This window comes from Alphaproteobacteria bacterium HT1-32, assembly GCA_009649675.1.
GTDB lineage: Bacteria > Pseudomonadota > Alphaproteobacteria > Rhodospirillales > HT1-32 > HT1-32.
The window spans coordinates 1,961,913-2,019,583 of record WJPL01000001.1 but is presented as its reverse complement, the minus strand read 5'-3'; the positions used below and the strand labels follow the sequence as shown (position 1 = coordinate 2,019,583).

Here is a 57,671-nt window from a genome sequence, read left to right as displayed (position 1 = left end):
CACTGGTCCGGGCCGGCATACCCTTCCGGCTGGTTCCGGGTGTAACCGCCGGAATTGGCGGACTGGCTTATGCCGGAATTCCGGCCACCCATCGCGATACCAATTCCGCAATCACCTTCGTCACCGGTCACAGTGCCTCCGGCGAGGTTCCGGACTGCATCGACTGGGATAGTCTTGCCAAGGGATCGCCCGCACTGGTGATCTATATGGCAATCAAGCATGCGGAACGAATCGCGGCAAAACTGATGGCCGGTGGCCGCAGCCCCGATGAACCCGCCGCCTTTGTCGGCAGCGCAACCACGGAACATCAGCGGGTTGTCGAAACAACGCTGGGACGTGCCGCCATTGATGTGATTGAACAATCCGTCACCGCACCGTCGATTTTTGTTGTTGGCAACATTGTCCGCCTGCGGTCGGCACTGGACTGGCTGGGTGCAATTGACGGACGGGTTCTGAACCCCGATCCTCTCAACGAAGGTTATGGCCGGAACCACACTGAAACGGGTTAGCCTGCTCAGTTCTGACTTCCTTCCGGCGACATACTTAGATATCAAAGAATAAACATCGACATAAATCAGGAGGGATGACTTTGGCATTCATCAGCATTGGCGATCTTACCCACCATTATTCCATCACCGGACCGAAAGACGGCCCGGCTCTGGTCTTCGCCAATTCACTGGGGACCGATTTTCGTACATGGGACAAGGTCATTGAGGCACTGCCTGACGGTTTCCGTATCCTGACTTACGACAAGCGCGGCCATGGTCTGTCCGGCATGCCTCCCGGCCCCTACAGCATGGACCAGCTGGTCGGTGATATTGAATCGCTGATGGACCATCACGGCATGAATGATGCGATTTTTGTCGGTCTGTCTGTCGGCGGAATCATTGCGCAGGGTCTCTGGTCGAAACGACCGGACCTGATCCGGGCACTGGTGCTGTCGGATACGGCCAATGTCATCGGGCCAAAGGAAATGTGGGACCAGCGGATCGACGCCATCACCAAAGGCGGGATTGAGCCGATGGGTGATGCAGTTATGGAACGCTGGTTCTCACCCGGGTTCCGGGCATCCCGCACTGCGGAACTGGCTGGCTATCGCAACATGCTGGTCCGCACACCGGCAGAAGGATATGTCGGTGTCAGTACCGCCATCCGCGACGCCGACATGACGGACTCAACCCGCAACATCAATATCCCGACAATGTGCATTGTCGGTTCTGACGATGGTGCCACGACACCGGCAATGGTACGCGCACTGGCCGATCTGATCGACGGCGCCCGCTTTGAGGTGATCGACGGCGTCGGTCACTTGCCATGCGTTGAACAGCCGGAGATCATGGCCGGACTGATTGAAAGCTTCCTGAAGGAGAACAACCTTGTCTGATGATCGCTATGAAGCCGGCATGAAAGTGCGCCGTGCCGTCCTTGGTGATGCGCATGTGGACCGGGCTGAATCCCGCAAGACTGCCTTCGATACGGATTTCCAGACCTTCATTACCGAAGGTGCATGGGGTTCTGTCTGGACCCGCCCGGGGCTGGACCGTCCGACCCGCAGCCTGCTGACACTGGTTATCCTTGCCAGTCTCGGCCACTGGGAGGAATTCGCGATGCATATCCGCGCCAGCCGCAACACCGGTGCGACGGCGGATGACATCAAGGAAGCCCTGTTTCATGTCGCGGTCTATGCCGGTGTACCGGCCGCCAACCGCGCCATTGCCATTGCCCGGGAAGAACTGGGCATCACACCGGAACCGACATCAGAAGGAGCCGCCTGATCATGTCCAGCGACCAGGAAATCAGCGCCCGCGACTGGGGCCGCATGTCGCCCTACCGTGAACCCGGTTATAAATCGACGCAGCTGCGTGGCCCGACCCGGGCACCGATTATAATGCCGCAGACCCTGTCCGAGACCACCGGTCCTGCGCTGGGCTATGCTGCCGTGACACAGGAAGATGCCGACCTGACCACAAACGCCCGGCGCAACGGCGAGCCGATTGGTGAACGGATTATCGTTACCGGCAAGGTGATGGATGAAAACGGCCGTGGCATTGCCAACAGTCTGGTCGAAATCTGGCAGGCCAATGCTACCGGACGCTATGTTCATGTGAACGACAAGCATGACGCACCGCTCGACCCGAATTTTCTGGGTGCCGGAAAATGTGTCACCGATGCAGACGGCACCTACCGGTTCCAGACCATCCGGCCCGGGGCCTATCCATGGCCAAATCATCACAACGCCTGGCGACCGCCGCATATTCATTTCTCCCTGATGGGGACCAGCATCCTTAACCGCCTTGTCACCCAGATGTATTTTCCGGGCGACCCGCTGCTGGCTTACGATCCGATCTTCAATGCCATTGCCGACGAAGACGCCCGTCAGGCGATGGTGGCGGGGTTTGAACTTGATCTGACGGAACCGAACTGGGCGCTGGGCTATCGATTCGACATTGTCCTGCGCGGTCGCAACGCTACCCCGATGGAGAACTAGGAATGCCAAAACAAACCCCATCACAGACCGTCGGACCGTTCTTTGCCTATGGCCTGACACCGGAAGCCTATGGCCGGACCGGCGTTGCAGGTAACAACCTGCTGACCGATTCAACCCAGGGCGAACGCATCCGGATTGAAGGCGTTGTCTATGACGGCAACGGCGCGCCGGTCAGCGATGCCATGCTGGAAATCTGGCAGGCCAATGCTGCCGGACGTTACGACCATCCGGAAGACAATCGTGACGAAGTGGCAGCCGACCCGGGCTTTCACGGCTTTGGCCGGACCGGTACGGATGCCGAAGGCCGTTTCCATTTTGACACCATCAAACCCGGTCCTGTACCGGGTCGGGGCAACAGCCTGCAGGCACCGCATATCAGCCTGACCCTGTTTTCCCGTGGCATGCCGAACCATACCTTCACCCGCATCTACTTCCCTGACGAGACCGATGCCAACGCCACAGACCCGGTGCTGGCACTGGCCCCGGCAGACCGGCGGGAGACACTGGTCGCCACCCGGCTCGACCGGTCAGGACAGCCGGTTTACCGGTTCGACATTCATCTGCAGGGCGAACAGGAGACCGTATTCTTCGACGCCTGAACCACTTGCGGGGCAGAACTGAAAGGAACAGATCAGACTGATGGATATTGCAACGGTGTCAGACCTGACAGGACTGGTTCTGGTAGCCGCCATTTTCGGCGGTATGCTGTTTTTTGCGCTGGTTGTCACACCGGTAATTTTCACCGCCCTGAAACCCGAAGTTTCCGGTGTTTTGATCCGCAAGATGTTCCCGGTTTATTATCTGTATATGGGCGTCATATCCGCGCTGGCGACACTGACGATCACCTTCACGCATGAGGTCGACGCCGTTATTCTCGCCGCAGTGGCTGGTCTGTTCTGGGTCTCCCGGCAAATTCTGATGCCCCGGATTGACGCTGTCCGGGATCAGAAGAACGCTGAGGAGTCCGGCCCCGCGACAACCAGCTTCAAACGTCTGCACAGACTGAGCGTTGCCATCAATCTGGTTCAGCTTCTCGCCGTGCTGACGGTGCTGGTACGGATCGCCTGACCATACACAACTGCGTGCGCCAGCTGTTACCGGTCTGGAATGCAGGCGCGGAGACACCTATTTCTGAGCTTTCGAGCGAGAGGATCAAAACATGAGCGAGACCACTGAAAGAGCCGTTCTGGCCGGCGGATGCTTCTGGGGAATGGAAGATCTCTTCCGCAGGCAGCCCGGCGTCATTTCCACCCGTGTCGGCTATAGCGGCGGCGACGTGCCGAACGCCACCTACCGTAATCACGGGAGCCATGCGGAAGCCATTGAGGTCATTTTCGATCCGGCACAGACCGATTTCCGGGCGATACTTGAATTCTTCTTCCAGATTCATGACCCCTCGACCGTCAACCGGCAGGGCAATGATATGGGCAGCAGCTATCGCTCCGCGATCTATTACACCAGCGACAGCCAGAAAGAAGTCGCTGAAACAACGATCCGCGATGTCGACGCTTCCGGCCTGTGGCCCGGCAAGGTGGTTACGGAAGTCGAGCCTGTCGGGGATTTCTGGGAGGCCGAGCCGGAGCATCAGAACTATCTGCAGCGCATTCCCAACGGCTATACCTGTCATTTCCCGCGGCCGGGCTGGAAGCTGCCCCGGCATGCCAATGCCGGTTGATACCGTCCGGATGCCGTAACAGAAGTCGGCGGCATCGGTCAGCCGGCCCCATCACAGCCCATCGCGTTAGTTTGATTTCCTCCCGGGATCAGGCGGTGCTACTTGTCGTCTGGTCTCAGTCTTTACGGAAGCGATGATGTGATGGAACAAGACAAGTCGAGAGCAAACAGCCAGACCGCCTTCCGGCTGGACCGGCATACACTCGTGACCGCGATGTTCGGGGGCGCACTGGCGACAGTCGCATTTGACTTTTATGGACAGAGTATCAGCCCGATGCTCGGGTTTTCTGGCCTTGCGCCGGTGCCGCTGGCAAACAATGTGATCACGGTCCTGTTTGGTGAACCCTACTCTCCGGGCGCTCACTTTCTTCATTACATGGCGGGAATGGTCGCCTACCCGGTCGGATGGCTGTTCATCGCCCACCCGGTTCTGGCCCGGCTGACCCCGGGAATCTCATGGCTGCCGGGATCTGTCCTGTATGGCGTCGGGCTCTGGATATTCGCGCTGTATATCATGGCGCATCTGGTGGCGGGAAATCCCGCTTTCCTCGGCTTCACCGGCATCACATGGGTTGCGCTCGCCGGTCATATCCTCTTTGCCGTGGTTTTCGCCGCCGTTGCCGAATTTCGGCGACGACCGGCAGGGACAACTGACCGCTGAAGCCTGCCGGCATCTCACCCCTCGTGAACATGCCTTGCGAACCGTTCCCGCAGCACCACAAGCTTCGGGTCGATATAAGTCCGGCAGAAAGGGCGTTCCGGCCCCTGCTCATAATAGTTATGAAACCGCTCGTCTGACGCCCGGAACCCGGCAAAGGGCAAGACCTGTGTCACCAGCTTCTCGTCAAATCCGGGTTGCAGGCCTGTCAGAATATCCTTTGCGGCTTTCTGCTGATCTGCCGTGAAACTGTAGATGGCACTGCGGTATTTGCCCCGCAGGGAATGGGCGGATCTGCTGGCATGGGTGCGCAGATGAATTTCAATCAGCGGGGTGAGGCTGATTTCAGCTTCGTCATAATGAACAATAACCGCTTCGGACCAGCTGTCGCAGGGTGGCTCAGACCGGATGAAACCCTGTTCTGTCCGGCTCACCCCCCGCACCGCCTGAAAAACCGCCTCCGTGCACCAGTGGCAGCCGCCGCCAAAACCGATTTTTGAGATTACATTTTCCATTCCCCGGATCATAAGTGATCTCACCTGATCAAACCACCGGGAGCCTGCGTCGATGCTGATGAATGCCATGCTTCGGGGATCCCGTGCAGTCATCCTGCTGCTTGCACTCTGCGGGGAGCTGAATGCAGCGGAGACGATCTCCGTCTCCAGCACCTGGCTTGCCAGTGACGGGCTGACACACCGGGACCGGATATCGGCATTTCTCGACGTTCCTGCTGTAGCCGGCCCCCGGCCTGCCATCATCATGATGCATGGCTGCGGCGGGTTGCTGACCGGCAGGGGACAACCGCAGAAAAAGTACCGGCACTGGGCAGAGCGGTTTCAAAGAGCGGGATTTGCAACGCTTGCTGTCGACAGTTTTACGGGTCGCAATATCCGGGAAATCTGCACCGGAAAAGAAAAACTGCCGGCCAGCCGCGCCCGGACTGCCGATGCCCGGGCCGCACTCGTGATCCTGCAGGCAGAACCGCGAATCGATCCGAAACAAATCGGACTGATCGGCTGGTCGAATGGCGGACGCGTCGTTCTGCACTTGCTTGACCGGCCGCAACCAGCGGAGGGAGGTTTCAGGTTTGCCGTTGGTTTTTACGCCAATGCGCTGGTTGTCTCCGGGCCAGAACGCACCCGTCCGTTTCTGCCATCCATCCCGCTTCTGCTGCTCTCCGGCGAAGCAGATGACTGGACACCGGCCCGCAATGTCCTCTCTTTGCAGGCTGCAACGCGGCGTGCCGGGGGTGATTTCACTGTACATCTGTTTCCGCAGGCACATCACTCATTTGATTCCATCGGCGCGGAAATCCGCTATCGTCCGGACGTGAGAAACGCGTCAAAACCAGGCGGTTGCTGCGGCGCGACGATTGGCTACAATGCCGCTGCAACCCTCACCGCTGAAGGTGTAATGATGGCCTGGATCAACAAGATATTGCGTCAGAATTGATTTGCGATCTGAATATTCCCGGTTTTCAAGAGTTTTGTTGCGCAGATTGAAAAAAAGCGTATAACCAGCCTCCGTGCGTTTCTGTGTTCTGTGGCGCTTTCACTCCGCGCCCGTCGCGTAGGTTAGAACTCCCCTGACATTGAGAACGACGATCCATGGGTTGCGCGTATTTGCGTGGTCCGCTTTTTGTTAGAGGAAGACTAAGTCTATGGCTACTGGCACTGTTAAATGGTTCAACCCCACCAAGGGGTTTGGCTTTATCGAACCGTCGGAAGGCGGTAGCGATGCATTCGTTCACATTACCGCCGTCCAGCGCGCGGGTCTCGACAGCCTGACCGAAGGTCAGAAGGTCGAATTCGAGCTGCAGCGCGGTCGGAACGGTAAATCGTCTGCGGAAGAGATCAAAATTATCGACTGATGCCTGATGTCTTCTCCATCGAAGCAGTGCTTCGGCGGCGAGGACACAGTTGTCAGTTCCACAAGCGTTACAGAGTTCTTGTGGGGTTATGTCTCCACAGACGTGGTTAAGGATACTCTCGAATTTTGTACGCTACCCAATGGGTCATGCAGATTGCATGGCTCACATCACTAGAGGAAGACCAAGTTTATGGCTACTGGTACAGTTAAATGGTTCAACCCGACTAAGGGTTATGGCTTCATCGAACCTTCAGAAGGCGGCAGCGACGCTTTCGTTCACATCACCGCTGTTCAGCAGGCAGGCCTCGACAGCCTGACCGAAGGCCAGAAGGTGAGCTTCGAATTGCAGCGTGGCCGTAATGGCAAGACGTCTGCCGAAGATCTGAAGATCATCGACTGATCTCTGAATATTGTCTCCGCCGGGTTTCACGATCCGGCGGAGACAGCTTCAGGCTGCTTCAGCATCCCGCAGTAATGTGGCGAGGCTGATAGACCGCAGGGTTGCTTCGGCAATCAGGTCGATTTCTGTCGTAACGGCAATCAATGATTTGCCGACGGGTGTTTTTGCGCCCTCAAGCCCGCTGTTCGAGACTTCTCCGGCAGGCTCTTCAAACAACTCGATAATATCATAAAGTGATGTCCGCTTCGGATTCGCGATAAACCTGTATCCGCCACCGACGCCCCGGACGGCCTCTACCATTCCGGCCCGCCCCAGTTCCCGCAGAATTTTCGCCAGATGATTCAGTGATATATCGTATATCGCTGCAATTTCAGCCGCAGATAGCTGCCGGACCGGATCACGCGCCAGTTCCGTCGCCGCATAGAGGGCATATCGGGAAGCCTTTTGCAGTCTCATGCATCCTCTCCCGGTTTCAGATTCATTTCCAGTTGCAGATATGGCCCGCCACGCATGCCCTGCGCCCGCAGGAAAGCGAGGTTCAGATGATCATCGGTGGCCACCATGCTGCGCGCCTGATCGACCCCCCGCGCACGAAAGCGATCACAGATCGCCTCAAACAGCCGGGTTGCGATTTTTGCCAGCCGGCGTTCCGGCTCCACGCCAAAAGCAAAGATCCAGCCACTGGGCGGAGAGCCGAATTCCCAGGCCCGGACCTCACCAAGGATATAACCGGCAAACCGGCCACCCTGTTCCGCAACCAGAAATTCGCCGTCCCCGGACTGCCCATACCGCCGGAAGGCATCAGCCCAGAATTCCGGCTTGTCCATTCCGGTATTGCGCTCATCAAGGCTTTGCACATCCGAAATATCAGATGCCGTCGCCGCTCTGATCGTCACCGGCATACCGGTCATGTTTTCTGTCGTCAGCCCATTGTCCATACGGGTAATATTGACATTCATCAGGGGTCATGTCATCTTAAATACGCATTACAGTACCTATTTACCTGATAATCAGAACGCCGCACAGGGAAGCCTCCATGACCATCGATTTCAGAACCGAACCCGGGCAGTACAAACACTGGAAGATCGAGATCGACGGCAACGTCGCGACCCTGACCATGGATGTCGATGAAAAGGGCGGACTGGTTCCGGGCTATGACCTGAAACTGAATTCCTATGACCTCGGGGTCGATATCGAACTGTATGACGCCACCCAGCGCCTGCGGTTCTGCCATCCGGAAGTCGGTGCGGTTGTCATCACATCCGGCAAGGACCGGGTGTTCTGTTCCGGTGCCAACATCACCATGCTGGCCGGGTCCAGCCATGCCCACAAAGTCAACTTCTGCAAATTCACCAATGAAACCCGTATGGGCATTGAAGATGCCAGTGACGGGTCACAGCAACGCTATATCTGCGCCATCAACGGCACGGCGGCGGGTGGCGGATATGAACTGGCGCTGGCGACGGATGAAATCCTGCTGGTTGATGACGGCTCCAGCGCCGTCTCCCTGCCGGAAGTCCCGCTGCTCGCTGTACTGCCGGGCACCGGCGGCCTGACCCGTGTTGTCGATAAGCGCATGGTCCGCCGGGATCACGCAGATTTCTTCTGCACCGTAACAGAAGGAATCAAGGGCAAGCGCGCCCGTGACTGGCGACTGGTCGATGAACTTGTCCCCCGCTCGCGTTTTGACGAGGTCGTCACCGAAAAGGCCCGTCAATCCGCAGCCCGCAGCGACCGGCCAAAGGATGCCACAGGCATTGACTGGCCGATGGTCGCCCGTCAGGAAGAGGGCGATACCATCACCTATGGCACCCTGTCGGTCGGCATTGATCGCAGCAGCCGCGTTGCCACCTTCACCGTCAAGGGTCCGACAGCGGACGCCCCGGCAAATGCAGCCGCAGCTCAGGAACAGGGCATTGCCTTCTGGCCGCTGGCGCTGGCCCGTGATCTGGATGATGCGATTCTGCATCTGCGGACGAACGAAACAGATATCGGCGTCTGGGCCCTGCGCACCAGTGGCGACGGCCATATGGTTGAAAGCTATGACAATCTGCTGGCCGCAGAGGCTGACAACTGGTTCATCCGCGAGGTCCGGCTTTATCTGAAACGCTGCCTGAAACGTCTTGATGTGACCTCACGCAGCCTCATCACCCTGATCGAGCCGGGCAGCTGCTTTACCGGCACCCTGCTTGAACTCGTACTCGCCGCAGACCGCAGCTACATGCTTGATGGCAGCTTTGAAGATGATGACCAGTCACCGGCCGCGCTGCGCCTGACGGCCATGAACTTCGGCCCCTACCCGATGGGGAACGGACTGACCCGCCTGCAAACCCGCTTCCTTGAAAATGGCGAGCGGTACGCCGAACTGGAAGCCGAGACCGGTCGCGACCTGCTGGCCGAGGATGCTGATGAACTCGGGCTGGTGACCTTCATCCCCGACGATATCGACTGGGAAGATGAAGTCCGGCTGGCACTGGAAGAACGTGCCGCCTTCTCACCGGACAGCCTGACCGGCATGGAAGCCAGCCTGCGTTTTGCCGGGCCTGAGACCATGGAGACAAAAATCTTTGGCCGCCTGACCGCATGGCAAAACTGGATATTCCAGCGGCCCAATGCCGTCGGTGAAGCTGGCGCCCTGCGCAAGTTCGGCACCGGCACCCGCGCTGAATTCGACCCCAACCGCGTCTGACAGAACACAGGCCAGCAACAGGAGACTTCATCATGAACATGGGCATCAATTATTCTGAGAAGATCCCCAACAATGTTGACCTCGGCAATGACCGGCGTCTCCAGCGCGCGCTGGAGAAATGGCTGCCGGAATTTCAGGGCTGGTGGCGCGAGCTTGGACCCGTCGAAAGCCATGATTACGATGTTTTTCTGCGCACCGCGATCAGCGTCGACAAGGGCGGCTGGGCCAATTACGGCCATGTGAAGATGCCCGATTATCGCTGGGGTGTGTTTCTGTCGCCAAGCGAGGCAGACCGGAAAATCAATTTCGGCATGCACAAGGGTCAGGATGCCTGGCAGGAAGTACCGGGCGAATATCGTTCCGAACTGCGCCGGCTGATCGTCACGCAGGGTGATACGGAACCGGCATCGGTCGAACAGCAACGCCATCTCGGCCGCACCTGCCCGTCGCTCTATGATCTGCGTAATCTTTTCCAGATCAATGTGGAAGAAGGCCGTCACCTCTGGGCGATGGTCTATCTGCTGCATGCCTATTTCGGCCGCGATGGCCGCGAAGAAGCCGAGGAAATGCTGGCCCGTCATTCCGGCGATGCCGACAAGCCACGTATCCTTCAGGCCTTCAACGAAGAAACCCCGGACTGGCTGTCCTTCTTCATGTTCACCTTCTTCACCGACCGGGATGGCAAGTATCAGCTCGCCTCGCTGGCCGAAAGCGGGTTTGACCCGCTGTCACGTACCTGCCGTTTCATGCTGACCGAAGAAGCCCACCATATGTTTGTCGGCGAGACCGGGGTGCAGCGCGTGATCCAGCGTGCCTGCGACCTGATGAACGAACACAAGACCGATGATGTCCGCAGCTTCGGCGGTATCGATCTGGCGACCATTCAGCGCTACATCAATTTCCACTTTTCTGTTTCGATTGATCTGTTCGGGCAGGAAACCTCCACCAACGCAGCGAACTACTACACAATGGGCCTGAAAGGCCGCTATCAGGAAACCCGGATCGATGATGACCATATCCTGACCGACGCCACCTACAAGGTGCCGGAAATCCGGGACGGCAAGGTTCACATGATCGACGCCTCTGCCCTGAACGCGGTCAATGAGCGGTTGCGCGATGATTATGTTGCCGACTGCCAGCGTGGTGTCGACAAGTGGAACCGCACCATTGCCGCCGCCGGAATTGACTTCACGCTGACCCTGCCCCATCGCGGTTTCCATCGCGGTATCGGCATCTATGCCAACAGTTGCCTGACCCCGGATGGCAAGGTGATCGACCGTGCGGCATTTGAGAAACAAAAGGGTGAGTGGCTGCCAACGGACAGCGATCGCATTTACATCCTGTCCCTGATGAAAGCCGTGACCGAGCCCGGCAAAATGGCCTCCTGGATTGCCCCGCCCCTGAAGGGGATCAACGGCCAGCCGATTGATTACGAGTATGTCCGGTTCAACTGACCCGCACCACACAGACTGAAAACGACATTAACCTCCCCCGCCAGACCGGCCGGGGAGGTTTTCTTTTGCCGTCTCCGCACAAACGGCCCCGTCTCCTCTCCTGATCCCCCTTCAGGCCTTTTCCCATATCATTCTGAATCAGGTTCAGGGCGACAGTGCTGTAAAATCATCAAATCCAAAAATATCGATATTATTTGACAATTGTTTTTAAAATCGTCAATCATCCGGAATTACTGATGAGGAAATGACATGCGATTTACCACCGCCAGAACGGGCAACAGCACCGCTCTTTACGCCATTAAAGGCGATTCCGCCGTACAGCTTTCCGGCCAGAACGGTTTTTCAGGCACCGACCTGATGGATGTTATCAACGGTGGCGACGCCGCACTGAAACAGGCAACCGCGCTTCTTGGCAGCGGAAAGGCCGTCCCGGTCAGCAGCCTGACACCGGCCCTGCCGTTCTCGAACTTCGGGAAGATCGTCTGCCTTGGCCTGAACTATGTCGATCACGCGAAGGAAGGCGGCTATGACATTCCGACCTATCCGGCGCTGTTCCTGCGCGTACCGTCATCAATGATGGCTGCGGACGAACCGATGATTGACCCGGCCTGTTCTGAAAAGCTGGATTATGAAGCCGAACTGATGGTCATCATCGGCAAGGGCGGCAAGCATATCCCGCAGGACAAGGCGCTCGATCACGTCTTCGGCTACACGGTCTTCAATGACGGCTCGATCCGTGACTATCAGCGCAAGACCCATCAGTGGACACCGGGCAAGAACTTCGATTCAACCGGCGCGCTCGGACCGGTCGTGGTCACGCCTGACGAACTGCCTGCCGGGGCTTCGGGCCTGCGTATCCAGTCCCGTCTGAATGGCCAGATCATGCAGGACAGCAACACCCGCGACATGATGTTCCCGGTTGACCAGACCATCGCCATCCTGTCCGAAGTGATGACACTGAATCCCGGCGACCTGATCGCCATGGGCACCCCCCCGGGTGTCGGCCATGCCCGCAAGCCACCGGTCTTCATGAAAGGCGGCGACAAGGTCGAGATCGAGATCGAAGGCATTGGCGTCCTCTCGAATCCGGTTGTGGCGGAGCAACGATGAGCAACGCCGCTTCATCTGCACCGGTCGGTGAAGAACTTGCAGCACTCCGGGCAGCCGCAGCCACGGCTACCCGGTCGCTGCGTCAGCGTATTGAACGGCTGGATGATGATTCAATCGATCTGATTCTGCGTGGTGCACGCTCGCATTACGCCTGGACCGACAAGCCGGTAGACGAGGCATTGCTGCGCAGCCTCTACGATATCGTCATCAACGGGCCGACCAGCATGAACAGCCTGCCCGCCCGCTTTGTCTTCGTGCGCAGTGAGGAGGGCAAGGCCCGGCTGGGCAAGGCGCTGAAACCGGCAAACCTGCCGAAAATGATGAAGGCACCGGTTACCGCGATCATCGCGCATGATCTCGATTTCTGGCAGAAACTGCCTTTCCTGTTCCCGCATGAAGACCGTCGCCCGCATTTCGAGGGCAAGCCGGAATTTACCGCTGACACGGCCTTCCGGAATGCCGCGCTACAGGGCGCTTACCTTATTATTGCAGCACGGGCGCTGGGACTGGATACCGGCCCGATGTCCGGATTTTCGAATGCCATTGTCGATGAGGAATTCTTTGCCGGAACAAGTCTCCGGTCAAATTTCCTCTGTAATCTGGGCTATGCAGACGAGACGGCTCTGTTCCAGAAGCTGCCCCGTTTTGCCTTTGACGACATCTGTAGTTTCGCCTGATCAGAAGAACGGAGAGCTGCAGCAAAATTAGCAGGGTCATCATGGCTGATAAGCCGTCTGACCCTGCCGAGCTGTTCCGGAGTTCGGGAACAGAAAATGCGGAAGTCTGGCAGAAGACTTCCAGAGATAAACCAGACAACGCTGCACCAAAGCAGCGAAACCGGGAGGATTGGTTATGAATACAGACTTCAGGAAACATCTGCTGGCGGCAGTCATTGCCGGCGCGACCGTTGTAACCCCGCTGGTGGCCTCTACCGCCGCCGAAACCATCAAGATGGTTGCCATTGATGGCTATCCCGCACGATCCATGTGGGTGAAGGAATTCTCCGGCTTCTTCATTCCGCGACTGAATGAAGAACTGGCAAAAAGCGGCAATTACAAGATCGACTGGCAGGAAGCCTATGGCGGCCAGATCGTCAAACCGCGTGGCGTGCTGGAAGGCATCAAGCTGGGGCTTGGCGATATCGGCATCGTCACCACCATCTTCCACAATTCGGCGCTGCCCAGCCAGGGTATCTCGGCTGTCACTCCGATGGTCTCATCTGACGCCCGTGTCGTCGCCAGGGCGGTTGACGAGATCGCCCGCGAATTCCCGCAGATGCAGAAAGAATTCGATGCCGAAAACCAGGTCTATCTGGCAACCGGTGTGGTTCTCGACACCTATCAGATCTTCTCAAAAAAGCCGATCAAGACCCTGAAAGATCTTGAAGGCATGAAGGTTGCCGGTGCCGGCTACAACCTGCGTTACCTTGAGGGTATCAAGGATGCGGCGGGCGTTCGCGGCGGTCTGCCAAACTTCTACAACATGGTACAGACCGGTGTTACCGATGCTGCCATGCTGTGGCCGGAAGCCGCTGTCACCTTCAAGATTCATGAAGTTGCACCCTATATGCTTGCGGCCGATCTTGGTGCGGTCAACACCAAGACCGTTACCATCAACAAGGATGTCTGGGCCAAGCTGCCGGATGAGGTGAAAACCGCCATCCAGAAAGTCTCCATCGAATATCGTGACCGGGTTGCCGGCGTGGCGATGGACGAAGCCGCAGAATCAATTGCCCAGTACAAGGCTTCCGGTGGCACCGTCGTCACCCTGACGGATGCTGAACGCGCAACATGGGCCGCCGCGATGCCGAACATCGCCGCTGAATGGGCCGCCTCACTGGACAAGACAGGCGCACCCGGAACAGCTATGCTGAAGGCTTACATGGACAAGCTGAAAGCCGCAGGACAGAAGCCCGTCCGCGACTGGTCAGCAAACTGATCTGAGCCCACGGCAGACGACAACAAAACGGACAAATCAGTATGACTGTATTGCAACCTCTCTGCTGGTTTGTCCGCCAGTTGTCGGCCTGCTTTGACCGGATAGCCATTCTGGCAAATGCTGTCGGTACCCTGACCGTTCTCGGCCTGGTGGCCGTCATGAATATGGATGTTGTTGCTCGCGGTGCCTTCAATGCACCGTTCCATGGCGCCGTCGAACTGGTCATCTTCGCCATGGTGCTGATTGTCTTCCTGCAATTACCTGATGTGGTTCGCGTCAACCGGCTGACCCGGTCCGACGGCTTCCTGCTGATGCTGGACCTGCGCGCACCAACCACGGCTTTTGTTCTCCGCCGGCTGATTGATGCTGTCGCCTGTATCTTCATGGCCATCGTTGCCTATGCCAGCTGGCCGGAATTTATCGATACACTGGAATCCTGTTCCTATTTCACCGCGCCGGACTTCGGCCCGCCCCTGACCGGTGACCTGATCACCGACCTCAGGGCTGCGACGGCACGCTGTGACTATTTCGGCACCCCCGGCGTGTTCACCGCGCCCTGGTGGCCGGCACGGCTGGCAATCACTGCCAGCGCCGGGCTCTGTGCCATTCTTTATCTTTTCAAAGTCATCCTCGGCGGACAGCCGGCGGGAGGTTCCCATGGATCCCGTTGATATCGGTATCCTCTCCGTCATCGCCATCGTGGTGACGATCTATCTTGGGGTCTATATCCCCGTGGCGCTGGCCGGTGTCTCCTTCGTCACCATCTGGCTGGTCAGCGACAAACCGATCCTCGCCGTGAATTTCCTGCGTCAGGCTATCGGTGACAGCGTCACCGAGTACGAGTTCGCCACTATTCCCCTGTTCACCTTCATGGGGCTGATCGTCTCCAAGGCCGGGCTGGGAACCGATGTCTACCGGGTGATGAACCAGCTGTTTCAGCGCATTCGCGGCGGCGTCGGCATGGCCACCGTCGGTGCCAACGCACTGTTTGCCGCGGTCACCGGTTCCTCCATCGCCTCGGCCTCGGTCTTCACCCGTGTCGCCGTACCCGAGATGCTGCGCCTGAATTATAACAAGCGATTTGCGGTTGGTGTGGTCGCCGGGTCGTCCGTTCTCGGCATGATCATCCCCCCCAGCTCGATGCTGATCATCTATGCTTTCGTTGCTGAAATCTCGGTTGGCGACATGTTCATCGCCGGGATCATTCCCGGCCTGATCCTGACCCTGGCCTATATCGGGTCAATCGCCGTCATGGGCTGGCTGACACCGAATTTCATTGGCGGCACAAGCCCGGACAGAACTGCCGGCGACCGGCTTTCCTATGGCGAAATCCTGTCCTGCACCGCGCCGGTTCTGGCCCTCATCCTCATCGTCCTCGGCGGTATCTATACCGGCTGGCTGACCCCGGTTGAAGCGGGCGCTGCAGGATCACTTGCAGCCCTCATCATTGCCGTGATCCGCAAGGAAATGACCTGGCGAAGCTTCTGGGACGCCCTGCTGGAAACCGGCCATATCACCGCCAGCATTCTGTTCCTGATTACCGCCGCTTCATTCTACAGCCGGATGCTGGGCTATGTTGACCTGCCGAACCAGTTGCAGGAATTTCTTGTCGGCAATGATCTTGGCTTCTTCTGGGTCATGGTCGCCTATGTACTGCTGATGCTGTTCCTCGGTACGTTGCTGGATACGGCCTCGGTCATCCTGATTGTCGTGCCGCTGTTCATCGATATCATTGAACCGATGGGCCTCAGCCTCGTCTGGTTTGGCATCATCACGGTGATCGGCGCGGAAATCGGACTGCTGACCCCCCCGCTCGGCATTTCCTGTTTTGTCATCAAGACAACTCTGAACGATGACCGCATTTCATTGAAGGATGTCTTCATGGGGGCACTGCCTTTTGCGGCTGTCATGCTGATGATCCTTATTCTGCTGATCTGGCAGCCCGGCCTCAGCACCTACCTTCTGAACTGACGGAGAAACCGATGCGCAATGTAACGGCGGAAACGCTGACCAAAACCCTTCTCGACTATTGCGGACCGGATACCGACCCTCGCCTCAGCTTTGTGCTGGAGCGCCTCGCGCATCACCTGCACAGCTTCGCGAAGGAAACCAACCTGACCCATGACGAATGGCGCAAGGGTATTGCCCTGCTGACCGCAGCAGGCGAGATCAGCACCCCGGAACGCAATGAGTTCGTACTGTTCTCGGATGTGCTTGGCCTGTCCTCACTTGTCGACATGGTCAATTCGCCGCCGGATGCGACTGCCTCCAGCGTGCTCGGGCCGTTTCACATTCTCGATGCACCGGAACTGCCTGTCGGGGCCGACCTGAAGAAAGACAATGCCGGTGACAGCGTCATCGTGCAGGGCCGCGTGCTCGACACAAAGGGCCAGCCGATCGCCGGGGCTGTCATCGATACCTGGCAGACCGCCGATAACGGCCTCTATTCCAATCAGGACCCGGAACAGGATTACTATAATTTCCGGGCACGCATGAAGACCGGAGCCGATGGCCGCTATGCCTTCACCACAGTCCGGCCAGCCCCCTATACCGTGCCGGATGACGGACCGGTTGGTGAATTACTGCGTGCCACCGGGCGCCATCCCTGGCGGCCTTCCCATCTGCATTTCATCATCGCAGCCGACGGGCACCGGACACTGGTGACGGAAGTCTTCCCGGATGATGATCCCTATCTTGATGAAGACGCGGTTTTCGGCGTGCGGACCGATCTGGTGATGAAGTACCGGCGATGTGACGATCCGGAAACCGCACCGGCGGACATTCAGGCCCGTGACCGGCTGACCATTCCGTTCTATACCGTTGACTTCGACTTCATCCTCGCGGACAGGGACGGTACATGAGCGCGAACAGCGACAAGGACGGGAATGTTCTTTATCTGGCAACCGGTGGCAGTGTCACCTCTCAGGTCTGCGATCTGTTGCGCCGGGATATCCTCACCGGCAGCCTTGCCCCGGATCTGAAGCTGAAGATCGAGGCCCTGCGTGACCGCTACAATGCCGGCGCTAGCCCGCTGCGCGAGGCCCTCAGCCTGCTGACCGCCGAAGGGCTGGTTGAACGGCTGGACCAGCGTGGATTCCGGGTCGCCAGCATTTCAGCCGATGCCTTCATCGAGCTGCTGAAAACCCGCTGCTGGGTCGAGGAACGGGCGGTAAGGGAATCGCTCGCACATGGTGACATGGCTTGGGAAGAGAGCCTGGTTCTGGCCCATCACCGCCTGAAACAGACCCCCCGCACACCCAATGCCCCGGCCAGCGAGAATGTGGACTGGGAAGCCGCCCACAAGAAATTCCACATGACCCTTATTTCCGCCTGCGGCTCAACCCTGCTGGTTGATTTCTGCGAACGTCTGTACGACGCCAACATCCGCTACCGCAACATCGCCGGACAGGGCCGAAACGGCCCGGCCAGCCCGGCCCGCAGCGTCGCCGATGAACATCTCGGTATCCTGAACGCCGCCATCGCCCGTGAAGCCGACAAAACCGTCGACCTGCTGCTCAGCCATTACCGAAACACCGGCGAAGAACTTTCCCGCCACCTAGCCACAGTCTGACGAAAGAAAACCACGCTGGAATTTCAGATAAGTTTCGAAATTTCAGTACGCTGATATAGATCTGAGAGCGATTTATGATTAATTCTGAACTGGCTGCGGCGCTTGGTAACTGGTTTACCTGCCCCGGCGCCTTCCATCTTTATCCCCGGATCATAGTAAACTACGCCTAACGCAAGAGCCTTCAGAAACAGGAGTACATCTGTATCTTCACAAACCTTAACAATATCACCGAAATGATATTCGGTCGGCGGCGATCTTTTCAGTGAGGGCACATATACTGCTTTAGCATGCTTCCTGTTCCAGTGTTCGATAACCCCCCCGAATCCCCATGACGCAGCAATCTCATCACTTTTGTCCCGCAATTCAATCGCCCCACCAACATCAGTAATCTTACCGTTTAGCGTATCGTATCCCGTAATTCGTAATGCCAGTCCTGTGTTAGGATCGAAGCCCATTCCATTCACATATTTACCACCAAAATTTATCCGGTCGGGTCTGCCAGCTTTATCAGGATAACCATATCGGCGCAGGAAAGCTTCCACCCCCTGGTCTTTGTAGACACCTCCGGTCGGCTCTGGTGTCATAAGTGTAACGGGGCTTTTTGCTGTGTATCTTACAAAATCATTTACACTATACTGCTTTACTTCCCAGCCCATATAATCCGGGCCAGCATACCCATTTGGGGAAATTCCGAGTTCGGATTCAAGCGTATAACCACCCCCATTTTGTGCTTTGTACGGGAGCCGCCGGCCATCACTGCCTAGTTTCTGTGAAGAAATCCAACCCTTACGGTAAATACGACCCAGCATAGCGAGCATAGCAAGCTTCGGGTCTGCGCCATCCTGTCGCACAGCCTCCAGATCAAGAAATACACCTGTAACTGTCAGGCTGTTTGCCACATCATGAAGAGCATGGACAATCGGCTGATGATTCCCGGCGACATGCCCAATAACGCGCCCATCAGCACAGATTCCAAGAAACAAGACACGCCCCACATCCCTAGAACGCATCAGGTCACCTGGCGCTCGTTCTGCACCACGCAAAAAGCCGGACATCCTCACTTCGGGATACTTTGGGTATAGGATCAACTGTGCATCAGGAGCGCGGGACAAGCCCCTTTCGTCAATCCAGTAAAACCGAACCTTCGCTTTAGCCCTCTCTCTTACTGATCCTGCAACAGAACTCTCATCATTTTCGACAGGACCGTGCGGAATAATATTCAGCGCCCCAAATCCGCCGCCAAGATAAACCTGGTTTTTCGAGTTGTCGTTCGGCGCCAGCCACTTCACATAGAACCGGACGGCACCATGCTCTGCCATCTGATTAAGTAGTCTTGTTATTGGGCTGGCCAACTCATCTGCCTCTAACTGAGAACTCGACAGAATCAGAAAACAACCATAAAGAGATCAAGTCAATCATCTCTGATACTGGAATCCGCCGCCGTCCTTTGAGAGCACATTCCCAGACAGTCGCCACCCGCCAGCCGGTCAGGCGGAGATTACGACAAGCGGCAACATCCCTGCTTCGGTTAACGCTGATCTTATCATACCAGAACTGTTCTCTTGTCTTCGGCCACTTGAAAAGCGCACAGTCATGACCATGCCAGAAGCAGCCATGTACGAAAATCACAGCCCTATACTTCGGGAAAACCAGATCTGGCTTTCCCGGCATACCTTTCACATGCAGACGATAACGGAAACCACGTGCATGCAGCGCTCTTCGAACGATTAGTTCCGGACGAGTATTGATACCGCGGATCGCCGCCATATTACGGCGGCGGGTTTCCTGATCATGAACGTCAGCCAACTTTTTTCAGTTGCGGCTCTTTAACCAGCTGTTGGATGTGGGGTTGCATAATTCTCGCTACTTCTGCAAAGACCGGAACAGCGACTGAATTACCAAACTGCTTATATGCCTGAGTATCGGAAACAGGTATCCGGAAACTATCATCATACCCCATCAACCGGGCGCATTCGCGTGGAGTAAGGCGGCGAGGGTTTTTACTCTGCCCCTGGCTTACAAGAATTTCTGAACCATCCTTATAATAACGCGCTGAAAGCGTCCGGGCGATACTGTTACTGTCAACAAGACCAAAGCCAAACCCATTACCCTTGGCCCGGTGCTTCTCTGCATAGCCCTGAAGATAACCCCAGAGTTTGTCAGTCAGAGTATATTTATCACTGACCTTAGCCGCGTTACCGACTGTGTAGTGGCCCTCAGGTAATTCCGTACCATCTTCCGGGTGGAGAATGTCCCGCATTCCCCTCCCTTCACGACCCGGCAGTACCAGGTCATCAAAACTAAACCCGGTGTCTTCCCGAAATCCAACCATGACAATTCGTTCCCTGTGTTGCGGAACAAAATTAGCCGCATCAATAATTCGGGTCTGAAGAGTGTACCCCAATTCTTCAGTCAGCTTCCGGCGTATGACGTCAAATGTACGCCCCTTGTCATGACTTTTCAGATTCTTAACATTTTCAAGAAGAAACGCGGCAGGTCGATGGTGCAGTAAAACCCGGAGCACATCAAAAAACAACGTGCCCTGAGTCTCGTCAAGAAAGCCATGAGCCCGGCCGAGAGCGTTCTTTTTTGAAACTCCTGCAATTGAGAATGGCTGGCACGGAAAGCCAGCGACCAGAACATCATGGCCTGGAATTTCCGAAGCATTTACATCCCGAATATCTCCCGCAATCGGCCGGTTGTCCCGAAAGTTCGCATGATAGGTAGTCTGAGCAAAACGGTCCCATTCAGATGTAAAGACGCAATGTCCACCAACACCTTCCATCGCCTTTCTCAGCCCACCAATCCCGGCGAACAGATCAATGAATGTAAATGAGTTTTCCCGCTTATCCTGGCGCCCAGCATCTATATGCATCCTGAGCAAATTGAGCACCCCTTCACGAGGAGTTTCTTCGCCTCGTTTCCAGCGATAAATATGACCCTCAGAATATCCTAGGAAACCTGCTGCCTCCTGAACACTCCAGCCACTTTGCTGTATCAGCGCCTCAAATTCGATCATCTTATTTAGAACCTCTGGGTATAATTTTGACACAATGAAACAATTACTCCCAGCGAACAAGAACAAAACAGAAACCTTCTGATTGAACTGACACCGAATCAACAATCCGACTCTACATCGAATGACGGAGCATCTGCGGCTTTAATAATCTGCCTAAATTTACCTATGGAGGGTCTAGGAGAGTTTTCACAACCGTATCCGTCGACAACCGACAAAGCCGTCGACCTGCTGCTCAGCCATTACCGAAACACCGGCGAAGAACTTTCCCGCCACCTGGCGACAGTCTGACAAAGGAAAACCGCGCTGATGCTGTGAAGCAAAAGCCCGTTATCCTTCGAGACGCGCTTTCAGCGCTCCTCAGGATGAGGTCAGGTAACTTAAAACCTCATCCTGAGGAGCAGCAAAGCTGCGTCTCGAAGGACCTAAACGAACCTGTCTGCTGGCTAAAACCGATATGGCTCAGCCAGCAGCCTTCACCTCGCGGCGGCGGGCGTGGAGGATGGGTTCGGTGTAGCCGCTGGGCTGCTGACGACCCTTGAAGACCAGATCGCAGGCGGCCTGAAAGGCGATGCTGCCGTCGAAGTTCCCGGCCATCCTGGTGTAGTTCGCGTCACTTTCATTCTGCCGGTCAACAACTTCCGCCATGCGCTTCAGGGTCTCCATGACCTCACCTTCTGTGCAGATGCCGTGATGGATCCAGTTGGCGAGGTACTGGCTGGAAATCCGGAGCGTCGCGCGGTCTTCCATCAGGCCGATATCGCGGATATCCGGCACCTTGGAACAACCGACACCCTGATCGACCCAGCGGACAACATAGCCCAGAATGCCCTGGGCGTTGTTTTCCAGTTCCTTGCGGATGTCATCAGACGACAGGTTTTCACCCGCCAGCAGCGGCACCGTGAGGAGATCATCGAGGCTGGCCCGCGACCGTTTTGCCAGTTCATCCTGACGTTCGCTGACATTGACCTCATGATAATGCATGGCATGCAGTGTGGCCGCTGTCGGTGACGGCACCCAGGCGGTGTTGGCTCCGGCCAGCGGGTGGCCTTTCTTGGCTTCGACCATCTGTTTCATTTCGTCCGGCATGGCCCACATGCCCTTGCCGATCTGTGCCTTGCCACGGAAGCCGGTTTCCAGACCGATATCCACATTCCAGTCTTCATAGGCCGCAATCCAGGCCTGTGCTTTCATCGCGTCCTTGCGAACCATCGGACCAGCTTCCATGCTGGTATGGATTTCGTCACCCGTGCGATCAAGGAACCCGGTATTGATGAACACCACCCGGTCTTTCGCAGCGCGGATGCATTCCTTCAGGTTCACCGTGGTGCGGCGTTCCTCATCCATGATGCCGATCTTCACGCTGTTGCGCGGCAGACCAAGAATGTCCTCAATCCGGTCGAACAGCTCATTCGCAAAACCAACTTCTTCCGGACCATGCATCTTCGGCTTCACGATATAGACACTGCCGGCACGGCTGTTGCTGAGCGGGCCAAGCCGCTTCAGGTCATGCAGGGCGCAGGCACTGGTGAACAGGCCATCAAGAAACCCTTCCGGCACCTCGTTACCCTCGGCATCCAGCACCGCATCATTGGTCATCAGATGCCCGACATTACGGACCAGCAGCAGGCTGCGGCCATGCAGGGTCAGTGAACCGCCATCCGGCGTGGAGTAGGTACGATCCGGGTTGAGGCGACGGGTCATCACCTTGCCGCCCTTCTCAAAGCTTTCTTCAAGATCACCACGCATCAGGCCAAGCCAGTTGCGGTATGCCCCGACCTTGTCTGCGGCATCGACAGCGGCGACGGAATCTTCACAATCCTGAATCGTGGAGACAGCCGATTCCAGTACCACGTCCTTGACCCCGGCACTGTGTGTCGAGCCAATCGGGTGGCTGCGATCGATCTGGATTTCTGCATGCAGGCCATTGTTGCGCAGCAGAACGGATGTCACCGCCCCCTCACCGCTGTAGCCGACAAACTGCGCCGGGTCTTTCAGTCCGGCATCGCCGCCGTCTGTCAGCCGGGCGACCAGTTTGCCGCCGTAGATTTTGTACTCTGCCACATCACCATGGCTGGCCCCTTCCAGCGGCATCGAGGCATCAAGGAAGCGGGTTGCATAGTCGATCACTGCCTGACCACGCGCCGGGTTATAACCACCGGACTTGCCCAGACCATCTTCCTCGCCAATCACGTCGGTGCCGTAGAGCGCATCAAACAGGCTGCCCCAGCGCGCATTGGCGGCGTTCAGGGCGAACCGTGCGTTGGTCACCGGCACAACCAGCTGCGGGCCCGCCATCGTTGCGATCTCGGCATCCACACCAGCGGTCTCAATCATGAAGTCGGGGCCTTCAGGTACCAGATACCCGATTTCTGTCAGAAAAGCCTTATAGCCTTCGGCGTCCCACTTCTGCCCCTTGCGGGCAAGGTGCCAGCCATCAATTTCAGCCTGCAATGCATCGCGCTTTTTCAGCAGCGACCGGTTCTTTGGTCCGAGGTCATTCACCAGACCGGCGAGGCCTGCCCAGAATGCGTCCGGTGTCACACCGGTTCCCGGAAGCACTTCGTTAACCGCAAAGTCATGCAAGACACGGTCAATCTGCAAGCCGTTGATGGTAATCCGTTCGGCCATGTTATCTGCCTTTCCTGTGTTATATCTGTGGCTGCCTGAAATCCGGGATTCCGGGCAGTTGTTAAGCCTAAATAGGGCCAGTAACCGCCATTTCGCAAACTGTCTGCCGTTTTTTTGGATGGCTTTTCCACAATGCGGATTGGCATTGAAGGTGGTGTCAAATCCGCCCGGTATGATAGCTTCCCGCAGCAAATGTTTACAGGAAGATACAACCATGAAGATTGCTACCCTGAATTATGAAGGCGCCCCGCGCCTTGGCCTGTTGTCCGATGATGAAGCGCTGATCCATATCGCGCCATCCGGCTGGTCATATCTCGAAACTGTCCTCGCCGGCGACCGGGTTTCCGAGCTGGCAGATGCCTGCCGCGGGTCCGGCCTTACCATACAGACCGATCAGGCAGAACTGCTGCCTGTCGTGACGGCACCAAAGCGGATCGTCTGCATTGGCCGCAACTATCCGAAGATCCATCCTGTCGACGGCGAACTTCCCCCGCCGACAGATATCGGCCTGTTCATGAAGCTGCCGGGGGTGCTGATCGGTCATGGAGCACCACTGAAAAAACCTTCAGAATCCGACACCTATGATTATGAAGGCGAAATCACCCTCATTATTGGCAAGAAAACCGGCAAGCTGGACCCGAAAGATGCCTGGTCGGTTGTGGCCGGCATTACGGCCATGAATGACGGTTCCGTCCGCGGGTGGCAGAAACACAGCGTCGATGCGGGCAAGAACTTCCGCCAGAGCGGCTCCCTCGGCCCCTGGATGACAACTCTTGATGCCATGCCGCAACCCAGTGGTGACTGGCGCATCCTGACCAAAGTCAATGGCGAGGTTGCGCAGGACGGACCGGCCAGCGACATGTATTTCGATATTCCGACCATTCTTGCCTACATCACCAGTTTCACTGATCTGGAACCGGGTGATGTCATTTCCACCGGATCACCGGAAGGCTCCGGCGGCGGTCGTACACCACAGCGGTTCCTCAAGAACGGTGATGAAGTTGCCGTCACCATCACCGGTGTCGGCACCCTGAAGAACAGGGTTGTTGCCGGATGAATATAACATGGCAAACGGGTTTCATGATCTCTGGACCCCCCGACCATGAGTAACCGGCAGGTTACAACGACACAGACCGAATTCGTCATTCTTGTCGCGTCGCTGATATCGCTGGTGGCATTGTCGATTGATGCAATGCTGCCAGCCCTGCCCCAGATCGGTCAGAGCCTCGGCAATGAATCCGAAAATGATCGTCAGCTGATCGTCAGTTTTCTGTTCTTCGGACTGGCCTGTGCGCAGCTGCTGTTCGGGCCGCTTTCTGATTCCTGCGGCAGGCGGCCGGCGATCTTCGCCGGGCTGGGGATTTTTCTGATCGGCTGTCTGATTTCTGCCTTTGCCACCAGTTTCTCGATGATGCTCATTGGCCGGTTCCTGCAGGGCTTCGGTGTCGCCGGACCGCGCATTGTAACCGTGGCCATTGTCCGTGACCGGTTTGAAGGCCGGGCGATGGCGCAGATCATGTCACTGGTGATGATGGTCTTCATCATTGTCCCGGCGCTGGCGCCCGGTGTCGGCCAGCTGGTCCTATTTGTTGCCGACTGGCGGATGATCTTTGTTCTGCTGATTACCCTCGCGATGATTTCACTGGTCTGGTTTCACTATCGCCAGCCGGAGACCCTGCCCCGTGAGAAACGGCGCCCCTTTGCCTTATCCACCATTGCCGCAGCCTTTCTGGAGACCATCCGGAACCGGATATCCTGTGGCTATACCATCGCTGGTGGATTCATTTTCGGGGCATTTCTGGGTTATCTGAATTCGGTCCAGCAAATCTATCAGGATGCCTATGACACCGGCGAGATGTTCTCGGTCTATTTCGGTGCACTGGCACTGTCGCTTGGTCTGGCATCCTGGGCCAACTCAACCCTCGTCATGAAGCATGGTATGCGCAAACTGTCACTGATTGCGCTGACGGTCATGGTCGGCCTGTCCTTTGCCTATCTGCCGGTAACCCTGAGTTATGCCGGTCTGCCGCCACTCTGGATGACGGTTACCTGGCAGATGGTGTCGTTTTTCTTCATCGGCATGCTGTTCGCCAATTTCAACGCACTGGCGATGGAACCGATGGGGCATATTGCCGGATCGGCCTCGGCTGTCATCGGGTCGCTGATGACCTTCATGTCGCTGGTATTCGGCGGCATGATCGGGCAGGCATTCGATGGTACCATCCTGCCCCTCAATCTGGGTTTTGCCCTGCTGGGCCTTGCCAGTCTCGGGGTTATGATCTGGATCGAACGCACACGTACTGACTGACCGGCTGTTCCTGAAATCCGGACTTTTATCCTCTGTTCCTGCACCACATATCATCAGAGAAGCAGAACAGAGGATCACCGATGCCTTCCATACTCCGGCTTGCCGCGGGCATTCTTGCTATTGCAATCAGTCTCTCCACCCCTGCCCAAAGCAGCGACAGGGAACTCTGGCAGGCCCTGAAGTCAGGCGAATATATCGCAATGATGCGCCATGCCCTTGCGCCGGGGACCGGCGACCCCGGTCATTTCCGACTCGGTGACTGCACCACCCAGCGCAACCTGAACGACGCGGGACGACAGCAGGCGATTGCCATTGGCCGGGCTTTTCAGGCGAACGGCATCGCACAGGCGCGGGTCAGAACCAGCCAGTGGTGTCGCTGCCGGGAAACCGCAACGCTCCTCGGGGCCGGGGAACCGGAAGATCTGCCTCTTCTGAACTCCTTCTTTCAGAATCGCGGCGAGGGCGATGCACAGACCCGTCAGACAAAAGAATGGTTGCTGGCCCAACCGGCAGGAAACCCGCTTGTGCTGGTGACACATCAGGTAAATATCACGGCCCTGACCGGCGTTTACCCTGCATCCGGAGAAGTGGTTGTGTTTCGCCTGACAGCGGATGGTACAGTTGACGTTATCGGAACAATCCTGATATCGCATTAGCTGAACGGCCCGCCGATATCCGTGCGCGGCAAGCATCCGGGAAAGACGGCTCATGGATCACTACGAATTCGTTGTTATCGGCAGTGGCCCGTCCGGTCGTCGTGCTGCCATTCAGGCGGCGAAGCTGGGACATTCGGTACTGGTGGTCGAAAAGGGCCGGCGGGTTGGCGGGGTCTCCGTCCATACCGGCACCATTCCCTCGAAAACCCTGCGGGAGACCGTCCTCAACCTGACGGGATGGCGCGAACGGGGATTCTATGGCCGGGCCTATCGGGTCAAGGCCCGGATCGAATCCGACGATCTGATGATGCGGCTGCACAAGACCCTCGACCACGAAGTCGATGTGCTGGAACATCAGTTTGCCCGCAACGGTGTCGATACGGCCGTTGGCGAAGCCCGTTTCACAGACCCGCACACGATTGAGATCACTATCGGTGACGGCGAAACCCGGACAGTTTCCGCCGAACGGTTCCTGATCGCGGTTGGCACCCGGCCCTACCGGCCGGAGACCGTGCCCTTCGACGGGAAAACCATTTTTGACAGCGACGAGATTGTTGATCTGCCGGCTCTGCCCCGCAGCATCACCGTGGTCGGGGCCGGTGTGATCGGTGTCGAATATGCCACAATTTTCAGCGCCCTTGATGTTGCCGTAACGCTGATCGAACCCCGTGACAGCATCCTTGATTTCATCGACCGTGAGATCATCGCCGATTTCGTCCATGACCTGCGCGACCGGGGTATCGTGCTGCGTATGGGTTCTGCCGTCGACAGCATCACCCATGAGGGCAAGTCACCTGTCGTTCATCTGGCTGATGGCCGGCGCGTACGCTCCGAAATGCTGCTTTATGCCGCCGGGCGTGTCGGCGCGACAGACCGGCTCAACCTCGCCTGCTGCGAGATCGACATCGACAAGCGCGGACGACTGAGCGTTGATCCCGCGACATTCCAGACATCCGTCCCTCATATCTATGCGGCAGGAGATGTCATCGGATTTCCGAGCCTGGCCTCCACATCCATGGAACAGGGGCGCATTTCTGCCTGTCATGCCTTTGGGGCACCGACACCACCGGCCCCGGATTATTTCCCCTACGGTATCTATTCCGTTCCTGAAATCTCCACCGTCGGGATGAGCGAGGAAGAAGTTCGTAAACGCGGCATTCCCTATGAATGCGGCGTCGCCCGGTTCCGCGAGACCTCACGCGGGCATATCATGGGACTGGATACCGGCATGATGAAGATGCTGTTTTCCATCAAGACCGGTCGATTGCTCGGCGTTCATATCGTCGGTGAAGGCGCTACGGAACTGATCCATATCGGCCAGGCCGTGCTCAACCTGAAGGGGACGCTGGATTACTTTATCGAGAACACCTTCAACTACCCGACCCTTGCCGAAGCCTACAAGATCGCCGCCCTCGACGCCTGGAACCGGATGCCGCGGGGCTAGATATATCAGTTCCCTGCTCCTGTACCGGAGTAACAGTACGGTTTTGCCTTCAGGCCATCACAACAATCAGACAAAGAAAAAGCGCCGGGCGTTGCCGCCCGGCGCCTGATCCATCCGTTGTCAGTAAAACTGATCAGCGGCTGAGCTTGATTTCCACACGACGGTTCTGCTTCTCGGCGGTCGGAACCTTGACCTTGAGCTGTGCTTCACCGGCATAGGTGGTGGAGATGGCCGAGGCCGGAACACCGAGGTCAATCAGTGCAGCCTTCACCGTGTCTGCCCGACGCTCGGACAGTGCTACGTTGGCAGCATTGTTGCCGACGGCATCCGTGTGACCGGAAAGAATGATCGCCTTTGCCTTGGCTTTTGCGAAACCGGAAGCGGCATCCACAATCACCTTGCCATTTTCACTGTCGATCGCTGACGAGTTGGTTGCGAACAGGACCGTGAAGGGGCCGGGAACGGCAGGCAGGGCAACCGGTGCAGGCGTCATTTTCAGCATCGCCATTGCATCGTCATACTCTTTCTTGCAGGCGGCGATATGATCCGGCTGCATGTTTTCTTCCTGCTCCTGCATCCAGCAATCAAAGCCAACCTGCGCAGCAGCGGCAGCCGCCGGCTTTGCAGCAGCAGCCGGTGAGGCAAGTGCACTGACCAGCGCAGCGCGTGCAGCCGTCAGGCCAGCCACTGAATCTGCGGGAAGGTCGCGGGCAGCGATTTCTTCCGGTGCGACATTGCTGCCATTACCCGCAGCGATGGCGCGGTTGGCGAAGGCATCGGAATCATCGTAATCGGATTCAGCATATTCGGCCTGCGCCAGACGCAGATAACCGGAATAGAGTGCCTGCTGGAAAGCGGTACCCTTCGGCGACACTTTTTCAGCATTCTGAACCTGCAGGCCGGAACAGCCCGCGAGGAGAAGGAGTGCTGCACCAGCAGCAACAGCAGAGCGAAGTTTCATCATGAGATAGTCCCCAGTAAATAATTCATCCATATGCAGTCGTCATCGGACCCTTCAGGTCAACCAGCCAACTTCCGCCACCCCTCAGACAGTAAGCCAACCCGCCAGTCCGGCGGCTCAGATAACAACGCAATGGCAACTTAACGACGAAACCGGCCAGCTTCATTCGAATGTCACATATGAACGTTACGGGAACATTACAAGACATCCATGGCCGGCGACGGCAGTGTTCATTTCAGGCAGCGAAAATGAACTTTTCGGTCAGCAGATGCGTTGATAACGGTAATTATGGCAAAAATTCGGTTTATCTCTTGGTTTTTAGCTAGGTAGTCGCTGAACCTGCCTATATAAGAGGGGCGCGCGGTCTGCCGCGTTCATTACATAATCGATCAAGGAGTCGCCCATGGCGAAAGAAGAATTACTGGAATTTGCAGGACGTGTCGTCGAGAAACTTCCCAACGCAATGTTCCGTGTCATGCTGGAAAATGATCATGAGATCATTGCGCATACGGCTGGCAAAATGCGCAAACACCGTATCCGCGTTATGGCGGGCGACAAGGTGAATGTTGAAATGACACCTTACGACCTGACCAAGGGTCGCATTACCTTCCGGCATAAATAGCCGATGACCAGCGGGGCGTCCGGATAACGCTCTGCTCTACTGACAGCTCCTGACAGTAACCCCGGTTATCTTCCTTTCGTTGGCAAAGACGATAAGGGAGATCAACTCATGCTCAATCATGTATCGGTCGGTGTAAGCCGGCTCGACAGGTCAACTGCGTTCTATGATGCGGTTCTGGCCCCTCTGGGGTACAGCCGTCTGGAGGCGCTCGATTTCGGCACCGCCTATGGTATCGATTATCCCAGCTTCTGGATGACCCTGCCGGAAAACGGTGAGGCTGCCACCGTCGGCAACGGCGTCCATATTGCCTTTACGGCACCGGATCAGGCCGCCGTCGATGCCTTCCACAAGGCAGCCATCGAAGCTGGTGGCCAGTGTGACGGAAAACCCGGACTGCGCCCCTATGCCGCAACTTATTATGCCGCTTTTGTGCGTGATCCGGATGGCAACAAGATCGAGGCCGTTCATCTGAACGAACCCTATATGCCGGACTGAGACCGGGTAACCCGCTCTCTAAACGATTTCGAGTTCGTAGTCAGCCGGCGGGACAAATATCTGCTGATAGATGGTCGGGGCATCGCGATAACCGTAACCGAGCGCGCTGACCTGCAACACCGGCTGACCCGGCTCTGTTCCGATAATCTGTGCGACATCCGGCGCGGCGGCAACATGGGTAAATCTGTGAACCGCCCGCAATGTCGGTGCGTTGTAGCGTTCATGCAGAAAAACCCGGAGATTCTTCTGGGACAGGAATTCCGGCGACAGGTCGAGCAATGGCCGAAACCGCACCGCATCAAGATATATGTACGAGCAGGTTGCGAACTGCCGGTTGATGTCCACAACCCGGCGGATACGAATAACGGATGTCGTTCCCAGAAAGCCCGACCACGGCCCCTGCTGATCGGTCTCCTCGATGCTCAGCACCTTGATGAAATGCGGCAGCAGTTTCTGGCCATCCGGACTGCGGAACCGGAAATGCCAGACCGTTGAGCCCACATCAGCCGCCGTCGCCACAAAACTGCCGGCACCACGCCTGCGTTCCACCAGACCGGATGTTGCGAGACCCCGCATTGCCATCTGCACTGTACCGAGACTGAGTTGCAGGAAATCCGCCAGTTCACGTTCCCCCGGCAGCTTTTCACCCGGCCGGAAGAAGCCGCGTTCGATCATGTCGAGCAGACAGTCATGCAGGAAACGGCCCTTCACGCCATGTTCCGTTGCCCGGGGTTCCGCCATCTGATCGCGCAGCATGCGCAGCCGCATGTCAGCACCCAGGCCGGATCGGCCGTCTGTTGTCGCGGGAACCGTCATGCCTTGCCCTGTACCTCCATCATTTCCGCCGGACAAATCGCCAGAGCGAATAGACCGTCAGCAGCATGAATAACAGGGCAATCGGGCTGGAGACCAGAATGGTGAGGTCCGCCTTGTACATCAGCAGGGTCTGCCGGAAGGAGGTTTCCAGCATCGGACCGAGCAGGAAACCGATCACCAGACAGACCAGCGAGAAGCCGGTGACCCGCATCGCGTAGCCCAGCCCGGCAAAGGCCAGCATCACGCCTACGTCAAACAGCGATTGCGCCGGAATATAGACACCGACGATGCAGAGCACGACAACCGTCGGCAGGATCACCGCCCGCGGCACCCGCGTGATATGACCCCAGACCCGGATACCGAGGCGGCCGATGATCAGATGAATGCCGTTGGCAATCAGCATTGAGGCGAAGATCGCATAGACCAGATCGCCATGCAGTTCCATCATGAACGGGCCGGGTACGACACCGTGAATCATGAAGGCACCGATCAGCAGTGCAGCAGCGATATTACCGGGAATACCGAGAGCAATTGTCGGCACCAGGTTTGCGCCGACGACGGCACTGTTCGCCGCTTCTGTTGCCTGAATACCTTCCATATGGCCGGTGCCGAATTTCTCCGGATGTTTCGAGGCGCGCTGTGCAGCGCCGTAGCCCAGGAATGCCGCCAGCGACACACCCAGACCCGGCAGCATGCCGACACCGCTGCCGATCAGCGCCGACCGGATAAGCGTGCGCCAGTTACCCCAGAACTCTGCCGGGCGAATCCGGTTCGCTTCGACATCAATATGCGGCGACAGGGTTTCGGTCCCGTCTTCCCGTTCCCGCCGCATCCGGAACATCTGATGAATGACAGAACTCAGCGCCAGCGCCCCGATGGCAACCGCATTCAGGGAAATGCCGTCAAACAGCTCGACAAACCCAAAGGTCATGCGTGCCGTACTCTCCACCGGGTCGAGACCAATGGTCGACAGGAAGACACCCAGCGCGGCAGCAATGATGCCCTTGCTGAGGGACTTCCCGGACAGCCCGGCAATCAGGGTGAAGGAGAAGATAACGATGGCGGTAAATTCCGCCGGACCAAACTGCAGGGCGAACGCCGCAAAGGGGGCGGCCACCAGAATCAGGATGATGTCGGAAATGGTATCGCCGAAAACGGAAGAATAGAGCGCCGTTTTCATGGCCTTCACCGGCTTCCCGGCACGGCTCATCGGATGGCCGTCAAGCGCCGTTGCGGCAGCCTCCGGCGTGCCTGGCGCATCCAGCAGAATGGCCGGAATCGCCCCACCGGATGTCCCCCCCTTGTTGACCCCGACCAGAAAGGCAATGGCGACCAGAGGTGACATGTAAAAGGTAATCGGAATCAGTATCGACAGCGCGGTCACACTGCCAAGCCCCGGCAGAATGCCAACGATGATCCCAAGTGCGACACCGAATGCCATGAACATCATGTTCACAGGGTCAAGGGCGGCAGCAAACCCCGCCATCAGCTGTTCAAGAATCATGGCAACCTGATTGTCAGTGCCGTCCAGGACAGCTGGTAAAGCACCAGAGGCACCCCGATGGCCGTCAGACCAATCACCATCCAGGACCGCTGGCCGCAGAACCACATCCAGCCTGCCAGCGCCAGAATACCCGTTACGATAAAACCGACATATTTCAGCAGCAGCATCGTCACGACCGAGAAGCCGATCCAGAGGCCAAGATCCAGCAGCAGACTGCGCCCGGTCAGACCTTCTTCCTCACCGGCAGCATCCTCGGCAGAGGCGGTACCTTCCGCCGCAGGTCCGTCCGGCCGCAGGGCCCGAAACAGCAAACCCAGACCGAGCACAAGGCAGATGCCCAGACTGGCGGTCGGAAAGAAAGCCGGTGCGATATCCGTCGGGCCTCTGGCGTCACCGGTCTGGGCCGGGATCAGCCAGAACACGCCGGCAGTTGCCAGAAGGCAGACTGCCAGCGCGATGACCAGACGTGTCGTTCTGGTTTCCACAGAACGTTACCTGCCGACCGTCTTACTTCGTTGCGTCGATGACGGTCTGAAGACCGGTGACCATATCGGCCACAATCGGCTTCATTTCTTCCGACCCGACGAAAGCATTCGGGAACTGAAGCTTGTTGGTCAGAATGTCATTGAAAGCCTTGTCGGAACCGGCTGCCTTCAGGGCAGATTCCAGTTTAGCGACAACGTCTGCCGGCGTTCCGGCCGGGGCAACAATAACACCGTGGCTCGGCATGCTGATGCCGTAGATTTCCTTGAGTGACGGTGCATCCGGTGCAGCAGCAAGCCGGGTGCTGTTGAAGGATGCCAGGACCTGCATCTTGTCGCCATAGCGCTGATGCACACCACCACTCCAGGCGATATCAACCTTGCCGCCCAGCAGGAACGGTACCATCTCGCCGCCGCCCTTGGTCGGAATGGCTGTCCAGGAGACACCTTCCTTCTTGCCGATATAATTGATGAATGCACGGGACAGCGCACTCTGGTCGGCAAAGTTCATGCCCGGATTCTTTTTTGCGTGAGCGATGAGCTCGGCATAGGTCTTGTAGGGCTTGTCCGGCGTCGAAATCAGCGCCTGCTGATATTCCGTGATCGAGGCAATCCAGACAAAGCTGTCGGGCTTGTACTCAACATCCTGTGTCATTGGCGGCCAGACCAGCGCTGAAGCCACAGCAAACAGGATGGTATAGCCATCAGCCGGTGACTTCGCGACGAAGGTCGCGCCAACGGCACCGCCGCCGCCCGGTTTGACCGAAACGATGACCGGCTGGCCAAGCTGCTCCTGAAGGGCCTTGGCATAAACCCGGGCCATGGTTTCCGTGCTGCCGCCGGCGGCATAAGGCACGACCAGCGTTACAGGCTTATCCGGAAATTCGGCCGATGCCTGCGGTGCAACAGCAGCAAAGGCCAGCGCGCTGACGGCACCGATGACGGCGCGGCGACTGAGAGTAAAAATATTCTGCATGGTAAGAAGTCCCCCTGATGGAATCTGTTAACGCAGGCGCCCGTCACTGCCTTCCCGGACAGATCGCGGCAAAAAGTCTGCTCCGCCAGAAATGCTATAGTGTTTTAATTTTTGACGCAAGAAACTCCTGATTTTTTGTCTATCAATATGTTTTTATTAAATTTATCGATATAATTGGTTAACAGGGTGCGATTCAAAGCACCATTTTCAGGTCGACATACGCCTCTAATCTCAATAACTATACAGCAAATAAATTCAAGGGAGCTGTCATGTCTGATAAAGTCGTCGAAACCCGCCTCATGGGTGATGTATGGCCTTCAACCCATCCCGGTGAAGACCCAGTCCTTTATGGTCATGTTGACCTGCAACCACGCGGTGCCTTTGAAGCCCGCAGCCTGCAAACCTTCAAACTGGTCTATACGGTCGGGCGGTATGGCATTGATGATACCGGCGGCATCCGCGTCGTCTTCCGCTTCATGGGCGACTGGGGTGATCTTCAGACCCACAATCCCAGCGCCTACAATTATGTAACGGCAGAAGCCAGCGCACCGGGCTCACGCATTACCCTGCATTACGGCAAGACGGTACATCAGCGCCCCTGGTTCCGTGCCCTGACGGCAAAGCTGCATGGCGGCTATCTGCGCGAAGGCGATACCATCACCATCACTTTCGGCGATACCTCAAAAGGCTCACCCGGCTTGCAGATGCAGACCTTTGTGGAGAGCGGATTTGAATTCAAGGTCCTGGCCGATGTCTGCGCGGTTGGCCATTACGTTCCGCTGCCGGAAACACCTTATATTTCCATTGTCCCGGGCGCCGCACATACCTGGCGCGCGGTACTGCCGTCACTCCGCCGTCCGGGCGAAAGCTTCCGCCTCGGCCTGAAGGCTGAAGACGCCTGGGGAAATCCGACCGACCTTGCAGAGGGTGAACTGACGCTGGAGCCTTCCGTTCCGGTCAAGGGTCTGCCGAAGACAGTCAGTTATAAGAAGGGCGAGAAATCGATCTTCGTCGACAATCTCAGCATTGATGAAGATGCCGATCTGCGTATCCGTGTCCTGAAAGATGGCGACTGTGTCGCTGAAGCCGGGCCGCTGCTGATCCGTGACGGACAGTTCTCCGGCTACTGGGGTGACCTGCATGGTCAGAGTGGTGAATCCATTGGCGTCACCACCTCCCGGCAGTATTTCGACTTTGCCCGCAACAAGTCGTTCCTCGATGTCACCAGCCATCAGGCGAATGATTTTCAGGTCAACAATGCGTTCTGGGAATATCTCAATGAACTGACCGCCGAATATCATGAAGATAACCGCTTCGTTGTCTTCCCCGGCTATGAATGGTCTGGCAATACTGCTGTTGGCGGTGACCGTAACGTGTTCTTCCGCACCGAAGGCCGGCAAATTCACCGCTCGTCTCATGCGCTGATCACCGATCGTTCGGACATCCATACGGATTCGCACAATGCCGCAAAGCTGTTCGAAGACCTGAAGGATGAAGACTGCTGCGTTTATGCCCATGTCGGCGGACGCTATGCCGACATCACGCAGGCGCATGACCCGAAACTGGAAACCGCGATGGAAATTCATTCCGCGTGGGGCACCTTTGAATGGCTGCTGACCGACGGCTTCCCGCTTGGCCACCGGTCCGGCGTGGTCTGCAACAGTGACGGCCATAAAGGTCGTCCCGGCGCCAGCTATCCGGGTGCGGCAAAGTTCGGTGCCTATGGTGGCCTGACCTGCTTCCTGACCGATGACCTGACCCGTGACGGCATCTTCGAATGCCTGCGCCGGCGCCATCACTATGGCACCACCGGCTGCCGGATGCATATGGATGTCACGGCCAGCTTCGCCGGTGGCGGCACCCTGTTCGAACGTGATCCGAACGCTTTCGACAACCCTGTCACCCATCAGGTCGACAGTGTGATGATGGGCGACATCATCCAGACATCAGCCGACAAGGCGGAGATGAAGCTGCATATCGCCTCGCACGCCCCAATCGACCGTATCGAAGTCCGCAACGGTACCGAAGTTGTCGAAATCCTGCGCCCCTACAAAGCGAATGAACTCGGCAAGCGTATCCGTGTGGTCTGGAGCGGTTCCGAATACCGTGGTCGCGGTCGCCAGAGCACCTGGATCGGCCGGGCCCGTTTTGAAGGCTGTCAGGTCAATCGCATCGGCAAGATCAATGCCTGGAACCCGGAACGCCTGCTGGAGCAGCGCGGCGCCAATACGGTGGAATGGAATGCCATCACCACCGGTAATTTTGGCGGCTTCGATGCCTGGATCGACGAAGGTGATGACGGTGTTATCGACCTCACCAGCAACCACGGCGCCATGCGTCTCAAGCTGTCTGATGTCGGTGCAGACCATCACATTCTTGATGCCGGTGGTCTGGAACGGAAAATCAGCATCTATCGCCTGCCGGAGGAAAACCCGTATCGCGAGATGGAGGCAACCGTCTCCATTCCGCTGAAGGCAAAAGGCGACAATCCGCTGTGGATCTGTGTGACCACCGAAGACGGTTTCCAGGCATGGTCCAGCCCGGTCTTCGCCTTTAAATGAGCTAAGTCAGCTGGTTGATAAGCTAACCGGAAAAAGGAGGGCAGGCCGGGATGATTTCCCGGCCTGCCCTTTCCTTATTCCGGTGCCGTCAGCAGTGGTTACTGGGCCGCCAGACGATCTGACTTGCCGGGCATGTCGCCACGAATGACATAAGCCAATGTCTGCACCACCTGTTCAGGGGTACGGCAAACCGCAAGTGCGGCGGCGTCAATTTCCTTCATTGCATGATCGGTCGCCGGGTCATGCAGGGTGATGATCGGCGTATCCATGGCAGAGGCCATACCGGCATCAAAAGCCGCATTCCACTGCCGGTATTTATCCCCGAAACGCACCACCACGATATCGGCATCCGCGATCAGCGTACGTGTACGTATGGCATTCATCTGCGCGCCCTTATGGTCGTGCCAGAACTTGTTGTCTTCGGAACCCAGAATGGCCACACCACAGTCATCGCTGTCTTCATGGACCGTTACCGGCGCATCGATATGCACCGGCAGATCTGCACTGGCGACACCGGCGGCAATCTGTTCACGCCAGTCCGAATGAATTTCACCGGACAGGTAAATCGTCCAGATACGCTCGCTCATTGATACTCTCCTGATAAATGGAACCGGGCATACATACCCTCTGACTTCGTCTGCTTCAAAACATTGGCGATCTATTGCGGCGGCGCAAGGGTCGGGTCTGTCAGCCGTTGCCAGATCCAGGCCGCATCTTTCAGCCTGCGGTCTGACGGTATCCGGGTAATCACCTCTGGCATAATGCCGTCGCCGTTTCGCCGGCCAAGCGCAAAGGTGAAGACGTAATCCGGGTGCAGACCCATACGCAGATCAGACAGCAGCACCACTCCGTCCTGTTCGCGCAGCGCGTACAGGCCAGAGGTAAAGTGATCAACTTTTCCAATGGCGGCTGAATCCGGCAGCATCGCCCGCAATGTTCCGCCCTGGGTGAACCGCTGGATAACACCTGCCGGTTCGGGGTCGAGCAGTGACCCGGCCAGTGTCAGCACCTCACCATCCGTCGTGACGGCAATGGTGCGCCAGACCAGCGTGTTGAATGGCAGGGGCTGCGTCTCGGAAACGGCGATATCTTCACCCGCTGCGGCAAACACCACAGCCGCATCACGCGCCATGACCTGCTGCGCGACAACAGACCAGCCCATATAGAGACTGCTGACAACCAGTGCTGTCGTGAATATCCGCCTGAAGAACGCCGACCATATCCCGCGAAACAGCGCCAGCATGACAGCCACCAGCAGTGGCAGCGTGTAAAGCGGATCAATGATGAAAATACTGGAGACACTGACCGGCTCGTCGAAAAACGGCCAGAACAGACGCGTTCCATAAGTGGTCATCGCGTCAATGATCGCATGGGTAACAAGTGTCAGCCAGACCGCCAGCCAGGTCCGGAGCCGGATATCTCCCAGCCGCCTGTCGAGCCGGATCAGGAGTTCTCCCAGAACCGGTGCAACCAGCGTATGAACCAGAAACGCATGGCTGGGGCCACGATGTTCAATATAGGAATCAATGGGATCATCATAGCGGATGAAGACATCCAGATCCGGCAGCGTCCCCAGAACACCGCCAATCAGAACTGCCCGCCGGGGCCCGACAACCGGCCCGATGACAGCCGCTGTCACCGCTGAGCCAAGTACAAACTGGGTAAGTGAATCCATCAATAGCTCCGGTCAGGATAAAGCTGGTGCCGTTAACCGGAAAGTGTGGCTTTCACCGGCACAGAACAACAACAGATTGCCCGATCACAAAGATAGCATCTGGCAGGCATCCGGAATGTTCCCGTTATGTGCCCACCCCCATTTCGAATGCCCGGACAAGCCCGCTGACCTAGGTTGGTTAACAGCAGGACGAGGCAACCCAGAAAGGGCGGTCATCTGAAGGTGGAGAAACCATAAAGGGAGCACTGCAATGCAAAGTGCTGATATTAAAGCCATAATCTCAACCAGAGACCCCATATTCGCCCGACTGCTAAAAGTCCTCCTTGAAACCGCGGGCGTACAGGAAATAAACATGTCGCCCTTGCCCGACGATCTGTCGAAAGCTGCGGCATCCAGAGACCCCGTAATTGTGTTTGCTGAATGGAACACAGATGTCCCGGCCTCCACACCGGTCAGTGGTGCAGGCAAACCAGCAGCAAATGACAACAGAAGCTGCCCGGTCGTCTTTGTCGGCAGTGAACACAGCCTCTCAATCCTCGACAAGGCGCGTAAACGGGGCGCATCAGGATACATTTCCGCCCCCGTCGGACTAAAATCGGTTCAGGCCTGGGTTGCAGGTCTTGTTGACGGCGTTGATGAACTTATCACGGTTCCCGGCTATCTCGGCCCTGAACGCCGACGCCGCTTTGATTCTCTGACAAACCACACGGACCGCCGCCATGAACCGGTTCATGCCTGCTGAATCACTACGAATTATTGATCAGACAGCGTTGGATTCGAGCCGCAGAGCGGTTTATACAAGCACCGGAAGCCAGTCCATGTGACAATCATATGTTGATTGTGAACCATTTATCATCACATGCGTTGACAGGCGGCACTTCGGTCAAAGGCTGAAAACCCATTTCTCATCGTGTTAACATACCGGCCGGTCTGGTTGTCGGGCTTTTTACCCTGATAGCTGTCGGCTGTATCACCGGCATACCGACCGGGCAGGCGGCGACACCTGCTCCTGCCGCAGCCACGGCTTATGCCTATGAACCTGTCATAACCGGAACCAGCGAAATTCCGGGACAGATGTTTGACACCCTGACTGAAACCGCGCTTTCCTTTCGTCTGAAGGACACCCCGCCACCATCACAGGCCAGCCTGTCCCGTCGGGCAGAAGGTGATATCGAGCGTCTCGTCAAGGTTCTGAAAAGCGGCGGATACTATGATGCCGCGGTAACTTTCGAGATTATCCCGCCGGGTGATACCGAGCAGCAGGCAAGCCTGGTCTTTTCCATCGAACCCGGAACACCTTATCTGATCGCTGATGTTCTGATTGATGACACCGGTCACGGACCAAAACCGATTGATGATGCAAGGCTGGAGAAGATAGGTCTTCATTCAGGCCACCCGGCCCGGGCCAGCGACATCCTCGAAGCAGAATCCGTCCTGACCCGGCTGTATCACGAAGATGGCTATCCGCATGCCACCATCGCGAAGCGCCGCATCCGGATCAATCCGCCGGAAAAGACAATGACCATCAATTTTGCCGTCGAGCGAGGGCAGAAACTGGCTTTCGGCGCAACCGGCATTCACGGTCTGACCTCCGTAACCGAGAAGCATGTCCGGGAATTCATTTCCTGGGAGACCGGCGAACCCTATGACATTCGCAAGGTTGAGAAAACCCAGCGGCTGCTTGAATCAACCGGGCTGTTCAACCTCGTCACCGTGCAGGTGGCCGACAAGCCGACATCAGGGGCTGATCAGGTTGCTGCCCGTATTGACCTGAAGGAACGTGCGCATCGGTCGATTGGTTTCGGCACCCGGTTTTCGACCAGTGAAGGCCCCGCCGGTGATGTCTTCTGGGAACATCGGAACCTGTTCAACGAAGGCGAAAAACTGCGGCTGGGGGCCACAGCCTCACTCATCGAAAAGGGTGTTGAGGCAAATTTCGTCGACCCCCTGCGACAGGATCCGAGACGCAGCCTGCTGATTGAATCCGAAATCAAATCAATCACCAGCGATGCCTATAATGACAATCATGCCGCCGTCTTTGCCGGTATCGAGCAGTCATTATCGCGCTGGTGGACCGGCACGCTTGGCCCGACGGTCGAATATTATGACATCAGTTCATCAGAAGAATTCAATGGCCGTGTCACCCTGTTCGGCCTGCGCGGCAATCTGGCCTATGACAGCACGGATAACCGGCTGAACCCCGGAAAAGGTGCCCGGCTTCGTGTCGGCGCAACCCCCTATACCAGCTTCGGGGAACAGAACGTCAGTTTCCTCCTGTCCTCTGTGGAAGCCTCGACCTATTACGCTTTTGATGAGGAAAAGCGCTATGTTGCCGCCGCCCGCACCCGGCTGGCGAGCACTGTTGGCGCAGAACGTCGTGCCATCCCTCCGTCTAAACGGTTCTATGCCGGTGGTGGTGGTTCTGTCCGGGGCTTTGCCTTCCAGACGGTGGGACCACTGGATGAAGACAATGAACCGATTGGCGGCCGTTCCGCCGCCGAATTGGGTCTGGAACTGCGGCTCCGCGTGACGGACAGCATCGGAATCGTTCCCTTTCTCGAAGGCGGAAATGTCTATCGCGATGCCCTGCCCGATTTTCAGAAGCCTGAGTTCCTCTGGGGAGCCGGCCTCGGCTTCCGGTATTACACCGAGTTCGGCCCGATCCGCCTTGATATTGCCACACCGATCAACAAACGTGATGTGGTGGATAAACCGGTTCAGTTTTATATCAGTTTCGGTCAGGCATTCTGATGACCACGACAACTGCACAGAAACCGCCGCGCACCGCATGGCGGTGGGTCTGGCGTTCCGTTCTGGCTGCACTGCTGATAACGGCTGGCGCTGTCGCCTTTCTCACCGGCACCAGCACGGGGCTCCGGCTGTCAGCCGGTCTTGCCTCCGGTGCCGCAGACAAAATTGCCGGTATTGATCTCAGGATCGAGAATATCAGAGGCTCGCTCTGGGGGCGGCTGCAAATCGCAACCCTCCGTCTGAAGGCCCCCGATGGTCTGAATATTGCCGCCGACGACCTGATCATCGACTGGTCTCCGCTGGCCCTGTCACGGTCAGTTCTCGACATACAGGAAGTCTCGGCCAGGCGACTTGCAGCCAACCTGCCGCCAGCCTCAACCGAACCTGCCCCCGAAACAGCAGCGGAACCCTTTTCTCTGCCCCGCATCGGCCTGCGGCTCGAAAAACTTAATCTGCCGGAAATCAGTGTCGGACTCCCTGATCTTGCCGACCCGCTCCTCCTCAGCGCCGTGGGCGATATCATCCGCACCGCCGAAGGGGAAACCACCGCGACGCTGGCTGTCCAGCCACTTGCAACCAGTCTTGACCGGCTCGCCCTCACCGCACGTCATTCCCAGTCCCGTGAAACCCTCGACCTGACCTTCGACGCAGTGATGACCCGCGACGGCCTTTTTGCCGGACTGGCCGGATTGCAGGAAACACTGGCCGGACCTGTTACACTCTCCCTGAACGGCAGCGGTCCGTTGTCGGGATGGCAGGGCAGCCTGAACCTCGATTATGGTGATCTGCTGACCCTGAAAAGCGATGTCGGGGCTTCGCTTTCCGACAATCAATGGCTGCGACTGGAAGGCGTCACCGATCTCAGACAACCGGGCGCACTCAGCCTGCCGGATCTGCTGTCCGGGAAAATCCGTCATGCGGTTTCCGTCAAGTTACTGGAAGATGACAACATCGCCATTGACGGTCTGAATATAAGCCTGCCGGAACGTTTCACCCTGACCGGGGATGCCCGGGCAAAGGCAGACCTGTCTGACATCACCGCCACGCTCGACCTGCAACTCGATCCGTCAGTTGCTGCACTGGCTGGCCCCGGTATTGGCTGGGATGATGTTTTCCTGACCACCGCCATTGCCGGCAACCCTGCCCGTCCGGAAATCGATCTCGTCGCCTCGGCCACCCGTCTTTCCGTCGACAACCTTCTGAAGGCAGATGCCAGTCTGTCTGGCCGTCTCACCGGGGCGCCCGGTAACCCGTACAAACTCGACCTGTCCACAATCGTTTCTGACATTAGCTGGAGTGACGGCATTCCCGGCGGCCTGATCGGCTCAGATGCCAGCATCATCATTGCGGCAACCGCAGAACCAGACTTCAGCCGGTTCACTCTCACCCGTGCCGATATTGATGCCGGCGACCTCTCCGTCAGGGCCAAAGCCAGCGCCACAGCGACAGGTCAGGTCTCTGAGACAACCCTGACCCTGACCTATGCCGACATCTCCAGACTGCATGACCTGACCGGGCTTGATCTCGCCGGACGAGCTGACTTCACCCTGACAGATTTCTCCGGCGATACTGAACAAGGCTTCCGCGGCAAGCTGTCTCTGCGGGGACAGAAACTCACAACCGGAATTCCCGATCTTGACCGGCTTGCTGGCAACAACCCCGTGATCAGTTCAGATATCCTGATTACCGGCGATGGTAACCTGACCCTGAATGATCTGGCTGTCCGTGCAGGTGCCCTGTCAATTGATGGCCAGACCACCTTCTCGGCGACAGATGAACAGATCAGTGTTGATCTTTCCGGGGCGGTCGCCCCCGACGGGCTGCCGTCGCAGGACTCCGTCGCATTTTCGGCTGCCCCACAGTTTGCCATCAAACTGAAAGGCCCCGCCACTAAACCCGCAGGAACGGTCTCCCTCAGTCTTGCGTCCCTGAAGCTTGCCGGTTTCCCGGTTGAGAAGATCAGACTGGATAACCGGGTCAACTGGTCCGGAGATACCCCATCAGTCTCCGTCACTCTCACCGGCAATATTGCCCGGCAGGCACTGACCGCATCCACGACCATCCGCGCTGAAACGAATGATCTCGCGCTTGATAGCCTGAAGCTCAGCCTGCCCGGCATCGAGCTTGCCGGGGATATGAAACTCCCCGGCTATGGCCCCGCGATTGCCGGAAAGCTGCAACTGGATATCCGCCACGGTGAGGCTCTCACTGCACTGGCCGGGATGCCGCTGAAACTTTCCGGAGATGTCGGGATTGATCTTGCCGCCGTCAAAGGCCGTCAGACTGTGACCATCCAGTCCGACCTCGCCAGCCTCCGTCTGGAAGATGCCACAGGAGCGGAGACAATCCGGCTGGACCGGGTAACGGTGGCAGCCCGCATCGATGACGCCCTCACCACACCGCAACTGACCGCAGACCTGCGAACCCGTAGTGTGACGGTTCCCGGCGGCACTGTCTCTGTGGCCAGACTGAATGCAGAAGGCGGCCTGGACTCCCTGTCCTACCAGCTGACGGCAGAAGGCCGGTTCGGAAAACCCCTGACGACCGATATCTCGGGAAATCTGGCGATGTCCGATACCGGCATCACCGCCGCGATTGACCGTGGCAACATCATCTATGACGGTCTGAAAACAACGATAACCGAGCCGCTGAGGGTCGCCTTGCAAAATGGCGAGCCACGGGACGCCAGCGGAAAACTGGCGGTTGCGAACGGCACGGTTACCCTTGACTACACACATACGGGCAAGACCGCCGGTCTGACTCTCGATCTCACGGGGATTGATCTGGCAAAGCTGGCAGCCATCGCCGAGCAGCCCGGCCTTACCGGCAAGATCGGCATGAATCTGGCGGCGAAAGAAGCGGCGGGCAAGGTCACGGCGACAATGGAACTCGCAATGACCGGCCTGCGCAGTGAAGATTTTCCGAGCATTGACCCCATCAGTATCCGCCTGTCCGGCGACCTGAAGGACAACCGGCTGAAACTGAAAAGCGACTTTGACGGCATTGATCTGGAGCGGACGGCTCTCAATGCCGACATCCCGGTCACGGTTTCACTGACAACACCCTCTGCCAGCCTTGCCTCCGACGGCCCGCTGGACGTCACCGCCGTGCTGGTCGGTGATCTCGGGCGGATCTGGCCGCTGCTGCCCCTGCCGGAACATCAGATGACCGGGCGGTTTGAAATCGACGCGACGGCACGCGGTAGCGTCGACAAGCCTGTTCTCTCCGGCGAGGTTACGATCACTGACGGTCATTACGAACATCTGGAATATGGCACGCAATTAAAGGCCATTACCCTGGATGCCGCCTTCAGCGATGACCGGCTGATCATAAAGCGCTTCGACGCAACCGACGCGGGAACGGGCAGGCTTTCCGTAACTGGCCAGGCAGCCCTTGGCGGCGGCAAGCCGGTCTTCGATGTGGCCTTCACCATGAACGGAGTAAAGCTTGTTCACCGGGATGATATCGAAGTCCTGGCTTCTGCCGATATCAAGGCGACCGGCGATGAAGCAGGTGGTAAAATCAGTGGCGGGCTGACCGTCAACCGGGCAGAACTGAACCTGAACGCCGCATTGCCGCCTTCTGTCGCCTCTGTCGAGGTAGAGAACGATCCGGGCCGGAAGGAAGAACCCGCAGAGACAGCCCCCGCCTATCCGATGGCCCTTGACCTGTATCTCGATGTTCCGGGACAGGCCTTTGTTCGCGGGCGTGGCCTTGATTCCGAATGGGCCGGGCGGCTTGATGTCACGGGAACAGCTGATCAGCCGATTGTCACGGGATCGCTGAACGCGGTGCGTGGCCAGCTTGATCTGGTTGGCAAAAGCTTCGACATCAAAAATTCCTCCGTCAGCTTTGGCGGCGGTGTCTCACTGGATCCGAAGCTCAATATCGCCGGTGTTTACACAACCGATGACCTGACGGTCACGGCCGAGGTTGTCGGCGTTGCCTCAAAACCTGAGATCCGGCTGAGTTCAGTTCCCCCGTTACCCCGTGACGAAGTTCTGTCCCGCGTATTGTTTGGTACGGGCAAGGGTAATCTGGGTCCGCTGGAAGCCGCCCAGCTGGCCGCTGCGGCGGCAGAGCTGAGCGGTGCTACCGGCAATGGTCCGGGTATCCTGGGACGTATCCGCAACATCGCCGGAGTTGATGTACTCCGCGTTGAAGACGGGGCCAATGGCCCGGCCGTTGCAGCAGGTAAATATGTCGCAGAAGGTGTCTATGTCGGTGCAAAACAGGGGTCCAAACCCGGCTCCAGCGGGGTCGAGGTGGAAGTCGAGATCACCCCGAACATCTCTGTCAAATCAGAGGCCGGACAAACCGGCGACAGCAATATCGGCGTACAGTTCAAATGGGATTACTGACGCTGGCGCCGTCCCCGGAACACCCGGTACCACCATCGGATCAGTGCTGATAAAGTCATTCGGCGCGCCAATCGCGTCTGGATGGCAGAACAGTCCGCCGGATATCCCCGTTGAACGGCCGGGAAACAAAGCCGGGCGGGCCGGTTATCCCGCAATTCGCCCGTCTCATCAGCAGTATGATGCAGAATCCCCGGAAGGCGGCTATTTTTAGCTTTCATTGACTTGCAGTAATCCCAACTCTAAACCATCCTGCTATTGCAGTGCGGCAGAATTGCTGTCGGAGGCATGCCGCGCATTGGAAACAAACGAGTTCTCGAGGGATCGTCATGGCAACGAAAGCGCGGCCTCTTTCGCCGCATCTCCAGGTTTACCGGCCACAGATCACGTCTGTGTTGTCGATCAGCCACCGCATCACGGGTATTGCCCTCGCGGTCGGCACCATACTTCTGGTCTACTGGCTGGGCGCTGCCGCCGCCGGACCGGAAGCCTATGCGACAGCACAGGGTTTCATCGGATCATGGTTCGGTCTGTTGTTGCTGGCCGGCTGGTCTTTCTGCCTGTTCTATCATCTCGCGAACGGTATCCGGCACCTGTTCTGGGACGCCGGCAAGGGTTTCGAAATCGAGACCATGGAACTCACGGGCAAGATCGTGGTCGCCGCTGCGGTTATTCTGACAGTTCTGGCCTGGGCCATCGGCCTGTCGATGGGAGCATAAGACCATGAACAGCATGCGTACGACACTGGGGCGCATTCGCCATCTCGGTTCCGCCAAGGAAGGCACCCATCACTGGTGGGCACAGCGTGTAACCGCTCTGGCGCTGGTTCCGCTGACCATCTGGTTTGTCATTCAGGTCATCCGTCACGCCACCGGCGATCATGCCGCCGCCATCGACTGGATCGGCACGCCCTACAATTCGCTGATGATGGTCCTGCTGACCATCGCTGTCTTCCATCACGCACAGCTTGGTCTGCAGGTTGTGATTGAAGACTATGTCCATAACGAGATGACCAAGCTGGCCAGCCTGCTGGCCATCAAGGGCGCCTGCTTCCTGCTCGCCGTCTACGCCACCATCTCTATCATCCGCATCGCGCTTGGAGGCTAAGTCATATGTCCAAGGCTTATGAAATTACTGAACATAACTATGATGTCGTCGTTGTCGGTGCGGGCGGCGCGGGTCTGCGTGCCACGCTGGGCATGACGGCTGCCGGGCTGAAGACAGCCTGTGTCACCAAGGTTTTCCCGACCCGCAGCCACACGGTCGCAGCACAGGGCGGCGTGGGTGCCGCGCTGGGCAATATGGCCGAGGATGACTGGCGCTGGCACATGTACGACACCGTCAAGGGGTCGGACTGGCTGGGCGATCAGGACGCCATCGAATATATGTGCCGCAACGCAATCCCGTCGGTCGTGGAGCTGGAGCATTTCGGCGTTCCCTTCTCACGCACCGAAGACGGCAAGATCTATCAGCGGCCTTTCGGCGGCCATATGAGCAACTACGGCGAGAAGCCGGTGCAGCGTGCCTGTGCTGCTGCTGACCGGACCGGCCATGCGATCCTGCATACCCTGTATCAGCAGTGCCTGAAGCATGATGCGGATTTCTTCATCGAATATTTCGCCATCGACCTGATCATGGACGATGACGGCTCCTGCCGTGGCGTGCTCTGCTGGAATCTGGAAGACGGCTCCCTGCATCTGTTCAAAGGACAGGAAGTCGTTCTGGCAACTGGCGGTTATGGCCGCGCCTACTTCTCCTGCACCTCGGCGCATACCTGCACCGGTGACGGCATCGGCATGGTCGCCCGTGCCGGCCTGCCGAACCAGGACATGGAATTCGTACAGTTCCACCCGACCGGCATTTACGGCGCCGGCTGCCTGATTACCGAAGGCGCCCGCGGTGAAGGGGGGTACCTGACCAATTCCGAAGGCGAGCGGTTCATGCCGCGTTACGCCCCGACCGCCATGGACCTGGCTTCCCGCGATGTTGTCAGCCGGGCCATGACCATTGAAATCCGCGAAGGCCGCGGTGTCGGTGCCGAAAACGACCATATCATGCTGCATCTGGAGCATCTGGGCGCCGAAGTCCTGAATCAGCGTCTGCCGGGCATCACGGAAACCGCCCGCGTCTTCTCCGGTGTTGATGCCACGAAAGAGCCGATCCCGGTTCTGCCGACGGTGCATTACAACATGGGCGGCATTCCGACCAATTATCATGGCGAAGTGCTGGCCCCGACCAAGGACGATCCGGACAAGGTCTGCCAGGGTCTGATGGCTATCGGCGAAACCGCCTGCGTTTCAGTCCACGGTGCCAACCGTCTTGGTACCAACTCGCTGCTCGATATCGTGGTCTTTGGCCGCGCCGCCGCTCAGCGTGCCGTCGAAGTGGTGCAGCCGGGCGAACGCCATCGTCCGCTGGCTGAAAATGCCTGTGAGAAAGCACTCGACCGTCTTGACCGCATCCGTCATGCCAATGGCGAACGCAAGACCGCCGATGTCCGTCTCGACATGCAGAAAACCATGCAGACCTATGCCGCCGTCTTCCGCACCGACAAGACATTGCAGGAAGGCTGCGACAAGATGTCCGAGGTCAATGCAACGATCCCCGATCTCAAGATCGCCGACCGTTCGATGATCTGGAACACCGACCTCGTTGAGGCGATGGAACTGGACAATCTGATGGCCTGCGCACTGACGACGATTTACTCCGCAGCCAACCGCAAGGAAAGCCGGGGCGCGCATGCAAATGAAGATCATCCGGATCGTGATGACAATGACTGGATGAAACACACGCTGTGCTATGTCGACGACAAGGGTAAAACCGATATCGCCTACCGGCCTGTCCATATGTACACCATGACCAATGAGGTCGAGGTGTTTCCGCCCAAAAAGCGCGTTTACTGATTTATTTCTGAAGACGGAGACGAAACTCCCATGGCTGAATTCGCCCTGCCTGCAAATTCCCGTCCTTCCGAGGGCAAAACCTACAAGGCCCCTGACGGGGCAAAGAACGTCAAGACGTTCAAGATCTACCGCTATGATCCGGACGAGGATTCGGCACCGCGGATCGATTCCTTCGAGATCGATCTCGATGCCTGTGGCCCGATGGTTCTCGACGCCCTGCTCAAGATCAAGAACGAAGTCGATTCATCGGTAACCCTGCGCCGCTCCTGCCGTGAAGGCATCTGCGGTTCCTGCTCGATGAACATTGACGGCACCAATACGCTGGCCTGCCTGAAACCGATTGATGAAGTCAAAGGCGACGTGAAGGTCTATCCGCTGCCGCATATGCCGGTCATCAAGGACCTGGTGCCTGATCTGTCCGTGCCTTACGCACAGCTGAAATCAGTCCAGCCCTTCCTGCAGACCGATACTCCTGCACCGACCGACACCGAACGTCTGCAAAGCCCGGAAGAGCGTGAAGCGCTTGATGGTCTCTGGGAATGCGTACTCTGCTTCTGCTGCTCGACCAGTTGCCCGAGTTACTGGTGGAACGGCGACCGCTATCTCGGCCCGGCGGTTCTGCTGCAGGCCTATCGCTGGATTGCAGACAGCCGCGATGAGAAAACCGGGGAGCGTCTGGATAATCTCGAAGATCCGTTCCGGCTGTATCGCTGCCATACCATCATGAACTGCACGAAGACCTGCCCGAAAGGTCTGAACCCGGCAAAGGCGATTGCCGAGATCAAGAAACTGATGGTCGCCCGCCAGTAGGTGGTCATCTCATATCATTCCCCGGAGAGCGGTTTATCGCATTCCGGGGAATGATCAGACTTTCATATATAATAAAGGCCAGGCGAGCGGCGTCAGCTTTTCCGGACCGGGAATTGCAATGTAACGGTCGTCCCCTTGCCGTTCGTGCTTTGAATCGACACTCCCCCGCCATGCAGTTCCATCAGTGAACGGACAATCGACAGTCCGAGACCTGACCCTTCATGCTGACGGCGTTCGATATCTTCCTCAACCTGCGAAAAAGGCTCCAGAACCTTGGCAATCTGGTCTGCCGGGATACCGCGGCCCGTATCAGTGACCCAGACAAGATAACCTGCCGGGTTATCAGCTTCTGCCCCGATCGAGATTTCACCGCCTGTGGGCGTAAACTTGATCGCGTTCGACAACAGGTTGAGAAGGCATTGCCGGAAGGTCCGGTTATCCGCATAGACCGCGGGCAAACCCTCCGGAACTTCCAGTTTCAGCCGCAAGCCCTTTTGCTGGGCCCGCGCCTGAACCATATCGATCATCTCAGCCGAAACACTCCGGATATCCAGATGCTCCGGTTCCAGGTCAATCTTTCCGGCCTCGATACGCGAGACATCAAGAATATCGCCGATCAGTCCCAGAAGATGCGCTGCGCTGTTTCGGATATCCTTGAGATATTCCCGGTAACGGGGCGCCCCGATAGGTCCGAAAATCTCTTCACTCATCAGTTCTGAGAAGCCGATGATCGCATTCAGCGGGGTTCTCAGTTCATGGCTCATGGTCGCAAGGAAACGTGATTTCGCGCGGTTCGCCTCTTCCGCCCGGTCACGCATTACACGCAGTTCGTACTCTGCTTCACGCTGCCGGGAAATATCACGGGCGATGATCGAAAACCGGTCAACCTGCCCTCCGGTATTACGATGGGACACCAGAACCACAGAGCAGGGCAACGTGTTCCCCTCAGTTGTTCTGAAAACCAGCTCGCCCGCCCAGGTGCTCTTCAGCCGGGCCTGATGCATCGCATCATGCAACAGCATATGGCGCACTGATGTTGGCAGAAAATCAGTGATACGATGGTTCGTGATGTCGATATCGTCATCCAGCTTCAGCCCGTTACGCGCACCGGAATTGAGATAACCCAGCCGGCCGTCAGCACTGAAAATCGCAATGATATCGGTCGCCGCATCCAGCACCTCACGCAAATGCTGTTCTGCTGTTTCACGTGCTTTTACATTCGTACGGTCGACGACATAGCTGTCGTAGAACAGTCGCCCCGTCGCCGCATCCTCAGTGTTCCAGGCGACTTCTCTGGCCCAATGCCAGACACCGGTTTTCGGATGCCGGAACCGGTATTCCAGGGAATAGGGAGTACCCTCCTGTTTTCGCTGCTTCTCGGCTTCCAGATAGGCTGGCCGGTCATCAGGATGTACCAGAGCATACCATTCCTCGGGCTCATGGCCGGCAGGATTGATCTCACTGTCAAAGCCGACAAAACGGGCCGCATCCGGACCAATCGTCGTAACCCCGCTGCGCCCGCGTTCACTGCGGCAAAACACGATGCTACGCATATTTGACATGATCGAATTATGGAGCGTCGACTGCTCACTGACCTCCCCCGCATGCGCAAACAGGGACATTGTGCCGCCATCAGCTGTCCGCCATTCCGTCAGATTGTAACGCGCCCCGTCAGGCATGGGGCGCAGCAGGGAACCGACCGGGTTGTTGCGATAGGCGATCCGTTTCTCCAGCCATTCCGGATCATAGCTGGCTTCCGGAATTTCGCGCCGGGCATCAACTTCCAGCATCATCTCGCGGAAATCACCGCCCAGACGGACAATATCCAAGTAATTTTCATACGCCTGCGCAAAGGCTTTATTCATCCAGCGCAACCGGTCATCCGCATCATACCAGGCACACAGATGCGGACTGCAATCAAAGGCTGCAGCAAGACTCTCTATATCTGATGACAGGCCGGTTGATGTGGTTTTGCTCATTCCCGGATATAGATACAGACCAGTTTCAGTTACCCGAAGATACAACCACGTCCGGGTAATCGCACTGAAATTAGGCCGGGAGAGATAGAAACTACGAACGTTGTCCGGACAACCTGTCACGACAGGCCGGCCATTCCTCAGCAACAATGCTGAACCATGCCGAATGACGCAGGCGACCATCATGACAAATCACATGATTGCGGAAGATGCCTTCATCCAGCGCCCCGATCCCCGACAGCGCCGCCCGGGACTTCTCGTTCAGGCTGTCGGTCTTGAACTCAACCCTGTTGCATTTCCACACTTCAAAGGCATGGGTCAGCTGCAACAGCTTGGCCTCGCGGTTAACACCCGTCCGCTGAAAAGCTGCTGCCACAAAGGTTGATCCGATTTCCACCACCCGATTGGCCCGGACGATATTCATGAACCGGCTGGAACCAATGGGCTTACCGCTGGCGAGATCAATCGTCGCGAAGGGAATGGAGGTTCCGGCAGTACGCTGCGCCTCGGCATCAGCAATAAATTTCTCCATGTCCTGCAGCGAGCGGATCGGATAGGGGAACCATTTCGTGATATCGCCGGGTGCAATAGCTTCCCATAACGGCGCCGCATGCCGGGCCTCCAGCGGTTCCATACGTATCCGGTTTCCGACCAGCGTCGGGCGATCATCAGTTATCTGCAGCATTCGGCATTCCGTTTCTGAACTGGGGATATCAAGGAATTACTGACAACAAACCGCTGTCAGTTGCCGGTACCATAAAGCGCCTGTACCCGTGTGACAGGGCCACTCCATGCCCCGTGTTACAGGCCAATCAGGAACGCACCGCACCACCACCGCGGACCAGATACTTGAAGCTGGTCAGCTGTTCGACGCCAACCGGCCCCCGCGCATGCATCTTGCCCGTTGCAATACCAATTTCCGCCCCCATCCCGAACTCGCCGCCATCGGCAAACTGGGTTGAAGCATTATGCAGCACGATGGCTGAATCAATCTCACGCAGAAACCGGGTCGCCGCCGCATCGTCGGATGTGACGATGCAATCCGTATGGCTGGAACCATAGGTATTGATGAAATCAATTGCTTCATCCAGCCCCTCAACCTGCCGGACGGCAACGATCTGGTCGAGATATTCTGTCACCCAGTCTTCCTCTGTCGCAGGCTTTACCCGATCGTCGAGGGCACAGGTTGCTTCATCCCCCCGCACCTCGCAGCCGCCACTGATCAGATCGTCAATGATCGGCGCAAGGTGGCTTTGGGCTACAGACCTGTCCGCCACCAGAGTTTCCGTCGATCCGCAGATACCCGTACGCCGCATCTTCGCGTTGAACGCAATTGACCGCGCCATTGCCACATCGGATTGCCCGTGAATATAGGTGTGGCAGAGCCCTTCCAGATGGGCGAATACCGGCACACGGGCATCATCCATCACCCGCTGGATCAGCGATTTTCCGCCGCGCGGCACGATAACATCAACATATTCCGCCATCCGCAGCAGGGCACCGACAGCCGCGCGATCGGTTGTCGGCACCATCTGAATGGCGTCCGCGGGCAAGCCAGCCCCGGCCAGCCCGGTCAGCAGGCAGTCGTGAATGGCCCGCGAGGAATGATAGCTTTCCGAGCCGCCCCGCAGAATCGCAGCATTACCGGCTTTCAGGCAAAGCGCGCCGGCATCAGCCGTCACATTGGGCCGCGACTCATAAATCACACCAATGACACCAAGAGGCACCCGCACACGGGAAATATCCAGACCATTCGGCCGCTGCCAGTGCGCCAGGGTCGTCCCGATCGGATCATCCAGTGCGGCGATATCCTCCAGCCCCTTCGCCATGGCCTCGACCCGGTCGCCGGTCAGCAGTAGCCGGTCCAGCATTGCCTTGCTGAGACCTTTCTTCTCCGCTGCGGTCATATCCAGCTGATTTGCCGCCAGCAGATCATCAACACGGGCCCGAAGTTCGGCTGCTGCCAGAGTCAGCGCCCTGTTCTTGGCTTCCGTATCAGCAATGCCCAGTCCGTGGGCCGCAGCTTTCGCCCGTTTGCCGATGTCGGTCATCACCGCATCGACATCCATTTGCTTGCTCATGTCATCACCAGATCATCACGATGGATCAGTTCGTCCCGGCCACGATAGCCAAGAAGTGCTTCGATTTCACTGCTCTTGCGTCCCACCAGCAGCCGCGCATCTGCACTGGAATAGGCGCTGAGACCACGGGCAATCACCTGCCCCGCAAGGTCAGAGACAGTGATAGCATCACCACGATCAAAATCCCCCTCGATGGCGGTGACACCGGCGGGCAGCAGGCTGCGGCCGGATTGCAGGGCTTTCAGGGCGCCTGCATCAATAACCAGTCCGCCATTCCCGGCCAGACTGCCAAGTATCCATTGCTTCCGGGCAGCCTTCGGGCCGTCTTCCGGCAGGAACCAGGTTGCACGACCGGTATCATCCAGCCGCCGCAGCGGATTGTTCAGACGCCCCTGTGCGATGGCCATGCGGCAGCCGCCACCAAGGGCAATCCGGGCGGCGGCAATCTTGGTCTTCATGCCGCCGGTGCCGTAATCGGTCTGCGTTGCCCCGGCCGAGGCTTCGATGGCTCCGGTGATGGAAGTGACGACGGGGACGAATTCTGCCGCCGGGTCAATCCGGGGGTCAGCCGTATACAACCCGTCAATATCCGACAGCAGGACCAGCGTATCAGCACTGATCATGGCAGCCACACGGGCGCTCAGACGGTCATTGTCACCGAACCGGATTTCATCGGTTGCGACCGTATCATTTTCATTGATCAGGGGAACCGCGCCCAGTTCCAGCAATGTGGTGAAGGTCGAGCGTGCATTGAGATAACGCCGCCGGGTTTCGCTGTCTTCCAGTGTCAGCAGTGCCTGAGCGACCGGAATGTCATGCCGCCCGAGAGCATCCTGAAAGGCATGCGCGATCCGGATCATTCCAACTGCGGCCGATGCCTGGTTTTCCTCCAGCCGCAGGGTCCGGGATTTCAGGCCGAGACGGCGACGCCCGGCGGCAATTGCACCTGATGACACGATGACAACCTGCTGCCCGCGGGCCCGCAGCATGGCGACATCGTCAGCCAGCGCCATCAGCCAGTCCCGGCGAATGTTTCCGGTTTCCTCGTCCACAACCAGCGTAGAGCCTACCTTGACGACGATCAGCCGCCCGTCAGCCAGACGTTGCACTGCCCCGGTCACGGACGGTACTCCTCGTCAGCCTCGTCTTCCCTGGCTTCCTCGGCCTTGCCTTCAGCAATCTTGTGCCAGAGCCCGGCCAGCACGTTACGGACACCGGACCCGGAAACACCGGACAGCAGCATCACTTTCTGGCCACAGGCAGCTTCCAGCTCGGCCTTGCGTTCCGCGATATCCTCATCCGTCAGGGCGTCGATCTTGTTCAGCCCGACGATCTCCGTCTTGCCGGCCAGCTCCCCGCCATAGGCTTCCAGCTCTGTACGGATCGTCCGCCAGGCCCCGGCAACATCTTCCTGTGTGCCATCAACGAGATGCAGCAACACCCGGCAGCGTTCAACATGGCCAAGGAACCGGACGCCAAGGCCAACACCTTCATGCGCACCCTCGATCAGGCCGGGGATATCGGCGATGACAAAGGTCCGCTCATCAATCTGGGCGACACCGAGATTCGGATGCAGGGTGGTAAAAGGATAATCGGCAATCTTCGGCCGGGCGGCAGAAGTGGCGGCCAGAAAGGTCGATTTCCCGGCGTTCGGCAGCCCGACCAGACCGGCATCCGCAATCAGTTTGAGACGCAGCCATATCCACATTTCCTCACCCGGCCAGCCTTCGTCAAAGCGACGGGGCGCCCGGTTGGTGGAGGTTTTGAAATGCATGTTACCGTGACCGCCATCACCCCCGCTCAGCAGAACGACCCGCTGGCCGGGTTCGGTCAGGTCTGCCAGCAGGGTCTCTTTGTCTTCGCCCAGAATCTGGGTCCCGACCGGCAATTGCAGGATCACATCCGCCCCGGACCCGCCGGTGCGCTGCTTGCCCATGCCGTGATGACCACGTTTGGCCTTGAAATGCTGCTGATAGCGATAATCGATCAGGGTATTCAGATCATCGACACATTCCGCAATGACATCGCCACCACGTCCACCATTGCCGCCATCCGGCCCGCCCATCGGCACGTTCGCTTCACGGCGAAAACTGACGCAACCGGCACCGCCGTCGCCTGATTTGATGAAAACCTTCGCTTCGTCGAGGAATTTCACGTCGTGATCCTGTCACTCAAAAAAGAAAAAGGGGGAACGGCATTGGCCATTCCCCCTGGTTCAAACACCCTTGGGGTGATTGATTACGCCGGCTGCTCCACCGAAACATAGGTGCGCTTGCCGCGTTTGGTCTGAAACTTCACCTGGCCTTCAACAGTGGCGAACAGGGTGTGATCCTTGCCCATGCCAACATTGTCGCCCGGATAAAACTTGGTGCCGCGCTGGCGCACGATGATGTTGCCCGGAATGACGACTTCGCCACCATACTTTTTCACACCAAGGCGGCGACCAGCTGAGTCGCGACCGTTACGTGAACTACCACCGGATTTCTTATGTGCCATAACTTATTCCTTGCTTTCCGCTTCTTCAGCCGGAGCAGCCGCAGCTACTTCTTCAGCTTTTTTCTTCGGCGCTGCCTTCTTCTTGGCGGCCGGTTTGCCATCAGCGCTCAGCCCGGTGATGCGCACGACGGTTACGTCCTGGCGATGACCGGCCTTGCGGCGGTGATTCTTGCGGCGCTTCTTGCGCAGGATAATGATCTTGTCGTTACGGGTCTGTTCCAGCACTTCGCCGGAAACCAGCGCACCCTCAACCTGAGGAGCACCGACCTTATCACCGATCATCAGAACATTATCGAACTGCACGGCATCGCCGGCTGCACCAGCAAGCTTTTCTACACGGATCACATCGTTCTCTGCGACCCGGTACTGCTTACCGCCGGTCTTTATGACTGCGAACATCGTACCAACCACTTCATGAAACACAAAACAGGCGCGGAAACCCTCCGCGCCGGAGGGCGGCAATATAGCCACCAACCACCCACTGTCAACGCACATTCAGCGGGTTTCTGACTCTTTCCGCCGGTTATGCGGCAGGTGCGACCGCCACATTATCAATAAGACGCGCCTTGCCAAGCCACGCGGCAGCAAGAAGACGAGCCGGACGGCTTACCGGAGCAGTCACCGGCTGCAGGGTTTCCGCATCCCGAAGTTCAACATAATCGATGCTGCGAAACCCGGCATCCAGTATCGCCGCACCCGCCGCAGCGATTGCCGGACGGGTCGGGTTTACCGCAGCTTTCAGCAGTTCCCGGTTCAGTACGGGGGCAATCCGGCGTTCTTCCGGCGTCAGATAGGCATTGCGCGACGACATCGCCAGACCATCTGCCTCGCGCACTGTCGGGCCTGCCAGAATCTGCGTCGGGATATCAAGATCCAGTGCCATCCGCCGGATCACGCAAAGCTGCTGGTAATCTTTCTCGCCAAAAATCGCATAATCGGGCCAGCACTGAATCAGCAGCTTGGAGACAACCGTCGCCACCCCCTGAAAGAAGATAGGCCGGGTTTCAGCGCACAGCCCTTCCCCGAATCCGGAAACCGCAACCGAGGTCGCAAATCCCGTCGGGTACATCTCGCTGACATCCGGGATATAGACAGCATCCACAGCATGAGCCTCAAATTTGGCGAGATCGCCTTCCTGATCGCGGGGATAGGTAGCAAGATCCTCGCTCGGGCTGAACTGGGTCGGATTGACGAACAGGCTGGCAACCACACGGTCTGCCTTGCCCTTGACGATATCCACCAGTGACATATGCCCGTCATGCAGGAACCCCATCGTCGGCACCAGTGCGACCGTCTCTCCGGCGGCACGCCAGGACGCCACACGTTCACGCAACCCGACGCGGGTTGTCACCACTTCTATCGCCATCTGCAGGGCCCCACCCTATCAGGAACAGTTATGCTGCACCGCAGCGCCGGCAGACTAATCCAGAATTCATGAGAGACCAAGTGCCTTGAATGACAGATGTTTCACAGACCGGAACAGCATGCCCGGAGACCGAAACACAACCACCTTCAAAATCAGTCTTCGTCGCGAAACTCCTGCGCCTGCAAAGCAGCCCAGTTGAAACCGACATCCGCATACTGGGAAAAGACCTGCTGACCGCGTTTTTCTTCACGCTCCAGAAATTTCGCCCGGGCCGCCTCCGGCAGGTCGGTGAAATCAATGATCCCCTTCTCCAGCAGAACCGTGACCAGGTCCTCAATCACCCGTGACAGTTCAACGTCAGATTTATGCCAGTCCGGGTCCAGTACTTCCGCCCGCCCGAGAAACCGGTCGAGATCAGGATTGTAGGCCGAAACCTCCTCTCCTGATTGATCAACATCATCCCGGAACGCGGCAATGATATCCCCGTTCCTGTCCCGCTTCACATACGGCATCCGTTTCCTCCGTCCTTCCCGGCAATCCCGGAACAGAGTCCCTATTCCCCGGCATCCGGCAATGATCCGCATCACAGCCCGACTTGCCTCCGCGTGGTCAACACGCCAGACTATTTACAACTATAAGACAAACAGGCTTACGGGAGAAGAAACGGTCATGACCAGCACACCTCCTTTTCGCGCCGACCATGTCGGCAGCTTTCTCCGGCCAGCCGAACTGGCTGAAGCCCGTCAGCAGCAGGCAGATGGCAAAATTGATGATGCGGCCCTGCGGGAAGTCGAGGACCGCTGCATTGCAGAAGTCGTGAAACAGCAGGAAGCGGCGGGCCTGAAGGGCATCACGGACGGTGAATTCCGGCGTACCTTCTTCCATGTTGATTTCCTTGAACGGCTGGACGGTGTCGAAGTCACCTATGGCGA

58 protein-coding genes (2 of these 58 cut by a window edge) are annotated in these 57,671 nt (G+C 57.6%); 35 read left to right on the top strand and 23 right to left on the bottom strand.

All coding sequences use genetic code 11. The features are described from left to right. The 8 genes from cobA to GH722_09580 all read left to right on the top strand — a co-directional run. A protein-coding gene (cobA, locus tag GH722_09615) for a uroporphyrinogen-III C-methyltransferase (GenBank protein ID MRG72030.1) crosses the window boundary here: on the top strand, positions 1 to 509 show its 3' portion. Its footprint begins 355 nt before the window's first position; the window shows 509 of its 864 coding nt (coding positions 356-864); its start codon lies off the left edge, out of view; it ends in the stop codon at positions 507 to 509. A 74-nt stretch (positions 510 to 583) separates the two neighbouring features. After that, entirely contained in the window at positions 584 to 1,384 is an 801-nt protein-coding gene (gene pcaD, locus GH722_09610; GenBank protein MRG72029.1) for a 3-oxoadipate enol-lactonase, read from the top strand. Between the two features lie 19 nt (positions 1,385 to 1,403). Further along, a complete protein-coding gene (gene pcaC, locus GH722_09605; GenBank protein MRG72028.1) occupies positions 1,404 to 1,775 on the top strand; it encodes a 4-carboxymuconolactone decarboxylase in 372 nt (123 codons plus the stop codon). A 2-nt stretch (positions 1,776 to 1,777) separates the two neighbouring features. Beyond that, entirely contained in the window at positions 1,778 to 2,488 is a 711-nt protein-coding gene (gene pcaH, locus GH722_09600) for a protocatechuate 3,4-dioxygenase subunit beta (protein ID MRG72027.1), read from the top strand. 2 nt (positions 2,489 to 2,490) lie between these two features. Beyond that, positions 2,491 to 3,087: a protocatechuate 3,4-dioxygenase subunit alpha gene (gene pcaG / locus GH722_09595; protein ID MRG72026.1), complete on the top strand. Its 597-nt coding sequence runs from the start codon at positions 2,491 to 2,493 to the stop codon at positions 3,085 to 3,087. Positions 3,088 to 3,127: 40 nt separating this feature from the next. Then, positions 3,128 to 3,556, top strand: a complete 429-nt coding sequence (locus GH722_09590) for a DUF4149 domain-containing protein (protein ID MRG72025.1) — start codon at positions 3,128 to 3,130, stop codon at positions 3,554 to 3,556. Positions 3,557 to 3,647: 91 nt separating this feature from the next. Then, entirely contained in the window at positions 3,648 to 4,163 is a 516-nt protein-coding gene (gene msrA / locus GH722_09585) for a peptide-methionine (S)-S-oxide reductase MsrA (GenBank protein MRG72024.1), read from the top strand. A 141-nt stretch (positions 4,164 to 4,304) separates the two neighbouring features. Then, positions 4,305 to 4,823, top strand: coding sequence for a hypothetical protein (locus GH722_09580; protein MRG72023.1), 519 nt, complete (start codon positions 4,305 to 4,307; stop codon positions 4,821 to 4,823). A 14-nt stretch (positions 4,824 to 4,837) separates the two neighbouring features. On the opposite strand, the gene GH722_09575 is transcribed toward GH722_09580, so the two are convergent. Then, positions 4,838 to 5,335: a peptide methionine sulfoxide reductase gene (locus GH722_09575; protein ID MRG72022.1), complete on the bottom strand. Its 498-nt coding sequence runs from the start codon at positions 5,333 to 5,335 to the stop codon at positions 4,838 to 4,840. A gap of 52 nt (positions 5,336 to 5,387) precedes the next feature. Here GH722_09575 and GH722_09570 point away from each other — a divergent pair, with 52 nt between their 5' ends. The 3 genes from GH722_09570 (at position 5,388) to GH722_09560 (ending at position 7,089) form a co-directional block, all read left to right on the top strand. Then, on the top strand, positions 5,388 to 6,272 hold the full coding sequence (locus tag GH722_09570; protein ID MRG72021.1) for a hypothetical protein: 885 nt from the start codon (positions 5,388 to 5,390) through the stop codon (positions 6,270 to 6,272). 208 nt (positions 6,273 to 6,480) lie between these two features. Further along, entirely contained in the window at positions 6,481 to 6,690 is a 210-nt protein-coding gene (locus tag GH722_09565) for a cold-shock protein (GenBank protein ID MRG72020.1), read from the top strand. 189 nt (positions 6,691 to 6,879) lie between these two features. Then, complete coding sequence (locus GH722_09560; protein ID MRG72019.1) at positions 6,880 to 7,089, top strand: cold-shock protein; 210 nt, start codon at positions 6,880 to 6,882, stop codon at positions 7,087 to 7,089. Between the two features lie 48 nt (positions 7,090 to 7,137). Here the strand turns inward: GH722_09560 and GH722_09555 are convergent, their stop codons facing one another. Together GH722_09555 and GH722_09550 are read right to left on the bottom strand one after the other, a co-directional pair. After that, a complete protein-coding gene (locus tag GH722_09555; protein MRG72018.1) occupies positions 7,138 to 7,545 on the bottom strand; it encodes an Rrf2 family transcriptional regulator in 408 nt (135 codons plus the stop codon). Further along, entirely contained in the window at positions 7,542 to 8,048 is a 507-nt protein-coding gene (locus tag GH722_09550) for a GNAT family N-acetyltransferase (GenBank protein MRG72017.1), read from the bottom strand. Before GH722_09550 ends, GH722_09555 begins: the two co-directional genes overlap by 4 nt. 77 nt (positions 8,049 to 8,125) lie before the next feature. Here GH722_09550 and boxC point away from each other — a divergent pair, with 77 nt between their 5' ends. The 9 genes from boxC (at position 8,126) to GH722_09505 (ending at position 17,851) form a co-directional block, all read left to right on the top strand. Continuing rightward, positions 8,126 to 9,778 carry a 2,3-epoxybenzoyl-CoA dihydrolase gene (gene boxC / locus GH722_09545; protein MRG72016.1) on the top strand — a complete coding sequence of 551 codons (1,653 nt, stop codon included), beginning with the start codon at positions 8,126 to 8,128 and terminating at the stop codon, positions 9,776 to 9,778. Positions 9,779 to 9,816: 38 nt separating this feature from the next. Next, positions 9,817 to 11,232: a benzoyl-CoA 2,3-epoxidase subunit BoxB gene (gene boxB, locus GH722_09540; GenBank protein ID MRG72015.1), complete on the top strand. Its 1,416-nt coding sequence runs from the start codon at positions 9,817 to 9,819 to the stop codon at positions 11,230 to 11,232. Between the two features lie 249 nt (positions 11,233 to 11,481). Next, positions 11,482 to 12,342, top strand: a complete 861-nt coding sequence (locus GH722_09535; protein MRG72014.1) for an FAA hydrolase family protein — start codon at positions 11,482 to 11,484, stop codon at positions 12,340 to 12,342. Continuing rightward, positions 12,339 to 13,019: a malonic semialdehyde reductase gene (locus GH722_09530; GenBank protein MRG72013.1), complete on the top strand. Its 681-nt coding sequence runs from the start codon at positions 12,339 to 12,341 to the stop codon at positions 13,017 to 13,019. The genes GH722_09535 and GH722_09530 overlap by 4 nt, the downstream gene beginning before the upstream one ends. A gap of 175 nt (positions 13,020 to 13,194) precedes the next feature. Beyond that, on the top strand, positions 13,195 to 14,280 hold the full coding sequence (locus tag GH722_09525) for a C4-dicarboxylate ABC transporter (protein MRG72012.1): 1,086 nt from the start codon (positions 13,195 to 13,197) through the stop codon (positions 14,278 to 14,280). A gap of 41 nt (positions 14,281 to 14,321) precedes the next feature. After that, positions 14,322 to 14,951 (top strand): TRAP transporter small permease subunit, encoded by a 630-nt coding sequence (locus GH722_09520; GenBank protein ID MRG72011.1) that lies wholly within the window; start codon positions 14,322 to 14,324, stop codon positions 14,949 to 14,951. Beyond that, complete coding sequence (locus GH722_09515) at positions 14,938 to 16,251, top strand: TRAP transporter large permease subunit (protein MRG72010.1); 1,314 nt, start codon at positions 14,938 to 14,940, stop codon at positions 16,249 to 16,251. The genes GH722_09520 and GH722_09515 overlap by 14 nt, the downstream gene beginning before the upstream one ends. Positions 16,252 to 16,262: 11 nt before the next feature. Next, positions 16,263 to 17,141, top strand: coding sequence for a hydroxyquinol 1,2-dioxygenase (locus tag GH722_09510; GenBank protein ID MRG72009.1), 879 nt, complete (start codon positions 16,263 to 16,265; stop codon positions 17,139 to 17,141). Continuing rightward, on the top strand, positions 17,138 to 17,851 hold the full coding sequence (locus GH722_09505) for an FCD domain-containing protein (protein ID MRG72008.1): 714 nt from the start codon (positions 17,138 to 17,140) through the stop codon (positions 17,849 to 17,851). The genes GH722_09510 and GH722_09505 overlap by 4 nt, the downstream gene beginning before the upstream one ends. Before the next feature lie 23 nt (positions 17,852 to 17,874). Here the strand turns inward: GH722_09505 and GH722_09500 are convergent, their stop codons facing one another. From GH722_09500 to GH722_09485, 4 genes are all read right to left on the bottom strand, one after another. Next, positions 17,875 to 19,203 (bottom strand): hypothetical protein, encoded by a 1,329-nt coding sequence (locus tag GH722_09500; protein ID MRG72007.1) that lies wholly within the window; start codon positions 19,201 to 19,203, stop codon positions 17,875 to 17,877. 1 nt (position 19,204) lies between these two features. Next, complete coding sequence (vsr, locus tag GH722_09495) at positions 19,205 to 19,657, bottom strand: DNA mismatch endonuclease Vsr (protein ID MRG72006.1); 453 nt, start codon at positions 19,655 to 19,657, stop codon at positions 19,205 to 19,207. Continuing rightward, positions 19,650 to 20,870, bottom strand: coding sequence for a DNA (cytosine-5-)-methyltransferase (gene dcm / locus GH722_09490; GenBank protein ID MRG72005.1), 1,221 nt, complete (start codon positions 20,868 to 20,870; stop codon positions 19,650 to 19,652). The genes vsr and dcm overlap by 8 nt, the downstream gene beginning before the upstream one ends. Before the next feature lie 459 nt (positions 20,871 to 21,329). Continuing rightward, complete coding sequence (locus tag GH722_09485; protein ID MRG72004.1) at positions 21,330 to 23,498, bottom strand: malate synthase G; 2,169 nt, start codon at positions 23,496 to 23,498, stop codon at positions 21,330 to 21,332. On the opposite strand from GH722_09485, the gene GH722_09480 reads away from it, so the two are divergent. The 4 genes from GH722_09480 to GH722_09465 all read left to right on the top strand — a co-directional run bounded on the left by GH722_09480 (position 23,479) and on the right by GH722_09465 (position 27,906). Further along, the gene (locus GH722_09480) at positions 23,479 to 24,555 is read left to right on the top strand and encodes a hypothetical protein (GenBank protein MRG72003.1); all 1,077 of its coding nucleotides are present in this window, start codon (positions 23,479 to 23,481) and stop codon (positions 24,553 to 24,555) included. The two genes, GH722_09485 and GH722_09480, sit on opposite strands and share 20 nt — an antisense overlap. Before the next feature lie 45 nt (positions 24,556 to 24,600). Further along, complete coding sequence (locus GH722_09475) at positions 24,601 to 25,806, top strand: Bcr/CflA family efflux MFS transporter (protein MRG72002.1); 1,206 nt, start codon at positions 24,601 to 24,603, stop codon at positions 25,804 to 25,806. Positions 25,807 to 25,886: 80 nt separating this feature from the next. Beyond that, entirely contained in the window at positions 25,887 to 26,462 is a 576-nt protein-coding gene (locus GH722_09470; protein ID MRG72001.1) for a histidine phosphatase family protein, read from the top strand. Positions 26,463 to 26,514: 52 nt separating this feature from the next. Continuing rightward, the gene (locus tag GH722_09465; protein MRG72000.1) at positions 26,515 to 27,906 is read left to right on the top strand and encodes a Si-specific NAD(P)(+) transhydrogenase; all 1,392 of its coding nucleotides are present in this window, start codon (positions 26,515 to 26,517) and stop codon (positions 27,904 to 27,906) included. A gap of 133 nt (positions 27,907 to 28,039) precedes the next feature. Here the strand turns inward: GH722_09465 and GH722_09460 are convergent, their stop codons facing one another. Further along, positions 28,040 to 28,900 carry an OmpA family protein gene (locus tag GH722_09460; protein MRG71999.1) on the bottom strand — a complete coding sequence of 287 codons (861 nt, stop codon included), beginning with the start codon at positions 28,898 to 28,900 and terminating at the stop codon, positions 28,040 to 28,042. Between the two features lie 370 nt (positions 28,901 to 29,270). On the opposite strand from GH722_09460, the gene infA reads away from it, so the two are divergent. Both infA and GH722_09450 read left to right on the top strand, forming a co-directional pair. Next, positions 29,271 to 29,489 carry a translation initiation factor IF-1 gene (gene infA, locus GH722_09455; GenBank protein ID MRG71998.1) on the top strand — a complete coding sequence of 73 codons (219 nt, stop codon included), beginning with the start codon at positions 29,271 to 29,273 and terminating at the stop codon, positions 29,487 to 29,489. A gap of 108 nt (positions 29,490 to 29,597) precedes the next feature. Then, the gene (locus GH722_09450) at positions 29,598 to 29,984 is read left to right on the top strand and encodes a VOC family protein (GenBank protein ID MRG71997.1); all 387 of its coding nucleotides are present in this window, start codon (positions 29,598 to 29,600) and stop codon (positions 29,982 to 29,984) included. Between the two features lie 18 nt (positions 29,985 to 30,002). Here GH722_09450 and GH722_09445 read toward each other — a convergent pair whose 3' ends face one another. From GH722_09445 to GH722_09430, 4 genes are read right to left on the bottom strand one after another with little or no spacing between them, the layout of a single operon-like run. Continuing rightward, the gene (locus GH722_09445) at positions 30,003 to 30,800 is read right to left on the bottom strand and encodes a GntR family transcriptional regulator (GenBank protein MRG71996.1); all 798 of its coding nucleotides are present in this window, start codon (positions 30,798 to 30,800) and stop codon (positions 30,003 to 30,005) included. Between the two features lie 19 nt (positions 30,801 to 30,819). Continuing rightward, positions 30,820 to 32,304 carry a Tricarboxylate transporter family protein gene (locus GH722_09440; protein ID MRG71995.1) on the bottom strand — a complete coding sequence of 495 codons (1,485 nt, stop codon included), beginning with the start codon at positions 32,302 to 32,304 and terminating at the stop codon, positions 30,820 to 30,822. Next, positions 32,301 to 32,789: a hypothetical protein gene (locus tag GH722_09435; protein MRG71994.1), complete on the bottom strand. Its 489-nt coding sequence runs from the start codon at positions 32,787 to 32,789 to the stop codon at positions 32,301 to 32,303. The genes GH722_09440 and GH722_09435 overlap by 4 nt, the downstream gene beginning before the upstream one ends. Before the next feature lie 22 nt (positions 32,790 to 32,811). Further along, positions 32,812 to 33,762 (bottom strand): tripartite tricarboxylate transporter substrate binding protein, encoded by a 951-nt coding sequence (locus GH722_09430; protein ID MRG71993.1) that lies wholly within the window; start codon positions 33,760 to 33,762, stop codon positions 32,812 to 32,814. 269 nt (positions 33,763 to 34,031) lie between these two features. Here GH722_09430 and GH722_09425 point away from each other — a divergent pair, with 269 nt between their 5' ends. Beyond that, a complete protein-coding gene (locus GH722_09425) occupies positions 34,032 to 36,323 on the top strand; it encodes a DUF3604 domain-containing protein (GenBank protein MRG71992.1) in 2,292 nt (763 codons plus the stop codon). A gap of 98 nt (positions 36,324 to 36,421) precedes the next feature. On the opposite strand, the gene GH722_09420 is transcribed toward GH722_09425, so the two are convergent. Further along, a complete protein-coding gene (locus tag GH722_09420; GenBank protein MRG71991.1) occupies positions 36,422 to 36,910 on the bottom strand; it encodes a YtoQ family protein in 489 nt (162 codons plus the stop codon). Between the two features lie 71 nt (positions 36,911 to 36,981). Next, a complete protein-coding gene (locus GH722_09415; GenBank protein ID MRG71990.1) occupies positions 36,982 to 37,998 on the bottom strand; it encodes a metal-dependent hydrolase in 1,017 nt (338 codons plus the stop codon). Between the two features lie 352 nt (positions 37,999 to 38,350). Here GH722_09415 and GH722_09410 point away from each other — a divergent pair, with 352 nt between their 5' ends. The 7 genes from GH722_09410 to sdhB all read left to right on the top strand — a co-directional run bounded on the left by GH722_09410 (position 38,351) and on the right by sdhB (position 48,820). Further along, positions 38,351 to 38,740 (top strand): hypothetical protein, encoded by a 390-nt coding sequence (locus GH722_09410; protein ID MRG71989.1) that lies wholly within the window; start codon positions 38,351 to 38,353, stop codon positions 38,738 to 38,740. Between the two features lie 332 nt (positions 38,741 to 39,072). Continuing rightward, the gene (locus GH722_09405; GenBank protein ID MRG71988.1) at positions 39,073 to 40,749 is read left to right on the top strand and encodes a BamA/TamA family outer membrane protein; all 1,677 of its coding nucleotides are present in this window, start codon (positions 39,073 to 39,075) and stop codon (positions 40,747 to 40,749) included. Continuing rightward, a complete protein-coding gene (locus GH722_09400) occupies positions 40,749 to 45,110 on the top strand; it encodes a hypothetical protein (GenBank protein MRG71987.1) in 4,362 nt (1,453 codons plus the stop codon). The genes GH722_09405 and GH722_09400 overlap by 1 nt, the downstream gene beginning before the upstream one ends. A gap of 326 nt (positions 45,111 to 45,436) precedes the next feature. Beyond that, entirely contained in the window at positions 45,437 to 45,826 is a 390-nt protein-coding gene (gene sdhC / locus GH722_09395; GenBank protein ID MRG71986.1) for a succinate dehydrogenase, cytochrome b556 subunit, read from the top strand. 4 nt (positions 45,827 to 45,830) lie between these two features. Then, entirely contained in the window at positions 45,831 to 46,214 is a 384-nt protein-coding gene (sdhD, locus tag GH722_09390; GenBank protein ID MRG71985.1) for a succinate dehydrogenase, hydrophobic membrane anchor protein, read from the top strand. 5 nt (positions 46,215 to 46,219) lie between these two features. Further along, positions 46,220 to 48,010 (top strand): succinate dehydrogenase flavoprotein subunit, encoded by a 1,791-nt coding sequence (locus GH722_09385; protein ID MRG71984.1) that lies wholly within the window; start codon positions 46,220 to 46,222, stop codon positions 48,008 to 48,010. A 30-nt stretch (positions 48,011 to 48,040) separates the two neighbouring features. Beyond that, positions 48,041 to 48,820, top strand: a complete 780-nt coding sequence (sdhB, locus tag GH722_09380) for a succinate dehydrogenase iron-sulfur subunit (GenBank protein MRG71983.1) — start codon at positions 48,041 to 48,043, stop codon at positions 48,818 to 48,820. Positions 48,821 to 48,912: 92 nt separating this feature from the next. Here sdhB and GH722_09375 read toward each other — a convergent pair whose 3' ends face one another. The 9 genes from GH722_09375 to GH722_09335 form a co-directional block, all read right to left on the bottom strand. After that, entirely contained in the window at positions 48,913 to 50,982 is a 2,070-nt protein-coding gene (locus tag GH722_09375; protein ID MRG71982.1) for a PAS domain-containing protein, read from the bottom strand. Continuing rightward, a complete protein-coding gene (locus GH722_09370) occupies positions 50,891 to 51,481 on the bottom strand; it encodes a GNAT family N-acetyltransferase (protein MRG71981.1) in 591 nt (196 codons plus the stop codon). The genes GH722_09375 and GH722_09370 overlap by 92 nt, the downstream gene beginning before the upstream one ends. A gap of 127 nt (positions 51,482 to 51,608) precedes the next feature. Beyond that, positions 51,609 to 52,877 carry a glutamate-5-semialdehyde dehydrogenase gene (locus GH722_09365; GenBank protein MRG71980.1) on the bottom strand — a complete coding sequence of 423 codons (1,269 nt, stop codon included), beginning with the start codon at positions 52,875 to 52,877 and terminating at the stop codon, positions 51,609 to 51,611. Beyond that, a complete protein-coding gene (locus tag GH722_09360) occupies positions 52,874 to 53,986 on the bottom strand; it encodes a glutamate 5-kinase (protein ID MRG71979.1) in 1,113 nt (370 codons plus the stop codon). Before GH722_09360 ends, GH722_09365 begins: the two co-directional genes overlap by 4 nt. 8 nt (positions 53,987 to 53,994) lie before the next feature. Beyond that, entirely contained in the window at positions 53,995 to 55,032 is a 1,038-nt protein-coding gene (obgE, locus tag GH722_09355; GenBank protein ID MRG71978.1) for a GTPase ObgE, read from the bottom strand. Between the two features lie 83 nt (positions 55,033 to 55,115). After that, positions 55,116 to 55,373 (bottom strand): 50S ribosomal protein L27, encoded by a 258-nt coding sequence (gene rpmA / locus GH722_09350; protein MRG71977.1) that lies wholly within the window; start codon positions 55,371 to 55,373, stop codon positions 55,116 to 55,118. A gap of 3 nt (positions 55,374 to 55,376) precedes the next feature. Beyond that, positions 55,377 to 55,772 carry a 50S ribosomal protein L21 gene (gene rplU / locus GH722_09345; protein MRG71976.1) on the bottom strand — a complete coding sequence of 132 codons (396 nt, stop codon included), beginning with the start codon at positions 55,770 to 55,772 and terminating at the stop codon, positions 55,377 to 55,379. 124 nt (positions 55,773 to 55,896) lie between these two features. Then, a complete protein-coding gene (locus tag GH722_09340; GenBank protein MRG71975.1) occupies positions 55,897 to 56,739 on the bottom strand; it encodes a pantoate--beta-alanine ligase in 843 nt (280 codons plus the stop codon). A gap of 152 nt (positions 56,740 to 56,891) precedes the next feature. Continuing rightward, positions 56,892 to 57,251 (bottom strand): tryptophan synthase subunit beta like protein, encoded by a 360-nt coding sequence (locus GH722_09335; GenBank protein ID MRG71974.1) that lies wholly within the window; start codon positions 57,249 to 57,251, stop codon positions 56,892 to 56,894. A 157-nt stretch (positions 57,252 to 57,408) separates the two neighbouring features. Here GH722_09335 and GH722_09330 point away from each other — a divergent pair, with 157 nt between their 5' ends. Next, a protein-coding gene (locus GH722_09330) for a 5-methyltetrahydropteroyltriglutamate--homocysteine S-methyltransferase (protein ID MRG71973.1) crosses the window boundary here: on the top strand, positions 57,409 to 57,671 show its 5' end (the start). 856 nt of this gene lie beyond the right edge of the window; only the first 263 of its 1,119 coding nucleotides appear in the window; the start codon lies at positions 57,409 to 57,411; the stop codon falls past the right edge of the window.

Coding starts and splice junctions, on each gene's coding strand:
- GH722_09370 (MRG71981.1), bottom strand. CDS start 51,481: ATGCTGCAGATAACTGATGATCGCCCGACGCTGGTCGGAAACCGGATA.
- GH722_09445 (MRG71996.1), bottom strand. CDS start 30,800: ATGACGGTTCCCGCGACAACAGACGGCCGATCCGGCCTGGGTGCTGAC.
- GH722_09430 (MRG71993.1), bottom strand. CDS start 33,762: ATGCAGAATATTTTTACTCTCAGTCGCCGCGCCGTCATCGGTGCCGTC.
- boxC (MRG72016.1), top strand. CDS start 8,126: ATGACCATCGATTTCAGAACCGAACCCGGGCAGTACAAACACTGGAAG.
- GH722_09515 (MRG72010.1), top strand. CDS start 14,938: ATGGATCCCGTTGATATCGGTATCCTCTCCGTCATCGCCATCGTGGTG.
- GH722_09335 (MRG71974.1), bottom strand. CDS start 57,251: ATGCCGTATGTGAAGCGGGACAGGAACGGGGATATCATTGCCGCGTTC.
- boxB (MRG72015.1), top strand. CDS start 9,817: ATGGGCATCAATTATTCTGAGAAGATCCCCAACAATGTTGACCTCGGC.
- GH722_09535 (MRG72014.1), top strand. CDS start 11,482: ATGCGATTTACCACCGCCAGAACGGGCAACAGCACCGCTCTTTACGCC.
- GH722_09510 (MRG72009.1), top strand. CDS start 16,263: ATGCGCAATGTAACGGCGGAAACGCTGACCAAAACCCTTCTCGACTAT.
- GH722_09525 (MRG72012.1), top strand. CDS start 13,195: ATGAATACAGACTTCAGGAAACATCTGCTGGCGGCAGTCATTGCCGGC.
- GH722_09400 (MRG71987.1), top strand. CDS start 40,749: ATGACCACGACAACTGCACAGAAACCGCCGCGCACCGCATGGCGGTGG.
- GH722_09575 (MRG72022.1), bottom strand. CDS start 5,335: ATGGAAAATGTAATCTCAAAAATCGGTTTTGGCGGCGGCTGCCACTGG.
- GH722_09410 (MRG71989.1), top strand. CDS start 38,351: ATGTCGCCCTTGCCCGACGATCTGTCGAAAGCTGCGGCATCCAGAGAC.
- GH722_09460 (MRG71999.1), bottom strand. CDS start 28,900: ATGGATGAATTATTTACTGGGGACTATCTCATGATGAAACTTCGCTCT.
- GH722_09375 (MRG71982.1), bottom strand. CDS start 50,982: ATGATGGTCGCCTGCGTCATTCGGCATGGTTCAGCATTGTTGCTGAGG.
- GH722_09555 (MRG72018.1), bottom strand. CDS start 7,545: ATGAGACTGCAAAAGGCTTCCCGATATGCCCTCTATGCGGCGACGGAA.
- GH722_09465 (MRG72000.1), top strand. CDS start 26,515: ATGGATCACTACGAATTCGTTGTTATCGGCAGTGGCCCGTCCGGTCGT.
- pcaG (MRG72026.1), top strand. CDS start 2,491: ATGCCAAAACAAACCCCATCACAGACCGTCGGACCGTTCTTTGCCTAT.
- pcaC (MRG72028.1), top strand. CDS start 1,404: ATGAAAGTGCGCCGTGCCGTCCTTGGTGATGCGCATGTGGACCGGGCT.
- GH722_09420 (MRG71991.1), bottom strand. CDS start 36,910: ATGAGCGAGCGTATCTGGACGATTTACCTGTCCGGTGAAATTCATTCG.
- GH722_09590 (MRG72025.1), top strand. CDS start 3,128: ATGGATATTGCAACGGTGTCAGACCTGACAGGACTGGTTCTGGTAGCC.
- GH722_09485 (MRG72004.1), bottom strand. CDS start 23,498: ATGGCCGAACGGATTACCATCAACGGCTTGCAGATTGACCGTGTCTTG.
- sdhB (MRG71983.1), top strand. CDS start 48,041: ATGGCTGAATTCGCCCTGCCTGCAAATTCCCGTCCTTCCGAGGGCAAA.
- GH722_09340 (MRG71975.1), bottom strand. CDS start 56,739: ATGGCGATAGAAGTGGTGACAACCCGCGTCGGGTTGCGTGAACGTGTG.
- rpmA (MRG71977.1), bottom strand. CDS start 55,373: ATGGCACATAAGAAATCCGGTGGTAGTTCACGTAACGGTCGCGACTCA.
- pcaD (MRG72029.1), top strand. CDS start 584: ATGACTTTGGCATTCATCAGCATTGGCGATCTTACCCACCATTATTCC.
- GH722_09520 (MRG72011.1), top strand. CDS start 14,322: ATGACTGTATTGCAACCTCTCTGCTGGTTTGTCCGCCAGTTGTCGGCC.
- GH722_09405 (MRG71988.1), top strand. CDS start 39,073: ATGTTTGACACCCTGACTGAAACCGCGCTTTCCTTTCGTCTGAAGGAC.
- GH722_09550 (MRG72017.1), bottom strand. CDS start 8,048: ATGAATGTCAATATTACCCGTATGGACAATGGGCTGACGACAGAAAAC.
- sdhC (MRG71986.1), top strand. CDS start 45,437: ATGGCAACGAAAGCGCGGCCTCTTTCGCCGCATCTCCAGGTTTACCGG.
- sdhD (MRG71985.1), top strand. CDS start 45,831: ATGAACAGCATGCGTACGACACTGGGGCGCATTCGCCATCTCGGTTCC.
- msrA (MRG72024.1), top strand. CDS start 3,648: ATGAGCGAGACCACTGAAAGAGCCGTTCTGGCCGGCGGATGCTTCTGG.
- GH722_09475 (MRG72002.1), top strand. CDS start 24,601: ATGAGTAACCGGCAGGTTACAACGACACAGACCGAATTCGTCATTCTT.
- GH722_09470 (MRG72001.1), top strand. CDS start 25,887: ATGCCTTCCATACTCCGGCTTGCCGCGGGCATTCTTGCTATTGCAATC.
- GH722_09505 (MRG72008.1), top strand. CDS start 17,138: ATGAGCGCGAACAGCGACAAGGACGGGAATGTTCTTTATCTGGCAACC.
- GH722_09570 (MRG72021.1), top strand. CDS start 5,388: ATGCTGATGAATGCCATGCTTCGGGGATCCCGTGCAGTCATCCTGCTG.
- rplU (MRG71976.1), bottom strand. CDS start 55,772: ATGTTCGCAGTCATAAAGACCGGCGGTAAGCAGTACCGGGTCGCAGAG.
- GH722_09385 (MRG71984.1), top strand. CDS start 46,220: ATGTCCAAGGCTTATGAAATTACTGAACATAACTATGATGTCGTCGTT.
- GH722_09365 (MRG71980.1), bottom strand. CDS start 52,877: ATGAGCAAGCAAATGGATGTCGATGCGGTGATGACCGACATCGGCAAA.
- GH722_09425 (MRG71992.1), top strand. CDS start 34,032: ATGTCTGATAAAGTCGTCGAAACCCGCCTCATGGGTGATGTATGGCCT.
- GH722_09565 (MRG72020.1), top strand. CDS start 6,481: ATGGCTACTGGCACTGTTAAATGGTTCAACCCCACCAAGGGGTTTGGC.
- infA (MRG71998.1), top strand. CDS start 29,271: ATGGCGAAAGAAGAATTACTGGAATTTGCAGGACGTGTCGTCGAGAAA.
- dcm (MRG72005.1), bottom strand. CDS start 20,870: ATGATCGAATTTGAGGCGCTGATACAGCAAAGTGGCTGGAGTGTTCAG.
- GH722_09560 (MRG72019.1), top strand. CDS start 6,880: ATGGCTACTGGTACAGTTAAATGGTTCAACCCGACTAAGGGTTATGGC.
- GH722_09580 (MRG72023.1), top strand. CDS start 4,305: ATGGAACAAGACAAGTCGAGAGCAAACAGCCAGACCGCCTTCCGGCTG.
- GH722_09440 (MRG71995.1), bottom strand. CDS start 32,304: ATGATTCTTGAACAGCTGATGGCGGGGTTTGCTGCCGCCCTTGACCCT.
- GH722_09450 (MRG71997.1), top strand. CDS start 29,598: ATGCTCAATCATGTATCGGTCGGTGTAAGCCGGCTCGACAGGTCAACT.
- GH722_09480 (MRG72003.1), top strand. CDS start 23,479: ATGGTAATCCGTTCGGCCATGTTATCTGCCTTTCCTGTGTTATATCTG.
- GH722_09415 (MRG71990.1), bottom strand. CDS start 37,998: ATGGATTCACTTACCCAGTTTGTACTTGGCTCAGCGGTGACAGCGGCT.
- pcaH (MRG72027.1), top strand. CDS start 1,778: ATGTCCAGCGACCAGGAAATCAGCGCCCGCGACTGGGGCCGCATGTCG.
- GH722_09530 (MRG72013.1), top strand. CDS start 12,339: ATGAGCAACGCCGCTTCATCTGCACCGGTCGGTGAAGAACTTGCAGCA.